Genomic DNA, 55950 nt, shown 5'->3' with positions numbered 1-55950 from the left:
CAGCATCTGGCCGGCATGAAGGACTCCAAGGTGATCGTGGCGATCAACAAGGACGAGGAAGCGCCGATCTTCTCGGTCGCCGACTACGGCCTCGTGGCCGACCTGTTCACGGCCGTGCCGGAACTGGTCAAGGCGCTCTGATCGCGCCATTGCATTGAGCCAGAGGGCATCGTTCGCGATGCCCTTTTCACATCCGCAGTATCGGGAGACATGAGATGAGCTACACCGCCCCCCTCAAGGACATGCTGTTCGACATCGAGCACCTGGCCAACATCGGCGAGATCGCCAGGCTGCCCGGCTTCGAGGACGCCGGCCTCGAGACCGCGCAGGCCGTGCTCGAGGAATGCGCGCGCTTCAACCAGGACGTGATCGCGCCGCTCAACGTCGCGGGCGACCGCAATCCCTCGTCGTTCAAGGACGGCGAGGTCACGACCACGGCCGGCTTCAAGGACGCCTTCGCGCAGTACGTGTCGGGCGGCTGGCAGGGCCTGCAGCATCCGGCCGACTTCGGCGGCCAGGGCCTGCCCAAGACCATCGGCGCCGCCTGCGGCGAGATGCTGAACTCGGCCAACATGAGCTTCGCGCTGTGCCCGCTGCTCAGCGACGGCGCCATCGAGGCGCTGCTGACCGCGGGCTCCGACGAACTCAAGGCCACCTACCTCGAGAAGCTCGTGAGCGGCCAGTGGACCGGCACGATGAACCTCACCGAGCCACAGGCCGGCAGCGACCTCGCGCTGGTGCGCAGCCGCGCCGAGCCGCAGCCCGACGGCAGCTACAAGGTCTTCGGCACCAAGATCTTCATCACCTACGGCGAGCACGACATGGCCGAGAACATCGTGCACCTCGTGCTGGCGCGCGTGAGCGGCGCGCCCGAGGGCGTGAAGGGCATCAGCCTGTTCGTGGTGCCGAAGTTCCTGCTGAACGCCGACGGTTCGCCGGGCGCGCGCAACGACGTGCACTGCGTGAGCATCGAGCACAAGATGGGCATCAAGGCCTCGCCGACCGCGGTGCTGCAGTACGGCGACCACGGCGGTGCCGTCGGCTATCTGGTGGGCCAGGAGAACCGCGGCCTCGAGTACATGTTCATCATGATGAACTCGGCCCGCTACGCGGTGGGCATGCAGGGCATCGCGATCGCCGAGCGCGCCTACCAGCATGCCGTGGCCTATGCCAGGGAGCGCGTGCAGAGCCGCCCGGTCGATGGCTCGATCAATGCCAGCGCGGCGATCATCCATCACCCCGACGTGAAGCGCATGCTGATGACCATGCGTGCCTACACCGAAGGCTGCCGCGCGATGGCCAGCGTGGCCGCCGCGGCCTACGACGCCGCGCACCACCATCCCGATGCCGACGCGCGCAAGCAAAACCAGGCCTTCTACGAATTCATGGTGCCGCTGGTCAAGGGCTACAGCACCGAGATGAGCCTGGAGGTGACCTCGCTGGGCGTGCAGGTGCACGGCGGCATGGGCTTCATCGAGGAGACCGGCGCGGCGCAGTACTACCGCGACGCGAAGATCCTCACGATCTACGAAGGCACGACCGCGATCCAGGCCAACGACCTCGTGGGCCGCAAGACCGCGCGCGACGGCGGCCAGACCGCCAAGGCCATCGCCGCGCAGATCGAGAAGACCGAGGCGGAGCTCGCGAAGAACGACAGCGCCGCCGCCAAGGCCGTGCTCAAGCGCCTGAAGGCCGCGCGCGAGGCCTTCGTCGAGGTGGTGGATTTCGTCGCGGGCCAGACCAAGGCCTCGCCCAACGCGGTGTTCGCGGGCAGCGTGCCCTACCTGATGCTCGCGGGCAACCTGGTGGCCGGCTGGCAGCTCGCGCGTTCGCTGATCGTGGCGCAGGACCAGGCCTCGCACAACGTCGACGTCGACTTCATGCAGGCCAAGATCACCACGGCGCGCTTCTATGCCGAGCACATCCTCGCGAAGGCGCCGGGCCTGCGCGACAGCATCGTCGACGGCGCCGAGAGCGTGAACGCATTGGCGCTCGAGGCCTTCTGACATCCGGACTTCCGTACGCGAAGGTCGCAAAGGTTACGCAAAGGACGCGAAAGAGAAATCAAAATTTGGTTTTTGCTTTTGCGCACTTCGCGGAATCTTCGCGTCCTCCGCGTCCGGCTGTCCGCTTCCGAATTCAACAACCCCTGAGACAACGACCATGTCGAAACTGCCCCCCGTGCTCGCGAACCTGCCGCTGCCGATCATCGGCTCGCCGCTGTTCATCATCAGCAACCCCAAGCTCGTGATCGCGCAATGCAAGGCCGGCGTGGTCGGCTCGATGCCGGCGCTCAACGCGCGGCCCGCGGCGCAGCTCGAGGAGTGGCTGATCGAGATCACCGAGGAGCTCGCGGCCTACAACAAGGCCAACCCCGACAAACCCGCCGCGCCCTTCGCCATCAACCAGATCGTGCACAAGAGCAACGACCGCCTCGAGCACGACATGGAGATGGTGGTGAAGTACAAGGTGCCGATCGTCATCACCTCGCTGGGCGCGCGCACCGACGTCAACGACGCGGTCCACAGCTACGGCGGCGTGACCTTGCACGACGTGATCAACAACAAGTTCGCGCAGAAGGCGATCGAGAAGGGCGCCGACGGCATCGTCGCGGTGGCGGCCGGTGCCGGCGGCCATGCGGGCATCAAGAGCCCGTTCGCGCTGATCCAGGAAATCCGCCAGTGGTTCGACGGCCCGATCGCGCTGTCGGGCGCTATCGCCACCGGCGGCGCGGTGCTCGCGGCGCAGGCCATGGGCGCCGACTTCGCCTACATCGGCACTGCCTTCATCGCCACCGAGGAAGCGCGCGCGAGCGATGCCTACAAGCAGGCCATCGTCGAGGGCACTTCGGACGACATCGTCTACTCGAGCCTGTTCACCGGCGTGCACGGCAACTACCTCGCGCCCAGCATCGTCAACGCCGGCATGGACCCGGCAAACCTGCCCGAGGGCGACGTGAAGACCATGAGCTTCTCGGGCGGCGATGGCAGCAAGGCCAAGGCCTGGAAGGACATCTGGGGCTCGGGCCAGGGCATCGGCGCGATCAGCGAGGTGTCGAGCGCCGGCGTCTTCATCGAGAAGCTCAAGCGCGAATACCAGGAGGCTCGCCAGCGGCTCGCGCTTTGAGAACGCGTTCCTAGCGTGAACGACCTGCCGGCCCCGGCGGCGAGTGCCGCGCCTGCTCCCGCCGCGCGGCGGGAGCGCATGCCGCTGCTCGACGCGGCCAAGGGGCTCGCCTGCGCGGTGATCGTCGGGCATCACCTGTCGCGCTACGGGCCGATGCCCGCGGGCGCGTTGCCGCTCGCGCCCGATTTCCTCGGCTGGCTGGCCAGCGACGGGCGGCTCGCGGTGCAGATCTTCCTGGTGATCGCCGGCTTCCTGGCCGCGGCCAGCCTCGCGCCCGACGGGCTGCTGCGCATCGACCGCCCGCTGGTGCGCATCGTCCAGCGCTACGGCCGGCTGGTGATGCCCTACCTCGCCGCGCTCACCGTCTGCGTGCTGGTGGCGGCCGCGGTGCGGCCCTGGCTCGACGCCGACCTCGTGCCGGCCTCGCCGAGCATCGGCCAACTGCTCGCGCACGGGCTGCTGCTGCAGGACCTGCTGGGCTACGAGGCGCTGTCCACCGGCGTCTGGTACGTGGCGATCGACTTCCAGCTGTTCGCGCTGGCGCTCACCTTGATCGGCCTGCCGGCGCTGCTCGCGCCCTCGGCCGACCAGGCGCGCCGGCCCGGCGAAGCCGCGCGCCGGCGCTGGCTCGCGGTGCTGCTGGTGCTCGGCGTGGCCGTCGCGTCGCTGGCGCTGTTCAACCGCGATGCCGAACTCGACGACACAGCCTTCTATTTCTTCGGCGCCTACGGCCTCGGCATGCTGGTGTTCTGGATCGGCCGCGCCACGCGCGCGAGCACCTGGCAGAGCGCGGTCGCCTTGCTGCTGCTGGTGGGCACGGGCGCGCTGGCGCTCGAATGGCGCAGCCGCATCGCGACCGCGCTGGTCACGGCGCTGCTGATCGCGGTGGCGCAGCGGCGGCAGTGGCTGTCGCCGCCGCGCTGGCCGCTGGCGGCGGTCGCGCTGCAGCGGCTGGGACGCATGTCCTATTCGCTGTTCCTGATCCACTTCCCCGTGCTGCTCGCGGTGAATGCCGCGGTGGTGCGGCTCGGGCCGCACGCGCCCTGGGTCGACGGGCTCGGCATGCTCGCGACCTTCGGCCTGTCGATCGCCGCGGCCGCGCTGCTGTACCGCTGGGTCGAGACCCGGCCGGCCTCGTGGCGCGCCGTCGCCGCGCTGTTCGCGGGGCTGCTGATCAGCGGCATCGTCGTCTCGCACTGAGATCCCGCCGGCCATTGCGGCCGCACGCGTTCCTTCGTTGACTTGCGCCCGCCCGGCGAAGCGGGCAGGCTTCGCCGTGCTCGCTGTCCGGTCAGGTTTTCGGTATCATTGTGGAAATTTCAGTAAATACTGAAAATTCACGAAATCAAAAACAGATGAACCCTTCCGCCCACCGTCGACCCCTGCGTGCCCTGGCCCGGCCGGAGATCGGCGGCGTGGTGCAGGGCGCGGCGGCCCTGTTGTGGCTGCCGCAGGCGGCGCTGCTGGCGGGGGCGGTGCAGGCGCTGGCCGATGGGACCGATGGCGGCGGGCTGGCCGCGGTGCTGTGGCCGGCGCTCGGCATCCTCTCGTTCGGCTGGCTGCGCGCCGCCTGCGAAGCCTGGGGCGCGCGGCGCACCTTCGGGCGGGCGCGTGCTCGGCTCTCGGACTTGCGCGCCCAGGCCGCGGAGGCACTGGCCGGCGCCTCGCCGCTCGACCGCGGTCGCGTGCCCTCGGGCCTGGCCGCGAGCGCGCTGGCCGAGCAGGCCGAGGCGCTGGTGCCCTACCTGGTGCGCTACCAGCCCGCGCGCTGGCGCGCCACGGTGGTGCCGCTCGCGATCCTCGCCGCGGTCGCGAGCCAGACCTGGGTGGCGACGCTGGTGCTGCTGTTCGCGGCGCCGCTGATCCCGCTGTTCATGGCCATCGTCGGCTGGCGCGCCAAGGCGGCCAGCGAGGCGCAGATGGTGCAGATGGGCGGCATGAACGCCTTCCTGCTCGACCGCCTGCGCGGCCTCGCGACCCTGCGCGCGCTCGGCGCGGTCGATGCCACGGCGGCGCGGCTCGCCGATTCGGCGCAGTCGCTGCGCGAACGCACCATGGCCGTGCTGCGCATCGCCTTCCTGTCCTCGGCCGTGCTCGAGCTGTTCTCGGCGCTGGGCGTGGCGATGGTGGCGGTCTACGTCGGCTTCCACCTGCTGGGCACGCTGGGCTTCGGCACCTGGAACGGGCCGCTGAGCCTGGGCCAGGGCCTGTTCGTGCTGCTGCTCGCGCCGGCCTTCTTCGAACCGCTGCGCGAACTCTCGGCCGTGTGGCACGACCGCGCGGCGGGCGAGGCCGCGCTCGAGGCGCTCGAGGGCCTGCGGCGCGAGGCGCTGCCGCTGCCGGGCGCCCACGCGCCGGACGTGCACGTGGTCTCGATGCAGCCCTCGAACGCCGTGCCCTCGGTGGTCGTGCACGACCTGCACTTCGCCTGGCCCGGCGAATCGCGCCACGTGTTCGAAGGCTGCGAGCTGCGCGTCGCCGCGGGCGAGCACATCGCGCTGGCAGGCGCCAGCGGTGCCGGCAAGACCGCGCTGCTGTCGCTGCTCGCGGGCCTGGTGCCGGCGCAGCACGGCGAGATCCTGATCGGCGGCGTGCCGATGAACGACCGCACGGCCGCCGCGCTGCGCGCGCGCATCGGCTGGATGGGCCAGAAGCCGCACGTGTTCGCGGGCCCTGTCGCCGCCAATGTCGCGCTGGGTCGGGCGCTCGACGCGGGCAGCGTCGAGGCCGCGATGCGCTTCGCGCAGCTCGAGCATGTCGCGCAGGCGCATCCGGGCGCGGCGCTGGGCGAGGGCGGCCTGGGCCTGTCGGGCGGCGAGGCCGTGCGCCTCGCGCTGGCGCGCATCGCGGTCCATCCGCAGGCCGACCTGCTGCTGGTCGACGAGCCCACCGCCCACCTCGACACCGAGACCGCGCGGCGCGTGGCCGATGCGCTGCTCGCGCTCGCGCGCGGCCGCACCATGATCGTCGCGACGCACGACCCCGCGCTGGCCGCGCGCCTGGACCGCGTCGTGCAGCTCGGCGCCGATGTCGCGGAGAAGGCCGCATGAAGCCGAACACGCACCGTCACACCGGCGAGCTGCGCCTGGTGCTGCGCCCCTTCTTCGCGGCCCAGTCGCGCGCCTTGCGCTGGGGCGCGCTGCTGGCCGCCGTGACCGTGCTCACCGGCATGGCGTTGCTCGGGCTCTCGGGCTGGTTCATCACCGCCACCGCGCTCGCGGGCCTGCATGCGGCCACGGCCTTCACCTTCGACGTGTTCGCGCCCTCGGCCGGCATCCGGCTGCTGGCGCTGGGCCGCACCGCCTCGCGCTACGGCGAGCGGCTGGTCACGCACGACGCCACCTTCGGCGCGCTGGCCGCGCTGCGCGTGCGGCTGTTCCGCGGCTGGGCGCGGGCCGAGGCGGCGCGCGCGCTGGCGCTGCGTCCGGCGCGCCTCTTGTTCCGGCTCACCAGCGACATCGATGCGCTCGAATCGCTCTACCTGCGCCTGCTGGTGCCCGCCGCCGCCGCGCTCGGCGCCGCGTTGCTGGCCGGCCTGGTGCTCGGCACGATGCATGCCGCGATGGGCGCGGCGCTCGCGGCCTGGCTCGTGGCCGTGGGCTGGGGCCTGGCCTTCGCGGTGTCGCGCCGCGCGCGCCGTCCGGCCTTGCGGCGCGCCCGCGCCATCGAAACCCTGCGCGAGCGCGCGGCCGACCTGGTGGCCGGCCAGACCGAGCTCGCGATGGCCGGCCGCCTCGACGCGCAGCGCGAGGCGCTGGCCGCGGCCGACCGCCGGCTGGCGCGCGCCGACCTCGCGCTCAACCGTCTCGAAAGCACGGCCGGCCTGGCCTATGGCGGCGCGGGCACGCTCACGCTGGTGGCCGTGCTGCTCGCGGTGGCGGCGCTGGTGGGCGAGGGCGTGATCGGCGCACCCGCTGCCGCGCTCGCGCTGCTGGTGGCGCTCACCGCGCTCGAACCCTTCGCCGCGCTGCGCCGCGGCGCGCTCGACGCGGGCCGCACCTGGCTCGCGGTGCGTCGCCTGGCACCCCGCATGGCGCAGGACGATGCGCCCACCGCGCCACCGCTTCCGGAAGACGCATCGCTCGCGCTGCGCCTCGAGGCCATCGAGGCCTTCCACCGCGCCAGCACCGTGCCCGCGCTCGAAGACCTGTCGCTGACCATCGCCGAAGGCGAGCGCGTCGCCATCGTCGGCCCGAGCGGCAGCGGCAAGTCCACGCTGCTCGCGGTGATCGCGGGCGAGCTCGCGCCGCGCCGAGGCGATGTGGCCGCGCTGCCGTGCTGCCTGCTGACGCAGCGCACCGAACTGTTCGAGGACACGCTGCGCGACAACCTGCGGCTGGCCGATCCCGCTGCCGACGACGAACAGCTGTGGGCCGTGCTGCAGGCCGCGGGCCTGGCCGACGACGTGCGCGACCTGTCGGCCGGCCTGTCCACGCGCCTCGGCGAGGGCGGCCTCGGCCTCTCGGGCGGCCAGTCGCGCCGCCTCGCGCTCGCGCGCCTCATCCTGCGCCCGGTGCCGCTGTGGCTGCTCGACGAGCCCACCGAGGCGCTCGATGCCGCGGTCGCGCACGACGTGCTGCAGCGCCTCGCGCGCCATGCCGAGGGCCGCACGCTCGTGATCGCCACCCACCTGCGGCGCGAGGCCGCGCTCGCCGACCGGCTGCTGCGCATCGAGGACGGCCGCATCGCCGCCGACCTGCGGCGCGGCAGCGAGGCCTTCGCGCACGCGCTGCGGCAACTGCGCGCCGATTGAACGACACCGAAGCAACGCCAACCACTCCACCACGAAGAACACAGGGAACACAAAGGAAGCCATCATGGATCTCGACATCGTCGCCTTGTCGCGACTTCAATTCGCCGTCACGGCGCTCTACCACTTCCTCTTCGTCCCGTTGACGCTGGGCCTCTCGGTCGTCATCGCGATCATGGAGACCGTCTACGTCATGACGGGCCGCGTGATCTGGCGCGACATGACGAAATTCTGGGGCGTGCTGTTCGGCATCAACTTCGCGATGGGCGTTGCCACCGGCGTGGTGATGGAGTTCCAGTTCGGCATGAACTGGAGCTACTACAGCCACTACGTGGGCGACATCTTCGGCGCGCCGCTGGCCATCGAGGGCCTGATGGCCTTCTTCATGGAAGCGACCTTCGTCGGCCTGTTCTTCTTCGGCTGGGACCGGCTCTCCAAGGTCGGCCACCTGGCCACCACCTGGGCCGTGGCCATCGGCTCCAACTTCTCGGCGCTGTGGATCCTGATCGCCAACGGCTGGATGCAGAACCCGGTGGGCGCGGCCTTCAATCCGCAGACCATGCGCATGGAGGTCACCGATTTCGCCGCCGTGCTGACCAACCCGGTGGCGCAGGCCAAGTTCGTGCACACGGTATCGGCCGGCTATGTCTGCGCGGCGGTGTTCGTGCTGGGCATCTCGGCCTGGTACCTGCTCAAGGGCCGCCACATCGAGCTCGCCAAGCGCTCGATGACGGTGGCCGCCTCCTTCGGCCTCGCGGCCTCGCTGTCGGTGGTGGTGCTGGGCGACGAGAGCGGCTACCTCTCGACCGAGCACCAGAAGATGAAGCTCGCGGCCATCGAGGCCATGTGGGAGACCCAGCCCGCGCCCGCGGCCTTCACCGCCTTCGGCTTTCCCGACCAGGCCGCGCGCGAGACCCACTACGCGATCCACATCCCGGGCGTGATGGGGCTGATCGGCACGCGCTCGCTGACCACCGTGATCCCGGGCATCGACGAGCTCGTGAAGCGCGCCGAGGCACGCATCCGCGAAGGCATCAAGGCCTACGACGCGCTGCAGAAGATCCGCGAGGCCGGCGGCAAGCCGGTCACGCAGGGCGTGCGCGACGCCTTCGAGAACAACGGCGTCGACATGGGCTATGCGCTGCTGCTCAAGCGCTACGTGGACGATCCGCGCCAGGCCACCGACGAGCAGATCGCCAAGGCGGCCTGGGACACGGTGCCGCAGGTGGCGCCGCTGTTCTGGCTGTTCCGCATCATGGTGGGCATCGGCATGCTGCTGATCCTTTTGACCGGCACCTTCTTCGTGCTGTCGGCGCGCCGCACGCTGGACCGCCACCGCTGGCTGCTCAAGGCCGCGGTGCTCGCGATACCGCTGCCGTGGATCGCGGCCGAGGCCGGCTGGCTGGTGGCCGAGTTCGGCCGCCAGCCCTGGGTGATCGAGGGCGTGCTGCCGACCGCGGTGGCGGTTTCGAACATCGGCATCAAGTCGGTGCTGTTCACGCTCGCGGGCTTCGTCGCCATCTACACCGTGCTGCTGGTCATCGAGCTCAAGCTGATGGTCAAGGCGATCCGCAAGGGGCCGGTCGCCGAGCACTCGCCCGACGAGGGCGATGCGCGTTCGCACGTTCCGCCCGCCCACGCCGTCTCGACCACCGGGAGCGCCGCATGATCCTCCACACACTCCTCGACTACGACACCCTGCGCTTCATCTGGTGGGCGCTGATCGGCGTGCTGCTGGTCGGCTTCGCCGTCACCGACGGCTTCGACCTCGGCAGCGGCATGCTGCTGCCGTTCGCGGCGCGCAACGACGTCGAGCGCCGGCTCGTCATCAACAGCGTGGGCCCGGTCTGGGAAGGCAACCAGGTCTGGCTGATCCTCGGCGGCGGCGCCGTGTTCGCGGCCTGGCCGCAGCTCTACGCCGTCTCGTTCTCGGGCTTCTACCTCGCGATGTTCGTCGTGCTCTCGGCGCTGATCCTGCGGCCGGTGGCCTTCAAGTTCCGCAGCAAGCGCGAGTCGCCGCAATGGCGCGCGCGCTGGGACGGCGTGCTGTTCTTCAGCGGCCTGGTGCCCGCGCTGATCTTCGGCGTGGCGGTGGGCAACGTGCTGCAGGGCGTGCCGTTCCGCTTCGCGACCGACATGCACATCCACTACGACGGCAGCTTCCTCGGACTGCTGAACCCCTTCGCGCTGCTGTGCGGGCTGGTGTCGGTGGCGATGATGGCGATGCACGGCGCGGCCTGGCTGCAGCTGAAGACCGCCGGCCCCGTGGCCGAGCGCTCGCGCCGCTACGGCATGGTCGCGGCCGCCGCCACCATCGTGCTCTATGCGACGGCGGGCTTCTGGATGGCCTCGGCCATCGGCGGCTACCGCATCACCAGTGTGGTCGATACCATGGGGCCATCGAATCCGCTGCTCAAGTCGGTCGAGCTGCAGGCCGGTGCCTGGTTCGCGAACTACGCGGCCCACCCCTGGACCCTGGCCGCGCCGGTGGCCGGCTTCGCGGGCGCGCTGCTGGCGCTGGCCGGGCTCGCGCTGCGGCGCGAACTGCTCGCGCTGCTGGCCGGCGCGCTCGGCATCGCCGGCATCATCCTGAGCGTGGGCGCCTCGATGTTCCCGTTCATCCTGCCGTCCTCGATCGATCCGCGCGCCAGCCTCACCGTGTGGGACTCGTCCTCGAGCCACCTCACGCTGTTCATCATGCTGGTGGTCACGGCCATCTTCATCCCGCTGATCGTGGCCTACACGACCTGGGTCTACCACGTGCTGTGGGGCAAGGTCGACGAGAAGGCGATCCGCGAGGAACGCGGTCACGCGTACTGATTGCAAGGAAGGAAAAGAACGATGTGGTACTTCGCCTGGATCCTCGGCCTGCCGCTGGCGGCCGCCTTCGCGGTGCTCAATGCGATGTGGTTCGAGCTGATGGCCGACGACGCCGTCCGCAAGGAGAAATTCGAGATGCCGGAAACGCCGGAGGGGCAGGAGCGTCTGTGAGGGGGTGAGGCCGTCCGCATGCGACGGCCCTCGCTCAGGCGTCCGGCTTCTTTCGCTTCGCCGCCCCGCCCGTGATGCGGTCCTTGAGCGTCAGCACCCGCGTCACCGTCGCGCCCATGCCCATGAGCTGCATCGCGGTCTCGGGCGACAGCCGCTGCACGTCGTCGAACCACTTCATCAGCCGGTCGATCAGGTCGTGCATCTCGCGCATGCGCTCCTGCGCATGGCGCTCGGCCTCGCTGTGGGGCGACTCGAGCAGGGCGTTGCGCAGCATCGAGAGCGTGGGCTCGATCTCGCGGCGGCGGCGCTCCTCGGCCAGCACGCGGAAGATCTCCCACACGTCCGACGGTGCCTCGAAGTATTCGCGCCGGTCGCCGGGCTGGTGGCGCAGGCGCACCAGGCGCCAGGCCTGCAGCTCCTTCAGGCCCATGCTCACGTTGGAGCGCGAGAACTCGAGCAGCTCGGCGATCTCGTCGGCATTGAGCGGGCGCTCCGAGAGGAAGATCAGCGCGTAGATCTGGCCGACGGTGCGGTTGATGCCCCACTTGCTGCCCATCTCGCCGAAATGGGCGACGAACTGGCGGTTGAGCGGGGGCAGGTCGGAGGTGGGAGGCATGGGGCGATTGTCGCCCGGGCCTTGCGGTGGTTCCGGAACCTTCTGAAAACTCAGGGCGCCGGCAGGGAATCGCCACCGCCCGTCGCGGCCACGCGGCGCCGGTACGAGCCCGGCGCTCCGCCGGTCCAGGTCTTGAAGGCGCGCTGGAAGGCCGCGCTGTCGGCAAAGCCCAGCTCCGCCGCCAGCGCCGCCAGCGGCACCGCGCTGGTGGCCAGCCGCACGATCGCCACGTCGCGCCGCAACTGGTCCTTGAGCGCCTGGAACGAGGTGCTCTCGGTCGCCAGGTGGCGCTGCAGGGTGCTGACCGACATGTGCAGGCTGGCGGCCACGGTCGCGAGGTCGGCCCAGGCCGGGCGCTTCTGCTGCAGGATCTCGCGCACCTTGGCGCTGATGGGCTGCTCGGCCAGCCGCGGCAGGATCACGTTGCCGGGCGAGGCCGCGAGGAAGTCGCGGATCGCATGCGCGTCGCGGTGCATCGGCGTGCGCAGCGCCTCGGCGTCGAACCACACGGCCGAGCAGGGCTGGCCGAAGCGCAAGGTGCCCGGGAACACCTTGGCATAGCCGGCCGCGTAGGGCGGCAGCGCGAAGCCGAAGTCGAAGCGCCGCGCCGCCAGCCGCCCGCCGTGCAGCCAGGCCAGCAGGCGCCAGTACACGCGCAGCATCAGCTCGTGCAGGAAGTTCTGGTGGCCGATCGCGGGGTTCTCGATCGCGATGCCGAAGCCCGCGAGCTCGCCCTCGCGCAGCAGCACCAGCCGCAGGTCGTCCTGCAGCAGGCTGAAGGTGTGGGCCACGCGGCGCAGCGCATGGCCGAAATCGGGGGCGCCGAGCGTGGAGCGTGCGATCAGCGCCAGGCTGCCGCGGCGCATCCGGCGCGTGAGGAAGCACAGCGACTCGTCGTCGAGCCGGTCCATCAGGAGCGCGAACAGCGCCACGTACTGCTCGGCCGTGACGCGCGCGCCCGGCTCGGCCAGCAGCGGCGGCGGCACGCCCGCGTCTTCCAGCGCCCGGTCGATGTCGATGGGGGCGGCGGCGCCGCGGGCACGGATGCCGGAGAGCATGCCTTCGACGAAGGCGATCGGGATGGTGACGGGCGGTTGCAGCATGGGAGAGGGCGATTCGACCGTACACGGGACGCGCCGGGCCGTCGATTGACGTTTTCTGCAATGCGAACAACGCGAAGCGCAATCGCCGGCCCGGGCCCGGATTTCTACCATGCGCTCACGCCAGAAACAGACCTACAAAGGCGTGACGACAAGACCAACGATTAGGAGACGAGCCACCATGTACCTGACCCAGGCGCTGCACCGCGCGATGCAGCAGAAACCGGACAAGACCGCGGTGCGCTTCGGCAGCCGCAGCAAGAGCTTCCGCGAATTCGGCGAACGCGTGGCCCGGCTGGCCGGCGCGCTGCGCAAACTCGGCATGAAGAACGGCGACCGGGTCGCGATGCTGTCGCTCAATTCCGACCGCTACCTCGAATACCAGATGGCCGTGCCCTGGGGCGGCGGCGTGCTCAATCCCTGCAACATCCGCTGGTCGCCGGCCGAGATCCTCTATTCGCTCGAGGACTCGGGCTCGCAGATCCTGCTGGTCGACGACGCCTTCCGCGCCGCCGCCGAGCAACTGCGCGGCCAGTCCACCACCTTGCGCGAGCTGGTCTACTGCGGCGACGGCGCGGTGCCCGCCGGCATGCTCGGCTACGAGGCGCTGCTCGACAGCGCGGCGCCGGTGCCCGACGCCTACCGCCATGGCGACGACCTCGCCGGCATCTTCTACACCGGCGGCACCACGGGTTTTCCCAAGGGCGTGATGCTGAGCCACGCCAACCTCTGCGCCTCGGCGCTGGCCGCGCAGGCCGAGGGCATGGCGCCGGCCGAGGGCTGCTACCTGCATGCGGCGCCGATGTTCCACCTGGCCGACATGGGCATCTCGGGGCCGCACTGGTTCCAGGGCAACACGCACGTGGTGATCCCGATGTTCAACCCCGAGGCCGTGCTCGACGCGATCGAGCGCGAGCGCGTGACGCAGACGCTGCTGGTGCCGACCATGATCCAGATGCTGGTCGACCATCCCGCCATGCGCGACAGGCCGCGCGAGCTCGGCAGCCTGCGCGGCATCGCCTACGGCGCCTCGCCGATCTCCGAGGCCGTGCTCAACCGCGCGATGGCGGCGCTGCCGGGCGTGGACTTCGTGCAGGCCTATGGCATGACCGAGCTGTCGCCGGTCGCCACCATCAACCCCGCCTGGTACCACACGGTCGAGGGCCGCAAGGCCGGCAAGCTGCGCTCGGCCGGCCGCGCGAGCTTCTGCATGGAAGTGCGCATCGTCGATGCCGAGGGCGCCGAGGTGCCGCGCGGCACGGTGGGCGAGGTGGCGGTGCGCGGGCCGAACGTGATGCTCGGCTACTGGAACAAGCCCGAGCAGACGGCCGCCGCGGTGCGCGAGGGCTGGATGCACACCGGCGACGGCGCCTACATGGACGACGACGGCTTCATCTTCGTGGTCGACCGCATGAAGGACATGATCATCAGCGGCGGCGAGAACATCTACTCGGCCGAGGTCGAGAATGCCATCGCCCAGCATCCGGCGGTCGCGGCCTGCGCGGTCATCGGCATCCCGAGCGAGGAGTGGGGCGAGGCCGTGCATGCGGTGCTGGTCGCCAAGCCGGGGCAGCCGGTCACGGCCGACGAGCTGATCGCGCACTGCAAGACCCTGATCGCGGGCTACAAGTGCCCGCGCAGCGTGGCGCTGGTCGAGGCGTTGCCGCTCTCGGGTGCCGGCAAGGTGCTCAAGACCAAGCTGCGCGAGCCGTTCTGGAAGGACCGCCAGCGCGCGATCGCCTGATCTTTTCGTTTCGCTTCCATTCATTACACAGAGAGGAATTCCCATGACCCAGGATGTGCATGTCGTCGGTGTCGGCATGATCCCCTTCACCAAGCCCGGCGCGAACCTGCCCTATCCGCAGATGGCGGCGCAGGCCCTCAACGCGGCGCTGGCCGATGCCGGCATCGGCTACGAGCAGGTGCAGCAGGCCTACGTGGGCTATGTCTACGGCGACTCCACGGCCGGCCAGCGCGCGCTCTACGAGGTCGGCATGACCGGCATCCCGGTGGTCAACGTCAACAACAACTGCTCGACCGGCTCGACCGCGCTGTTCCTCGCGCGCCAGGCCGTGGCCAGCGGCGCGGCCGACTGCGTGCTCGCGCTCGGCTTCGAGCACATGAGCCCGGGCGCGCTGGGCGCGGTGTTCAACGACCGGCCCAGCCCCTTCGACCGCTTCGAGGCCATCACCGACGAGCTGGTGGGCAACGAGCAGGTGCCGCTCGCGCTGCGCTACTTCGGCGGCGCGGGGCTGGCCCACATGCAGCAGTACGGCACGCAGCTGTCGACCTTCGCGAAGATCCGTGCCAAGGCCAGCCGTCATGCATCGAACAATCCGGTGGCGCTGTTCCGCAGCGTCGTGACCGAGGACGAGGTGCTGGCCACGCCCGTGATGTGGCCCGGCGTGATGACGCGGCTCATGGCCTGCCCGCCGACCTGCGGCGCGGCCGCCGCCATCGTCTGCTCGGCCGAGTTCGCGCAGCGCCACGGCCTGGACCGCAGCGTGCGCATCAAGGCCCAGGCCATGACCACCGACAAGCCGGTGAGCTTCGAGGCGCGCGACATGCGCGAGGTGGTCGGCTTCAGCATGGCGCGCGAGGCGGCGCAGAAGGTCTACGAGGCGTCGGGCGTGGGCCCGCAGGACATCGACGTGGTCGAGCTGCACGACTGCTTCGCGCACAACGAGCTGATCAGCTACGAGGCGCTGGGCCTGTGCCCGGTGGGCGGGGCCGAGAAGTTCGTGGTCGAGGGCGACAACACCTACGGCGGCAAGGTCGTGACCAATCCCTCGGGCGGCCTGCTGTCCAAGGGCCACCCGCTGGGCGCCACCGGGCTCGCGCAATGCACAGAGCTGGTCCAGCAGCTGCGCGGCACGGCCGACAAGCGCCAGGTCGAGGGTGCGCGGCTCGCGCTGCAGCACAACCTGGGCCTGGGCGGCGCCTGCGTGGTCACGCTCTACGAGCGCGTCTGAAGAAAGGCCCGGCGATGATCGACAGGAAATGGATCGGCCACGAGCTGCCCGCCTCGGTGCTGCCGCTGGAGCGCACGCGGCTGCAGTTCTTCGCCAAGGCGATCGGCGAGACCGATCCGGTCTACACCGACCTCGCCGCCGCGCGCGATGCCGGCTATGCCGACCTGCCCGCGCCGCCCACCTTCCTGTTCGCGGCCGAGCTCGACTCGGGCGCGTCCAGCCAGCTGCTGGCCGACCTGGGCATACCGCTGGCCAAGCTGCTGCACGGCGAGCAAGGCTTCAGCTACCACCGCGCGGCCTGCGCGGGCGACACCGTCACGGTGCGCTCGACCATCACCGACATCTACGACAAGAAGAACGGCGCGCTCGAGTTCGTGGTGAAGAGCTCGCGCGCCACCAACCAGCGCGACGAACTGGTGGCCGAGCTGCGCACCGTGATCGTCTGCCGGCATTGAGCCCGAGGAACCCCATGACCGCACCGAACCACGACACCGTGCAGGTCGGCGACGAACTGCCGCCGCTGCAACTGCCGCCGGTCGACCGCACCACGCTCGCGCTGTTCGCGGGCGCCTCGGGCGACCACAACCCGATCCACATCGACATCGACTTCGCGCGCCGCGCCGGCATGCCCGACGTGTTCGCGCAGGGGATGCTGGGCATGGCCTGGCTCGGCCGGCTGCTCACGCAGTGGGCACCGCAGTCGCAACTGCGCCGCTTCGACGTGCGCTTCCAGGGCCTGACCCACCTGGGCCATGCGGTGCGCTGCACGGGCCGCGTGGTCGAGAAGCTCGAGCGCGACGGCGAGCGCTGCGTGCGCGTCGAAGTCAGCAGCACCAACCAGCATGGCCAGGTGCGGATCGCGGGCGAGGCGCTGGTGGCGCTGGCCTAGGGATCGGCAACGAAGAAAGACATCCAGACATGACATCCAGACTCGAAGGCAAGGTCGCCCTCATCACCGGCTCGGGCCGCGGCATCGGCCGCTCGATCGCGCTCAAGCTCGCTTCGGAAGGCGCGCGCGTGGTGGTCAACGACCTCGACGCCGGCCCCGCGGACGAGACCGTGCAGGCGATCCGCGCCGCCGGCGGCCAGGCCGTGGCCTGCAACGGCAGCGTGGCCGCGCCCGATTTCGCCGAGCGCTTCGTCGGCACCGCGGTCAGCGAATTCCAGGGCCTCGACATCATCGTCAACAACGCCGGCTACACCTGGGACAGCGTGGTGCAGAAGATGACCGACGAGCAGTGGTACGCCATGCTCGACGTGCACCTCACGGCGCCGTTCCGCATCCTGCGCGCGGCGCAGCCCGTGATCCGCCAGCTCTCGAAGACCGAGACCGAGGCCGGCCGGCGCACCGTGCGCAAGGTGGTCAACATCTCCTCGGTGGCCGGGCTGTTCGGCAACGCGGGCCAGGCCAACTACGCGACCGCCAAGGCCGGCATCGTCGGCATGACGCAGACGCTGGCCAAGGAATGGGGGCGCATGAACGTCACCGTCAACTGCGTGGCCTTCGGCTTCATCCAGACCCGGCTGACCGCGAGCGCGGCCGATGCGACCACCGCCAACATCGACGGCCGCGAGATCAAGGTCGGCATCAACCCCGGCCTGCTGTCGATGATGGAGCAGACCATTCCGCTGGGCCGCGGCGGCACGCCCGAGGAAGCGGCCGGCGCGGTCTACCTGCTGTGCATTCCCGAGTCGGACTACGTCAGCGGCCAGACGCTGATGTGCACCGGCGGTCTCACGGGCATCTGAGATGCCGCTCGAGCACGGCATCGCCTGGTCGGTGGAGGAGGGCATCGGCCGCATCGTGCTGCGCCGTCCCGAACGCGCCAACGCGATCGGGGCCGCGAGCAGCCGCGCGCTGGTGCGCGCGATCGACGAGGTGCTGGCGGCTGCGCCGCGCGTGGTGCTGCTGACCGGCGAAGGCCGGGTGTTCTGCGCCGGTGGCGACATCGAGGAGTTCGTCGCGGCCGGGGAAGACCTCCCCGCGCTGGTCGATGAAATCCTCGATCCCTTGCATCCGGCGCTGCTGCGGCTGGTGAACGGTCCGGCACCGCTCGTGACGGTGCTCAACGGCGCGGTCGGCGGGGCGGGCGTGGGGCTCGCGCTGGCCGGCGACTTCGTGCTCGCGGCCGAGTCGATGAAGCTGCGCACCGGTTATGCGGCCATCGGCCTGTCGCCCGACGCGGGCAGCTCGTGGTTCCTCGCGCGGCGCATCGGTGTGCTGCGCGCGCAGCAGTGGCTGATGCTCAGCGACCCCATCGACAGCCGACGCTGCCTGGCGGCCGGCGCGGTCGATGCGCTGCATCCCGACGCCGAACTGGCAGCGGCCGGCGAGGCACTGGCGCGGCGGCTGGCCGCGGGCGCACCCGGGTCCTTCGCCGCGATCAAGGTGCTGTGCGCCGATGCGCCGGGCCGCACGCTCGAGGCGCACCTGGCGCTCGAGCACCGCCTGCTGCGCGAGCGCGCCGGCAGCGCCGATGCGCGCGAGGGCGTGGCGGCCTTCCTGCAGAAGCGCGCGCCGCGGTTCGGCGCCGGCTGAATTCAGGCCGCGGGCGGATTCGTCGGCGGCAATCCGCCGGCCGGCGCGTCGCTCGCCACCGGCGCCTTCTCCTTGCGCCGGAACAGCTTGCCCGCGCCCCACAGCGCGCCGCCTACCGCCACCGCGATGATCTTGGCGAACTTGGCCAGGAAGGCCGCGATCACCGCGAACAGGCCGAGCTTCTTGACCGCCGCGCCCGCCACCAGCGCCGCGAGGCCATAGGCCGCGACCTTGTCGGTGGAGGCATCGAAGTCGGCATAGCGCTTGCCGTCGTCGTACTGCAGCGCCGCCAGCAGCTGGGTCGCGTCGGGCTTGTACTTCTCGAGGTCGTTGGCGTTGGTCACGAGGTTCAGGCTGATGTAGCCCTCGCGTCCCAGCGCATAGGTGTTGTAGTTGACGCCCTGGCTGCCCGAGGCCTCGTCCTTGTGCCTGGAGAGCGCCGACCACACGAGGCGGTGCACCGAGGCGTCGTACTGCGGCTTCTGCGCCCAGCCCGTGACCTCGATCGCCGGGATGCCGCGCTTGGCGCGCTCCTCGTTCGCGGCCTCGGTGCCTTCCTTGAGGCTCTTGAGCAGGTCGTCGGCGTTCCAGTCCTTGGCGTCGTCGTCCTTGATATAGCCCTCCTTCACGAACTTCACCACGGCGAACCAGTCGGCGTCGTTGTTCGGGAAGACGGCGCCGAGGAAGCTGTCGTCGACCCGGTTGCCCATGCTGCGCATGAGCTGTGCCGCGGCCGGCGTGGGCACCCAGACATAGCCGGGCGGCAGCTTCAGGTGGGCCTGGTCGCGCAGGGCGATGTCGGCCGGGCCGGTCTTCTGCACCGCGCGCGCGGCCTTGAACGCGGCCTCCTGCTCGGCTTCGAGCGAGTGGGCCGGCACGGCGGCCGAACTCGGGGGATTGGACGGCGGCGCGGCGGCGGCGGGGCCGGCGGCCAGGACGGCGAACGCGAACAGGGCGGCCGCCGACAGGCGGGCCATGGGGATCCTCATGCTCTCTCTCCTCGGTTGTTATCGGTTTTGCGAGACGCCGGGAGTCTATCGGGCGAACCGCACGGCGAAAGGGGTGCCTCGACCGCGAAGAAAGGCACGCCGGAGCCCGCGCGAAGCCCTGTGCGCCCTCGGTGGCGCCCTCTCGTCATGGCTCTGCGGCACACTAGCCGGCTGTTTCGAAGTGCAACGCTTTTTTCAGATGACCGACACATCACTCCAGGCCGCCGCAGAACACGTCCGCCATGCGATCCGATCGGCCACCGACGGCCTCGTCGGGCGCGACCAGCTGGCCGAGCTGATCGTGCTCGCGGCCGTGGCCCAGGAACACCTGCTGGTGATCGGCCCGCCCGGCACGGCCAAGAGCGCGGTGGTGCGGCGCGTGGCGCAGGCGCTGGGCGGCCGCTACTTCGAATACCTGCTCGGGCGCTTCACCGAGCCCTCGGAGCTGTTCGGCCCGGTCGACCTCAACAAGCTGCGCGCCGGCACCGTCGAAACCGACGTGAGCGGCATGCTGCCGGAGGCCGACGTCGCCTTTCTCGACGAGGTCTTCCTGGGCTCCACCGCCATCCTCAACACGCTGCTGGGCGTGCTCAACGAGCGCCGCTTCCGGCGCGGCCACACGCAGCTGCATTGCCCGCTGCGCGTGTGCGTGGGCGCGGCCAATGCGCTGCCCGACGACGAGAGCCTCGCGGCCTTCGGCGACCGCTTCCTGCTGCATGCCTTCATCGAGCCGCTGCCCGACCACCAGCTCGAGGCCATGCTCAGCGGCGGCTGGCGCTCCGACCATGCGCCGGCCGCGGGCGGCGGCGCGCTCGCGGACCTCGACGTCCTCTGCCGCCATCTGCAGCAGGTCGACCTCGGCGGCGTGCAGCCCGCGCTGGCCAATGCCATCCGCCAACTGCGGCAGGCGGGCGTGACGCTGTCGGACCGGCGCATCGTGAAGTCGCAGCGGCTGCTGGCCGCCGCCGCGGTGCTGGCCGGCCGCCTGCAGACCAGCGAGGCCGACCTCTGGCCGCTGCTGTACGTGCTGCCGACCCACGAGGCGCAGCAGAGCGCGCGCGACGTGCTGCGCGACGTCTTCGCCAACGCCGCCCATCCGCACCTGCTGAGCGCGGTGGAGGAGGCGACCTTGCAGCCGCTGTCGCGCGCCGCGCGGCTGGCGGAAGCGGCGCGCGGCTGCCTGGCCGAGGAGGCCGCGCCCGAGCGCCTGCGCATCGAGAGCGTGCTGCGCGAGATCGATGCGAACTTCGGCGGCGAGCACCTGCCCGAGGCGCTGGTCGAATGGCGCGGCCGGCTGGTCGAGCGCCTCGCCGTCGCCCCATGAGCCTGGCCGGTTCGATCGACTGGCGCTGGCGGCTGCGCGGCGAGCCGTTGCCTGCGGGCGCCGCGGTGGCCTGGGGCGCGACGGCGCGCGCGCTGCACGGGCGGCTGCTGAAGCTCGAGCCCGCGCAGTGCGAGGGGCTGTCGGCGACCGCGGGGCGCGACCTGCTGGTCGTGGTCGGCCGGGCCGACGCGCTGCCCTGGGTCGACGGCATCGCCTATGCGGGGCCGAGCGAAGCGGCACCGGGCCTGTGGCTGCCGGTGCTCGAGGCGCCCGACCGGCCGATCGACCTGGTGGCGCGCGCGCTGCAGCGCCGCCATCCGCAGCGCCAGCCGCTGCTGCTGTGGCCGCGGCCCGAGGCCGTGCTGCCGCTCGACCGGCTGCTGCCGCTGTCGGCCGCTTTGCTCACGCGCATCGAGGGACATTGGGAGGGCGTGTCCGCATGACCGCCGCGCCGGCCGCCACCGAACTGCCCGAGGCGCTGCGGCCATGGCATCCATGGCTGGCCTGGTTCGCGCCCGAGCTGACGGGCGAGCTCGGTGCGCTGCTGCAGCGCATGCAGCCGCTGCTCGGCCGTTTCCGCGGCCAGGTGAAGGCCACGGCGCCTGAATTCGACGGCCTCGACGACCTGCGCCGGCGCGGCCGCTACGAGCGCCTGCTGGCGACCGAATGGCTGCTGGCGGACGAGCTGCCCGACGAGTTCCTGCGCCGCGCCGCCTCGAGCGAGCACCTGTTCCTGGCCCCGCGTCCGCGTGCGCGCGAGGCCGAGAAGGGCATCGTCGCGCTCTTCGACGCCGGGCCGTTGCAATGGGGCGCGCCGCGGCTGGGCCAGCTCGCGCTCTGGATCCTGCTGGCGCGGCGCGCGGCGCAGACCGGCAGCCTGCTGCAGTGGGGCACGCTGCAGCAGCCCGGCGTGCTGCGCGACGCCCAGGACGCGAAGCAGCTGCGGGCATTGCTGCTGGGCCGCAGCTTCGTGCCCGCCGATGCGGCGCAGGCGGCGGCCTGGCGGCTCGCGCTCGAGAAGCTCGAGCGGGCGCCCGGCGAGTGCTGGCTGATCGGCGAGGCCGCGGTCGATCCGCCCGCCGCCGAGCGCTGGACCAGCCACCGCGTGCGGCTGCGCCGCGCGGTGCAGGGCGACGTGCTCGAGGTCTCGCTGTCCGACGTGGCGGGCGTGCGGCATGCGCAGCTGCCGCTGCCCGCGACCAAGGCCGCGGTGCGGCTGCTGAAGGGTGAGTTCGCGCCGTCCCCGCCGAAGGACCTGCACCAGCGCCACCGCGCCCGCGTGTCGCTGCAGCGGCCGCCGGTGATCGGCTGGCAGGGCCGGCACGTGGCGGTGCCGCTGCTCGACCAGCCCGGTGCCGCCGTGTACTTCGTGCCGCAGCAGGGCCAGAAGAAGGCCGGCAAGATCGGCCATCAGCAGTGGCGCGACCAGGCCGCGCCGCTGGCGCTGGCCTTCGGCGGCAAGCGGCTGGGCGGGGTGCTCAACAGCGAGGCGGCGATGTACTTCTGGCAGGTGCCCGGCCTCGCCGCGATCGTCGAGGCGCAGGAGGAAGACCGGCTCTCGGCGCCGCCCGGCCTCGGCGTGTGGCTGCCGATGGCCTGGCTGCGCCACCGTGGCGTGCAGAAGGTCTGCCTGCTCGACCGCGCCGGCCGGCTGGTGAGCTGGACGGCGCGTGCAGCGAGCCGCCCGAAGCCCGAGGAAGCCAGTCCCGCGCTGGTGGAGCGCAGCGTGCTGTGCATCAGCCAGTGGGCCGACGATGCGCTGGTCTACGTGGCGCGCCGCTCGGGCCAGCTGATGCTGTGCCGCCTCAGCGTCGATACCGGCCCGGCGACCGTGCTGCCGATCGGCACCGCGCCCGAGGACACGCGCGTCTTTCTGGCCGGTGGCAGGCACTGGCGGCTCGGCCTGGGCGCCTGCGCGGTGCGGCTCTCGGCCGACGACGGCGGCGAGGGCCGGGAGCGCTGGCGCATCCATGCGCCCAATCCCGACTACCGGGGACCGTACCGCGAGCACCCGCATGCCTGGCAGTCGTTCGAGGTCGGCGCGCACAAGGGCACTGCGCTGGTCTTCGATGCGCAGAACAGCCGCTTCGCGATGCTGGGCCTCTCGCCCGACCGCAGCGCGCTGGTGCTGCATTCGAGCGCCGGCGCCGAAACCGTCTACCACGCGCCCGAGCGCATCGAGAAGATCGCCGTCTGCCCCAACACCGGCCTGGCCGCCATGCTGACCTTGCACCGCCAGCTGATCCTGTTCGACCTGTCGCTGCGCGTGCTGCTGGGTTTCTTCCATGCCGGGGGAGGCGCGAATGGCTGACGCCGGATCGTCGCCGCGCATGCCCGCGGCACAGGTGCATCGCCCGCTGCTCAAGGGGCGGCAGCCGGTCGCGGGGCTGTGGTTTCCCGCCGACTGGCTGCACGAGGCGGCGCGCGCGCAGCGCATCCTCGATGCCTGGCGGCCCGGCGCGCAACTGAGCCGCTTCGAGGCCGGCGACCTGCTGCGCTTCGCGCAGCCGGTGCTGCTCGATGGCGATGCGGCGGCCGGCTGGCCGCTGCGCCGCGAGGGCGCGACGCTGTGCTCCGCGGAGCTCGCGAAGGAAGAGCGCGCCCTGCTGCCGGCGGCCGACGTCTGGCTGGTGCAGGGCGGCGAGGTGCGATCACTGCAGTTCGCGCAGGCCGTGGCGGTGGATCCCTCCGAGTGGCTGGCTGGCGGCCCGGCGCTGCTCGACACCTTCGACTGCCGCGAGCTCCTGCCCGAGCCCGTGGTGCTCGACACCGAGGGCCGCACGGTGCGCGAACTGCTCGGCGATGCGATCCCGCCCGCGAGCCAGGCGCAGGTCGAGTTCCTGCAGAAGCTGGCGCAGGACGCCAAGGCGCGCCGCGCGCCATCCGCGACAGAGGGGGACGCGGAGGGCAAGCCGCCACGGTACTGGCTCGCCTGGGTCGCCTTCGCGCTGGTGCTGCTGGGCTTTCTCATGTTCAACGCGCAGCAGCCAGGCGGTTCCTCGTCCGCGACCGCGAGCACCTCGCCGTTCGCCGATGGCTCGGCCGCGGCCTTTCTTGGCGTGATGCTGCTCGTGGCGCTCGCGGTATGGGGGCTGCGCGCCTTCCATCGCCGCGCATCGAGGCAGCCGCGCCCGCGGGTGCCGCTGGTGCCCACGCCGCCACCGCCCGTGCAACGCGCCGAACGCACGGTGCCGATGGCGGGGCCCGCCGGCCGGCCCTCGCGCCAGGGCTGGGTGTGGGTGCTGGTGGCGTTCGCGCTGCTGGGGCTCTACCTCGCGGGCGAGGACAGCCGCTCGCCCACGCGCGCCACCACACCGCCGGCTGCTGCTGCGTCGCAGGGCGCGGTGGCGCCCGACGGCACGCTGGCCCTGGCGCTGCTGGCCGCGCTGGTCCTGATCGTGCTCGCGTCCTGGGCTCTCTGGCGCAGGCAGGAGCGGGCCCGCGCGCGCCGGGAGATCGACGTCGCCACCCGCGCGGGCGCGCCGGTGCCGGCGCCCGCCACGCTGCCGCCGCGTGGCGAGGGGCAGCCACAGCGCTCGCGCTGGCGCGACTGGCTGGCGCGCATGGCGGTCGCGTCGCGGCTGTCGAAGCTGATCGGCCGCCAGCAGGCCGCCTACATGCAGCGCATGCTCAAGATGTTCGACGACGGCGACCTGATGGAGGCGCTGCGCCATGCCATTCCGCTCGGCGGCGAAGGCCACGATGCCTTCGACGGCGGCCAGGCCTTCGGCACGCCGGGCCGGCGCGACAGCCTGTCGCTCAGCGGCGCGCTCGGGCCGCGCTCGAGCATCTACCTGGGCCACGACTTCGAGGCGCACCTGCGCCAGCTCTACCGCCGCAGCTTCGAGAAGCTCGACCGCGAGGGCCGCATCGACGAGGCCGTGTTCGTGCTGGCCGAACTGCTGCAGTCGCGCCAGGAGGCGCTCGACTACCTCGAGAAGCACGGGCGCGCGCTGCAGGCCGCCGAACTCGCGCTGACCTGGGACCGCCCGTCCGTGGTGATCGTGCGGCTGCTGTGCCTGGCCGGCGACTGGCGCCGCGCGGTCGCGGTGGCGCGGCGCGACAACGCCTTCGCGCAGGCCGTGCTGCAGCTGCAGGACAAGTGGCCCGATGCCGCGAACCGGCTGCGCCTGGAGTGGGGCGAGGCGCTGGCGCAGCGCGGCGAATGGCTGCGCGCGGTCGACGCGGTCTGGCCGCTGCCGGCGGCGCGCGAGCAGGCCATCGCCTGGCTGCTGGCCGCGGAAGCGGCCGACGGGCAGCTGGCGGCACGCGCGCTGGTGCAGCGCGCCGTGCTGCTGCCCGACACGCTCGCGGCCTGCGCGCCGCGGCTGCGGGCGCTGCGCGACGACCCGAGGCTGCACCGCGAGCGCGCCGCGCTCGCGACCGAACTGCTCGCGGTCACGCAGCACAACGACGGCTCGCGTGGCCTCGCGGCCGCGGTGATTCCCGCGCTGGTGGCCGACCACGCGCATGGCGAGGGGCGCCTCGGGGCGAAGGAGATGCAGGGCTTGCTGCGGCTGCATGCCGACCCGTTGCTGCAGGCGGATATGCCCGGCGGAGAGATGCCGGGGTTGCGGGTCGTGCCGCTGCTGAGCCGGCCCTCGGTGCTGGCGCTCGAGGCACCCGCGGCCGGCGCGCATCCGGTGCACGACGCGACGCTGCTGGAGCCGGGCCGCTACCTGCTCGCGCTCGGCGAGGCGGGCGTGCTGGTCTGCGATGCCGCGGGCCGGACCCTGGCGCGCTTCCCGGTGCCGGCCGACCGGCTCGTCGCGGCGTACAGCGGGCAGGTCGCGCTGGCGCTGGCCCGGCGCGACGGGCTGTGGCGCGTGAGCCGTATCGATCTCGTGCAGCGCCGGGTCGTCGATCTCGGGATGATCGCCGTCGACGGCTTCGGCACGGAGTTCGACGGCATCGGCTGGACCGTGACCCGGGCCAACCGCATCCAGGTGCTCGATACCGCGCGTTCGCTGCAGGAGGTGCTGTGGCAGGTCGCCGACCTGCCGGGGTCGGTGCTCGATCTGCGCGTGACGCAGGCGCGCGAGCAGTTCGTGGTTGCCGATCCGTCGGGCATGCCGACGCTCTGGCGCTATGGCGCGGGGCAGCGGCGCCTGCAGGGCCGCGAGGCGATCGCGAAGCCCGAGGGCGTGACGTCGATGCGCCTGCTGCATCCGGGTTTCGGTGCCTTCCATCTCATTGCCGAGGACGATGCCGAAGACGACGTGGCCGGCGAGGCGAAGCTGCGCCTGCACTGGCACATCACGGCGAACCACGCGGGCGAGCTGCGGGTCTCGGGCCGGGAGGCGCGCACGCTGCGCGCGCAGGTCGACATGGCGTGGCTGGTGACGGCGGTGCAGGCGTCCGGGTCGACGTGCCGGGTGCAGTGGCTGCGGGTGCACGACGGCGGGCTCGGCGCCACGCTGCACTGGCCCGGCGAGTTCGGGCCGCGCATGCGGCCGGTCGCCGATGGCTGGCTGCTGTTCGACGGCGAGGGCCGGGTGCTGCACCTCGACACCGAGTGCAGCACGAGCGTGGGCTTCGGCCTGCGCTGAGTGCCCGCGATTCCTACTTCCAGGGCGTAGGCGCCGGAATCTCGCACACCGGCTCCACATCCACGCTCTTGAAGTCGGCCGGCGAGACGATCTCCAGGTACTCCATGTCGGGCGAGTAGTCGAACAGGAAGTGCCGGATGCCGGGGCGCTGGTGCACCACGTCGCCGGCCTCGACCAGGGTCTCCTTGTCCTCGTACATGAAGCGGGCCCAGCCCTTGACCATGATCACGATCTGGAAGTCGGCCTCGTGGCGATGCCAGCCGGTGCCCGCTTCCGGTGCCATGTTGGCCTTGACGAGGTGCGCGATCACCTTGCCGTTGGTGGCGGCGGCCACGCCGAGGTCGCGGTAGAGGAAGAAGTCGCGCAGTCCGCCCGAGACGAATTCGGTGTCGCCCGGTTTGACGTGGGAGAACTGGGTGGCGGTACGGTCCAGCATGGAAGCTCCTTTGCGGCGAGTGGGGATGCTGCGCCGCAGCACGCATAAAGCGTTCCCGGCGCCGACCGCGATATCCCCATGCCTTGACGCTGGCGCGCCGGCTCCAGATACTCAACCGCATGGTTCACTCAGATGCCGCCGCGCCGCCCGCGCCCGCCGCCCTCGATGCCGTGTTCGCCGCGCTCGCCGACTCGACGCGCCGCGCGGTGCTCGAGACCCTGGGCGAGCGCAGCCTCAGCGTGACCGAGCTGGCCGCGCCGCATGCGATGTCGCTCACGGGCTTCATGAAGCACCTGCGCGTGCTCGAGGACGCGGGGCTGATCTCGCGCACGAAGGAAGGCCGGGTCGTGCGCTGCGAGCTCTCGCCGCGGCCGATGCAGGAGGCCGCCGTGTGGCTGTCGCGCTACGAGAAGTTCTGGACCGGGCGCCTCGATGCCTTGGCGCGCTTTCTCTACCACCAGGAGCAAACCGAATGGCGCAACCTGCCAGCCCAGACACCGGGCGTCCCTCCCTCACCCTCCGCCGCCACTACGCCGTCGCGCCCGACAAGGTCTGGCGCGCGTGGACCGACCCGCAAGCGCTGAGGCACTGGTTCGGTCCCGAGGAGATCGTCGCGGTGCCGCATGCCGAGGTCGACCTGCGCGTGGGCGGGCGCTTCCGCGTGGCGATGCTCGCGGCCGACGGCGAAACGCACGACGTCAGCGGCACCTACCTCGAGATCGTGCCGCGGCGCCGGCTGGTCTTCAGCTGGGCCTGGCGCAGCACGCCCGAGCGCGAATCGCGCGTGACGGTGCGCATCGAGCCCGATGCGGCCGGCACCGGCTGCGAGCTCGAATTGCTGCACGAGCAGTTCTTCGACCAGGCCGCGCGCGAGGGCCACGAACACGGCTGGACCGGCTCGATGCTGCGGCTCGAACGCTGGCTGGGCAGGCCGGAACCCGCCGCATGACGGACCCGGTGCGCGCCACGCTCGAGGCGGTCTACCGCGGCGAATCGCGCCGCATCTTCGCCACGCTGGTGCGCCTGCTCGGCGATTTCGACCGCGCCGAGGAGGCGTTGCACGAGGCCTTCCGCGCCGCGCTCGAGCAGTGGCCGGCGCAGGGCGTGCCCGCGAACCCGCGCGCGTGGCTGGTGTCGGCGGGGCGCTTCAAGGCGATCGACGCCATCCGGCGCCAGGCGCGCTTCTCCCCCTGGGACGAATCGGCCGAGCGCGCCGAGGCGCTGGCCGACCCCGCGCCGGGCTGGGACGCCGACACCGACGAACTCGAAGACGACCGCCTGCGCCTGGTCTTCACCTGCTGCCATCCGGCCCTTGCGCCCGATGCCCAGGTGGCGCTCACGCTGCGCGAGGTCTGCGGACTCGCGACCGAGGAGATCGCGCGTGCCTTCATGGTGCCCGCGCCGACCATCGCGCAGCGCATCGTGCGCGCCAAGGCCCGCATCCGCGACGCGCGCATTCCCTACCAGGTGCCCACGCGCACCGAGTTGCCCGAACGGCTCGATGCGGTGCTGCGCGTGGTCTACCTGGTCTTCAACGAGGGCTATGCAGCCTCCTCGGGCGAGAGCCTGACGCGCGCCGACCTCTCGGCCGAGGCGATCCGGCTCGGCCGGCTGCTGGTCGAGCTGCTGCCCGGCGCCGAGGCCGCGCCCGAGGCGCTGGGCCTGCTGGCGCTGATGCTGCTGCACGATGCGCGCCGTGCCGCGCGCACCTCGGCGCAGGGCGAGATCGTGCTGCTCGACCAGCAGGACCGCGGCCTCTGGCACCGCGCGCAGATCGAGGAGGGCGCCGCGCTGGTGGAGCGCGCGCTGCGCTCGCGCCGCTTCGGCCCCTATGCGCTGCAGGCCGCGATCGCCGCGGTCCATGCCGAGGCCGAGCGTGCCGAGGCCACCGACTGGCCGCAGATCGTCGGCCTCTACGACGTGCTGCTGCGGCTCGATCCCTCGCCCGTGGCCGAACTCAACCGCGCGGCCGCGATCGCGATGCGCGACGGCCCGGCCGCGGGCCTGGCGCTGGTGGATGCGCTGTTCGCACGCGGCGAGCTGGCCGACTACCACCTCGCGCATGGCGCGCGGGCCGAGCTGTGCCGCCGCCTCGGCCGGCTCGGCGAGGCGCGCGGCGCCTACGAGCGCGCGCTCGCGCTGGCCCGGCAGCAGCCCGAGCGCCAGTTCCTCGCGCGGCAACTGGCGTCCTTGCCCGGCTAGAAAAATAGTTGCACTTCGTCGCGCCCGCATGTCGATCCGGCGCCTCGCCAATCGACCAGTGGTGTCCTCATTCCATCCGAAAGGAGATTCCGCATGAAATACCTCTGCCTCGTCCACTGCGACCCGGCCCTGTTCGCCACCCTGTCGCCCGACGAGCGGCGCGCGCTCGACGAAGACTCGATGGCCTACGACCGCGAGCTCGAGAAGAACGGCCACTTCATCGCCGCCGACGTGCTGGCGAACGCCAGGTCCGCCAAGGTCGTGCGCGTGCGCGACGGCAAGGCCTCACATGTCGACGGGCCGTTCGCGGAGGTGCGCGAGCAGCTCTGCGGCTTCATCCTGATCGAGGCGCGCGACCTCAACGTCGCGATCCAGCTCGCGGGCCACATCCCGATGGCGCGCCACGGCAGCATCGAAGTCCGTCCGATCCAGAGCATGGACGCCGCCGAGGGGAATGCCGCATGAAGTACCTTTGCCTGATCTACGAAACCGAGGCTCCGCCGCACGACATGGCGCACTACATCCAGGAACACATCGACTACGACGCGCAATTGCGCGCGCGCGGCCAGCTGGTCGAGGCCGAGGCCCTGCAGCCGGCCGAGACCGCCACCACCGTGCGCATGCGCCGCGGCCGGCTGTCGGTGACCGACGGCCCCTTCGCCGAGACCAGCGAACAGCTCGGCGGCTTCTACCTGGTCGAGGCCGGCAGCGAGGACGAAGCCCTGCGGATCGCGGCCGGCATCCCGTCCGCGCGCAACGGCTGCATCGAGCTGCGGCCGATCCTCTCGTTCGGCCCCGGCCCCGAAGGCCCTCGATGAGCGGCGCCGCGCCGCCGCGCGCCACGGTGCGCGAATGGACCGGCCTGGCCGTCATCGCGCTGCCGTGCATGCTCTATTCGATGGACCTCACGGTGCTGAACCTCGCGATCCCCGCGATCAGCGAGGCGCTCAAGCCCACGGCGGCGCAGCTGCTGTGGATCGTCGACATCTACGGCTTCCTGGTCGCGGGCCTGCTGGTCACCATGGGCACGCTGGGCGACCGCATCGGGCGGCGCCGGCTGCTGCTGATCGGTGCCGTGGCCTTCGGCCTGGCCTCGGTGCTGGCGGCCTTCTCGAACAGCGCCAACATGCTGATCGCCACCCGCGCGCTGCTCGGCGTGGCCGGCGCGACCTTGGCGCCGTCCACGCTCTCGCTGATCCGCAACATGTTCCTCGACCCGCGTCAGCGCACGCTGGCCATCGGGGTCTGGATCTCGAGCTTCTCGGCGGGCGCGGTCATCGGCCCGGTGGTCGGCGGCGTGCTGCTCGAGTACTTCTGGTGGGGCTCGGTGTTCCTGGTCGGCGTGCCCGTGATGGTGCTGCTGCTGGTGCTCGGCCCCGTACTGCTGCCCGAGTACCGCGACCCCGAGGCCGCGCGGCTCGACCTCGCGAGCGTGGCGCTGTCGCTGGGCGCGGTGCTGCCGGCCATCTACGGCGTGAAGCAGACGGCCGAGCACGGCGCGAGCGCGCTGTCGCTCGCCGCCATCGCGGTGGGGCTGGCCATCGGCTGGCTGTTCGTGCGGCGCCAGCGCCGGCTGGCCGATCCGATGATCGACCTGCGGCTGTTCCGCGCGCCGGCCTTCAGCGTGGCGCTGGGCGCCTACATGTTGTCGTGCTTCGTGATGTTCGGGCTGTTCCTCTACGAAGCCCAGTACCTGCAGATGGTGCTCGGGCTGTCGCCACTGCAGGCCGGCCTGTGGAGCGTGCCCAGCGCGGGCGCCTTCATCGTCGGCTCGATGGCGGCGCCCGCGCTCACGCGGCGCGTGCGGCCGGTGCATGCGATGACGGGCGGACTCGTGGTCGCGGCACTGGGCTTCGCGCTGCTGGTCGCGCTGCCGGTGCAGGGCGGCCTGGCGCTGCTGGTGGGCAGCATGGTCGTGTCCTCGCTCGGACTGGCGGTCGTGTTCACGCTGTCGACCGACCTGGTGGTGGGCAGCGCGCCGCCAGAGCGCGCGGGCGTGGCCTCGGCGATCTCGGAGACCAGTTCCGAATTCGGCGGCGCGCTGGGCATCGCCATCCTCGGCAGCGTGGGCGCGGCGGTCTACCGCGCCATGATGGCCGACGCCGTGCCCGCCTCGCTCGGCGATGCCGCCGCGGTCGAGGCCGCGCGCAGCACGCTCGGCGGTGCCGTGGCGCTGGCGGGGCAGCTCGGCGGTGCGGCCGGTGCCGAACTGCTGGCCGATGCGCGCACGGCGCTGCTGCGCGGCTTGCACCTGATGGCCGGCATCGGCGTGGTGGTGCTGCTGGCCATCGCGGCGCTGCTGGCCGTGGTCATGCGCCGCTCGGGACAAACCCGGCCCGCCGCGGCCGATGCGTTGCCCTGAGGCCGGGCCGGGCCCATACTGGCCGCGTCACCGAACGAACCCCACGGAGAGTCCATGAGCAACGAACTGCGCAAGAAGCTGCACGACCTCGCGGAGCTGGTCGACAACACGCCCGATCCGCAGGCCCGCGCGATCGTCGAGGCGATCCGGCTGCAGACCGCGGTGCTCAACGAGCGGCTGTTCGCGATCGAGCTGCAGCTCGGCACGCTGGCGCGGCGGCTCGAAGGCGCGACCGAATAGGCCGCGCGGGCATTGCCCTCGGGCATTCGGGCGCCGCGCCGCCCGGCCCCGCATTGCGGGGGATAATCCCCGCCCATGAGCGGCAACACCTTCGGACATCTCTTCGCGGTCACCAATTTCGGGGAATCCCACGGCCCGGCCATCGGTTGCGTGATCGACGGCTGCCCCCCGGGCATGGCGCTCAGCGAAGCCGACATCCAGGCCGACCTCGACCGCCGCCGTCCCGGCACCAGCCGCCACGTCACCCAGCGCAACGAGCCCGACGCGGTGCAGATCCTCTCGGGCGTGTACGAGGGCAGGACCACCGGCACCCCGATCGCGCTGCTGATCCAGAACACCGACCAGCGCAGCAAGGACTACGGCCAGATCGCCCAGCAGTTCCGCCCGGGCCACGCCGACTTCACGTACCACAAGAAGTACGGCATCCGCGACCCGCGCGGCGGCGGACGCTCCTCGGCCCGGCTCACCGCGCCCACGGTCGCGGCCGGCGCGGTCGCCAAGAAGTGGCTGGCCGAGAAGTACGGCATGGTGTTCCGCGGCTGCATGACGCAGATCGGCGAGATCGCGATCCCCTTCGAGAGCTGGGACCACGTGCCGAACAATCCCTTCTTCGCGCCGATCGCCGACGTGAGCGCGCTCGAGGACTACATGGACCGGCTGCGCAAGGCCGGCGACTCCTGCGGCGCGCGCGTGCGCGTGACCGCCACCCGCGTGCCCGTCGGCCTCGGCGAGCCGCTCTACGACAAGCTCGATGCCGACATCGCCTACGCGATGATGGGCCTCAATGCCGTGAAGGCGGTCGAGATCGGCGCCGGCTGGGACAGCGTGACGCAGCGCGGCACCACCCATGGCGACTCGATCACGCCGACCGGCTTCCTGAGCAACAACGCGGGCGGCATCCTCGGCGGCATCAGCTCGGGGCAGGACCTCGAGGTCAGCATCGCGATCAAGCCCACCAGCTCGATCATCAGCCCGCGCCAGTCGATCGACGTGAACAACAACCCGGTCGAGGTGGTCACCAAGGGCCGCCACGACCCCTGCGTGGGCATCCGCGCGACGCCGATCGCCGAGGCGCTGCTCGCGCTGGTCGTGATGGACCATGCGCTGCGCCACCGCGCGCAGTGCGGTGACGTGCAGGGCGACAACGAGAAGACCCAGGCCACGTCGCCGCAGGCGTCCTTCCTCTAGTGTCCACGGCGCCACCCGTGGCCGGGCGCGGCCACCTGTTGGCGTTCGCTGGCCTGTCGGCCAGCTATTTCGCGCACATCGGCTTCTTCAATCCCTACCTGCCGCTGTGGCTCAAGGACCTGGGGTTGCCGATCTTCACCATCAGCCTGCTGGCCTCGGTGCAGTCGGTCACGCGCGTGTTCGCGCCCTATGCCTGGGGTGCGCTCAGCGACCACACGGGCCAGCGCGTGCTGCTGCTGCGCATCAGCGCGGCGATCGCGCTGCTGAGTTCCTTCGGCCTGTGGTGGAACGGCGGCGCGTGGTGGCTCGCGCTGGTGCTGCTGCTGATGTTCACCCACACCAGCTCGATGATGTCGCTGACCGAGGCCGCCATGGCGCACCTCGTGGCCGGCGACTGGGGCCGCTACGGGCGCATCCGGCTGTGCGGCTCGGCCGGTTTCCTGGTCACGGTGTTCGTCGCGGGCGAGTGGTTCGACCGCTTCGGCATGAAGCACTTCCCGGCCTGGGCCGCCGGCACCTTGGCCGTGGTGCTGCTCGCCACCCTGCGCCTGCCCGACAGCCGCGAGCCCGTGGCCGCGCACGACGCGCCCGGCGAACCCATCGGCCCGGTGCTGCGCAACCGCGTCGTGCAGTGGTTCTTCGCCGCGCTGTTCTTCCAGGTGATGTCGCACTTCTCGGTCTATGCCTTCTTCTCGCTCTACCTCGATTCGCTCGGCTACGGCAAGAGCACCATCGGCCTGCTGTGGGCGCTGTCGGTGGTCGCGGAGATCGTCTGGTTCTTCCTGCAGGGCCGGCTGATCGGACTGCTGCCGATGCCGCGCTGGATGCTGGTGTGCGGCATCGCGGCCGTCGCGCGGCTGGGCCTGACCGCCGGCCTCGGCGGCTGGATCGCCGCGCTGGTCGTGGCCCAGTGGCTGCACGCGCTGAGCTTCGCGGCCCACCACACCACCTGCATCGCCGTGGTGTCGCGCCGCTTCCCGGGCCGACTGCGCGGACGTGGCCAGGCGCTGTTCACCGTCATCGGCTACGGCTTCGGCGGCGTGCTCGGCGTGCTGCTGGGCGGCGCGGTGGCGCAGGCCTTCGGCTACCGCACGATGTTCGCGCTGGCGGCGCTGCTCGCGGTGGCGGGGACCTTGTGCGCGTGGAAGGTGATGCGGCTGGAGGCCGCGGCGCGGCGCGAGGCGCCGCCAGCCGGCCTCAGATGAAGCGCACGCCCAGCGCCACCACCGTGGCCGCCAGCAGGTGGCCCGGGCCGGTGGGCAGACTGGGCTCGGCCAGCGGACGCCGCAACAGCCGCACGGCCAGCGCCAGCACCAGGGTCGTCAGCAGGAACACGCCGTAGACCGTCGGCAGCGCCGACCAGCCGAACCACGCGCCCGCTACAGCGAAGGCCTTGAAGTCGCCGTGGCCCATCGCGTCCTGCCCGGTCTGCCGCCGTATCAGCAGGGTCGCGAGCCAGGGCACGAGGTAGCCCGCCGCAGCGCCGATGACCTGCGCGGAGGCGTTGCCGGTGTACGCGTGGTACAGCAGGCCGATCCAGAGCAGCCGGTAGACGATCCAGTCGGGCAGCACGCGGTGCCGCAGGTTGATCGCCGTGAGCAGCACCCAGCCCAGCAGCAGGATGCACAGGAAGGTGGTCTGCAGCGATACGCCGCGCGCCAGTGCCAGCCCCAGGCAGAGCAGGGCGCCCGATGCGATCAGCGCGATGCGGCTCTTGCGCGGCAGCTTGAGGTCATCGGGCGAAGCGAGCAGCGGCCGGTAGTTCTGGTGGTCGAGGGCCCAGACGCGGTGCAGCTCGAGCGGGATGCGGCGTATCCATGGCAGCAGCAGGCCGGCCGTGGCGGCGCCGCCGGCGATGGCATAGGCAACGAGGAATCCGATGTCGTCTGTGGGCATGGCGAGGCGGTGTTCGAGAAAAAGGGGAGTGAGTCGTCAGGCCATGACGTCGATGCCCGCGGCATGCAGGCCATACACGGCCAGCGCGAGCAGCCAGGAGAACGCCATGCCGAAGAACAGCAGCAAGCCGAGCTGCGTTGCCAGGGGTGGCCAGCGCTTCATCAGCGGCGTGCGCTCCAGCAAGGCCTGCAGCAGGAAGCTGCCGTTGCTGCCCGGAAACGGCAGCAGGTTGACGGCGGCGAACTTGGCGGCGACGAGCGCGAGCAGCGTCGGAAACGGCGAGGCGGTCGCGACATCGCTGGCCGACCGCAGCAGACGCTGCGCCTCGCCGAAGGGCTCGAAGCCCCCCGCGATGCATTGCGCGAACCCGCTGGCGAAGGTCGCCAGGCCCTCGGACTGCAGCACCGCCACGGCCAGCACCAGCAGCGCGAACGGGCCGGCCGCGCCGATCGCCAGTCGGGTCGCGAGCGGCTGCAGATCGAGGGCGTCATGCGCCTTGCCCGACTCGACCGGCTCGGTGCGCGTGTCCTTGAGGATCAGTTGGCCGCCGACCGGCAGCGTCCTGATCCGCAGCCGGCCCGCGTGCAGCAGCGTGGGGCCGAGGCCGTAGCTGAACTCGCGGATCGGGATGCCGAAGCGTGTGGCTGCGAGGGCGATGGCGCCGAGATGGATGGCGACACAGAGCGCGACGGCGAGGAGGAGCCAGTGCATGCCGTATCGATCCGGCCGCTCACCAGGGGCGCAGTGCCAGCACGATCTCCGACGGCACGGTGCCATCGTCGGTCAGCGGCAGGCGGCCCGTTTTCTGGATGGCGCGCAGCGCGATGGCATCCCATTCCTTCACACCGCTGGCCTTGGACAACCTGGCGCCGCTGATGAGGCCGTCGGGCGTGAGGCTCACCGTGTACTCGGCAACGGGATTGCCTGGAACACTCTTGGTGAGCACGATGTTGGGCCGGATCAAGGCGTTGACCCGCGCGCCGTAGCTCGAGGACGACGCGGCCGGCGGAACCACTGGCTTGCCCGCGGCCGTTGCGGTCGCGCGGGTGGGATCGGTGGGGTCAAGCCTGAAATCGATCGTGGCCTGGTACCACTCGTTCGGGCTGCTCTCCGGGTAGTTCCTGGTCAGCACCCTTGCCATGCGCACCGCGTCGAGCGCCGCGTTGTCCAGGCGCTGGAAGCCGGACCCGCGCAGCACGATCATTTCGACGACCTCGCCTGCCGGACCTGTCCGGATCTTGAGCGTGACCGTGCCTTTCTCGCCCAGCCGCTTCGATGTGGCGGGGTAGATGGGGTACGGCGGGTGCGTGTATCGCGCCTCCTGCGGCTCATGCGTCGCCGTGATGAGCTCGGGTGCCGGGATCGCATTGGCTCCGATGCCCGAGCCGATGGACGGCGCCGGCACGCTCGACCGAGCGGTGCGCGGGGCCTGCGTTCTGGCGATGTCGGCGGGCGGTTCTTCCTTCCAGTTGAATGCCGCCTTCAGCAGCGCGAACACCAGCACGCCCACGAAGAAGATCGCGAACCACACCGTCAGCCGCGATGCGCTGATCGAGCCGCTGTGCGCGCTCGCGGCCGAGGGATGGCTCTGGAGCGTGCCGCGCGAGAGTTTCGCTTCGCGCTCGCGCCAGGCCTCGATGTTCGAGATGTCCATCGTCAGCCGCAGCCAGGTCGGATAGGTGGCGGCCGCATGCACCACCCGCCCCAGGCCCAGCGCCAGGGCCTGCGGTCCGGGATCGGCGGTGCGGCGCAGCAGCTCGAGGTAGTGCCGCTGCGCATCGCGATCGTCGGGCGCCTGCTGCCCCTGCGCATCCTGCTCGACGATCGCGCGGTCCACCACCTGCCCGGCCTGTCCCAGCCGCAGCAACCGCGCCGAGTCGGCGCGCCAATCGAAGAAAACGAGCGCGGCCTCGAACAGGTGCTCGTGGCCGGGCCGCCAGCCGCAGGCCAGCAGGTGGGCGATGTTGGCCTCGAACAGGAAGCGCGCGTCCATGTCGAGCAGGCGCGGGTCCTCGAGCGTGTGTTCGAGCAGCGCGGTGGCTTCGGGGACGCTGCGCAGCGGCGCCTGCTGCAGCCGGGTGTCGAGCGCGACGAGGATGTCGCGCACGGGGTCGGCGCGCGGTTCGGCGGGGGCCGGGGGCGGCGCCGGTTCGGGGGCGGTCTCGACCACGGCTTCGGGCGGGGAGGGCGGCGGGGGCGGCGCTTGCGCCGCCTCGGCCTCCTGCACGTCCCGCGCCTGCCGCGCCCAGTGCAACGCGGCCTCGTAAGCCTCTCGCAACTGCTGGAACTGCAGCGGTTGCGCCGCCTGGTCGATCTGCTTGAGCTGCACCGCATAGGCGCGCCGCACGGCGCGCTCGTCGGCATCGGCGCGCAGGCCGAGCTCGAGCAGGAAGCCGGGGACCTCGGTCATGGTCGTCGCCCCGCTTCAATCGGCCAGCGGGCCGTCGCGTTCGATCTGCTCCAACTGCTCCTGGAACTGGCGCTGCATCGCCGCGATCTGCCGCTTGTCCTGCAGCGCCAGCACGCGTTCGAATTCGGCGATGCGGATGCCCAGCCACTCGCGCACGTCGCCGCGCAGCTGCTGGTAGATGCGCTCGGCGCGCGCCAGCAGGGTGCGGTTCTCGATGCGGTCGCGCGGATGAATCTTGAGCGCGCTCAGCGCCGCCAGCCGCTCCTTGATCTCGGCCTCGCTCAGCAGGCCCGGGTTGCCCTCGATCAGCAGGCTGAAGGTCTCCTGCGTCTTCTGCACCGTGGCCTCGACCTGCAGCAGGCCGTTGACGTCGTAGGTGAAGCGCACCTCGACCGCGGCATCGCCCGGGGACGCTCCCGCGCCCAGGCTCGGCAGCGGCACGTGCAGGGTGCCCAGGTGCACGTTGTCGCGCACCATGCGCGACTCGCCCTGGAACACGTGCAGGTCGACCGAGGTCTGGTTGCCCGAATTCGGCACGTAGCTCTTCGAGCGGCTCACGGGCACCGTGCTGTTGCGCTCGATGATCGGGTCGAAGTGGCCGTGCGTCACCGTGGTGTCGCTGAGCCAGCGGCTGACCGCCACGCCCAACGAGTAAGGCGCCACGTCGGTCATCACCACTTCCTTGAGCGCCGCGTCGCGCGCCTTCAGACCGGCCTGTACCGCCGCGCCGAGCGCCACCACCTCGTCGGGATTGAAGTCGATCGAGGGGAAGCGGCCGAACATGGTGGTGGCCAGGCGCCGCACCACCGGCATGCGGGTGGCGCCGCCGGCCAGCACTACCGCGTCGAGCTCGCCGGCGCGCAGGTTGGCATCGCGCAGCGCGCGCTCGACGGGCGCGCGCAGCCGCTTGAGCAACGTGGCGCAGGCCTGCTCGAGCGTGCCTTCGTCGAGCGCCAGCCGGTGTTGCGCCGCCTCGTGCGCGACCACGATCTCGGCGGTCGGCTGCGTGCTCAGCGCGCGCTTGGCGGCCTCGGTCTGCGCGGCCAGGCGCTGCATGAAGTGGGCATCGGTGCGCAGGCTGGCCGGCAGCTTGTTGCGTTCGAAGAAGAGCGCGATCAGCGCCTCGACGAAGTCCTCGCCGCCCAGGAAGTTGTCGCCCGCCGAGGCGCGCACCTCCATCACGCCCTCGAACATCTCGAGGATCGACACGTCGAAGGTGCCGCCGCCGAGGTCGAACACCAGGAAGCGGGTTTCGGCGCGCATGTCGTGCATGCCGTAGGCCAGCGCGGCGGCCGTCGGCTCGTTGAGCAGCCGCTCGACCTTCAGGCCCGCGAGCTCGCCCGCGGCGCGCGTGGCCTTGCGCTGGGCATCGGAGAAATAGGCCGGCACGGTGATCACCGCCTCGGTGACCGGCTCGCCGAGCATCGCCTCGGCATCGGCCTTGAGCGAGCGCAGCACCAGCGCCGACAGTTCCTCGGGCCGGAACTCGCGCTTGCCCAGCCGCATCGTCTTGTTGCTGCCCATGTAGCGCTTGAACACCGCGGCCGTGCGCTCGGGGTGCGTCTGCAGCCGCTCGCGCGCCGCCTTGCCGACCAGCACCGAATCGTCCTCGTCGATGCTGACGCACGACGGCGTCAGGTACTCGCCGAGCCCGTTGGGCACCAGCACGGAAGCGCCATCCCGCCACACCGCCGCCAGGCTGTTGGTGGTGCCCAGGTCAATTCCAACGATCATTCTTCTCGCCCCTTCGCGGGTCCCTCTTCTGTTGCCCTCCATCGTATGCGAAGGGCGTGTGGACCGGGTGTCCGCGAAGGGGCGCGGGCCGCGCGGGCGGCCCGCCGGGGGGCTACTTCTTCTTGCCGCCCTTGGCCGCCTTCTGCGGCTTGACCACCACCGCCGACACCGCCGGATCGCTGCTGCGCCTGGCCTTGCCCGATTGCTTCTCGAAGCGCGCGAAGTACTCCGAGGCCAGCTTGCGCAGCGAGCGCCCGATGTTGGCGTAGTCGTACTCGTTGAGGTTGGCCAGCGAGACCCGACCCGAGGCATGCTTGCCGCCGAAGCCGCGGCCCGGCAGCAGCACGATGCCGGTCTCCTCGGCGATGCGGAACAGCGCCTCGTTGGGCTGCAGCTGGGTCACGATCCAGTCGCCGAAGCGCTCGCCGTGCATCTGGGTGGCGATCTCCTGCAGGTCGAGCAGGTGGTAGTAGCTCACCGAGTTCGGGTCGGCCGACAGCGGCAGCCCGAGCTCGCGGTAGAGCGCCTCCTTGCGCCGCTTCACGATGCGCTTCATCGCGTGCTTGTAGGCCTCGGGTTCGTCCATCAGGCAGAACAGCGAGAACATCACCATCTGCGCCTGCACCGGCGTCGACAGGCCGGCCGTGTGGTTGAGCGCCACGGTGCGGCTGTCGGCCACCAGCCGGTCGATGAACTTGAGCCGACGCGGCTCGGTGGTGATCGAGCTGTAGCGCGCGTCGAGTTCCTTCAGCGCCGCCTCGGGCAGGGCCGCGATCTGGTGGTCGAGCACGTTGTCCTCGTGCGTGGCCACCACGCCCATGCGCCAGCCGGTGGCACCGAAGTACTTCGAGAACGAATACACGAGGATGGTGTTGCGCGGGCAGATCGCGAACAGCGAGCGGAAGTCGTCGGCGAAGGTGCCGTAGACGTCGTCGGTGAGGATGATCAGGTCGGGCCGCTGCTTGACGATGTCGGCGATGTAGCCCAGCACCTCGTCGCTGATCTTCACCGAGGGCGGGTTGCTCGGGTTGCACAGGAAGAAGGCCTTGACCTTCGGGTCGAGCAGCTTCTGCAGCTCCTTCTTCGTGTACTGCCAGCCGTTCTCGGACGGCGCGTCGATCAGCGCCTCGATCAGCTGGTAGTCGTTGAGGTGCGGGATCTCGATGTAGGGCGTGAAGATCGGCATGCCCAGCGCGATGGTGTCGCCGGGTTTGAGCAGGTTGTTCTCGCGCAGGCTGTTGAACAGGTAGGTCATGGCGGCGGTGCCGCCTTCCACCGCGTACATGTCGAACCTGCCGACGAAGGGATGGGTGCCGATCATCTCCTTGTGGATGTACTGGCCCACGATGATTTCGCTGAGCCGCAGCATGCGGTCGGGCACCGGGTAGTTGCAGCCCAGGATCGCCTCGCACATCTCGTAGATGAAGTCGCCGGCCGACAGGCCGAGCTGGTCGCGCACGTACGACACGGCGGCCTCGATGAAGCGCACGCCGGGCCGGCCCGCGTTGGCCTTGGTGAAGATCTCGAAGCGCGCCTCGATGCCCTCGCGCTGCGGGAAGCCGCCCACGCCCTCCATGTAGACGAAGGAGCGCTCGCTCTCGGTCATGGCGAATTCGCCGAACGCGAAGAAGCCGTGGCGCGGCGTCGTCGCGAGGAAGTTCGGATTGCCGCGCCCCGCGTTGAGCATCAGGCGGTCGCCCTGGCTGGCCACCTGGATCAGCGCGTCCTTGAGTTCGAAGGGGCTCAGGCCGCTGAGTTTTTTCACGTCGCCGAAATCCATGGAAAGGCTCCTTGGTTGTGAGTAAGGCAGGAAAGGAAGAAGAGGGAGGGCGTGCTCAGACCAGCGCGACGATCAGCGGCCCGAGCAGCGTGAGGAACACGTTGGCCAGCGCGTAGGTGATCGCGAAGGGCACGGTGGGGATCGAGTTCTCGGCCTTGTCGAGCACCTCGCCGAAGGCCGGGTTGGCGCTGCGCGAGCCGCTGAGCGCGCCCGCGAAGATCGCGGTGTTGGCATAGCGCAGCACGTAGCGGCCGAACAGCATCGTGAGGATCATCGGCACGATGGTCACGACCACGCCCACGCCGAAGATCGTGAGCCCGTGCTGCTTGACGGTCTGCACCGCCTGCAAGCCCGACGACAGCCCCACCACCACCACGAAGCCGGCCAGGCCCAGGTCCTTGAGCAGTTGCACCGCGCTGGGCGGCAGCGCGCCGAAGGTCTGGCGCCGCGCGCGGTACCAGCCGAACAGCAGGCCCGAGAGCAGGGCGCCGCCGCCGGCACCGAGCGTGAGCGGAATGCTGCCGATCTTCGCGCTCAATAGGCCCACCAGCAGGCCGACCACCAGGCCCGCGCCGAGGTAGACGAAGTCGGTCTTGGCGCTCGGCACGATCACGTCGCCGACGATCGCGGCCACGCGCTTGACGTCCTGCTCGGCGCCGAAGATCGTGACCACGTCGCCGGCCTGCACCACGGTGTCGGGCTGCATCGGCAGCACCTGGCCCATGCGGCTGAGCTGCACCACGAAGATGCCGTGGCGCACGCCACCCGCGGTGGCCTCGCGGATCTGTGCCACGGTCTTGCGCTCGAAGTCCTTGTTGGTCAGCACGATGTCGCGCTTGTGCATGGTGAGTTCCATGCCCTCGACCGCGTAGACCTCCTTGCCCAGCAGCGGCGCGCTCGCCACCACGGCGTCGCGCCGGCCCACGGCCAGCACGATGTCGCCGCGGCGCAGCGCGAGCGTGGGGCTGACCTCGACGAAGCGGCCGTCGCGTTTCACGCGCTCGATGGTGATGGTGGTGGCCGGGTCGGCGTTCTCGATGTCGGCCACGGTGCGCTGCGGGTCGGCCGTGAGCTCGTAGATGCGGCCCACCAGCGAGGGCGCGGCTTCCTCCTGGTCGGCGCCCAGCACCTTCACGCCGGCCTGCATCGCGGTCTCGGCCGCGATCGCGTCGTCGCGGATGGTGCGGCCCATGAACTTGGGCAGCAGGTTGACGCAGACGATGATCGCGCCGAAGGAGCCGAAGACGTAGGTCACGGCATAGCCGATCGCCACGTTGGCCTGCAGCCGCGCGGTCTCGGCCGCGTCGAGGCCGAGCTTGGCGATCGCGTCGCCGGCCGTGCCGATGATGGCCGACTGCGTGAGGCCGCCGGCCGCCACGCCGGCCGCCAGGCCCTTGTCGAGTCCGAACCACTTGGCCATGACCACCACGGTGGCCAGGCCGGTGGCGGCCATCACCGCGGCCAGGATGATCTCCTTGATCGACTGCCGGCCCAGCGAGCTGAAGAACTGCGGCCCGCTCTCGAAGCCCACCGCGTAGATGAAGAGCGCGAACAGCACGGCCTTCACGCCGGCGTCGACCTGCACGCCGACCTGGCTCACGATCACCGCCACCAGCAGCGAGCCCGCCACGCCGCCGAGCTGGAACTTGCCGAACTTGATCTTGCCGATCCAGTAGCCGACCGCCAGCGAGAGAAAGAGCGCCATCTCGGGCGACTTCTTGAATGTTTCGTGCAGCCATTCCATGGATCAGCTCCTTCGAGGTTGAGTCTTCATTTCGCCGCGTGCTGCACCAGCCCGGCCAGCGCGACGATCAGCGGTCCCATCAGCGGCAGCACCACGTTCGAGATCGCATAGGTGATGGTGTAGCCCAGCAGCGGCGTGGCATTGCCGGCCGCGTTCTGCACCGCGCTGAGGGCCGGCGTGCTGCACTGCTGGCCCGCGATCGCGCCCAGCAGCACCGGCGCCTCGAGCTTGAGCAGCCGGTGGCCGATGAACAGCGACAGGCTCGCCGGCACCACCGCCACGGCCACACCGACCAGCGGCAGCGCCACGCCGAATTTCTTGATCAGCGCCAGCGCCTGCGGTCCCGAGGCCAGGCCGACGCAGGCGATGAAGGTGGCCAGGCCCAGGTCCTTCATCAGCGCCAGCGCATCGGGCGGCACGCTGAGCCGGTGCGGGTTCTTCGCCTGGTACCAGCCGAAGGCCAGGCCGGTGAGCAGCGCGCCGCCACCGGTGCCGAGCGAGAACGGAATGCCGCCGAGCTTGACGCTGAAGCCGCCGATGAAGACGCCGAGCAGGATGCCCGCGGCTGCGAAGCTGATGTTGCTGCGCGTCGAGGCCAGCACGCGGTCGCCGGCCAGCGGCAGCGCGCGCGCCACCTCGTCGACCGGGCCGTAGAGCTGGAGCACGTCGCCGCGCGCGAGCCGCAGGTCGCCCAGCAGCGGCATCGCATGGCGGTCGCGCGCCACGCCCGTGACCTGCACCGAGGGTGGCAGCGCCGCGGCCAGTTCGCGCAGCTCGCGGCCGAACCACTCGCGCCGGTTCAGCACCGCCTCGGTGGTCTCGACCACCGCGTCGAAGGCCGTGGTGTCGGCGAACTCGCGGCCCAGCAGCTCGGCCACGTTGACCAGGGCCGCGCGGCGGCCGATGGCCAGCACCCGGTCGTGGGCGCGCAGCCGCAGCGCGGGTTCCACCGCCAGGCTCTGGCCGGCGCGCAGCACGCGCTCGATGTGGGCCTGGCCGCCGAGGATCGCCGCCAGCTCGCCGATCGAGCGGCCGCGTCCCGTCGTCACCTCGAACACGCGGCCGACCATCTCGGGCACCGCGCTCGCGGCGCCGGGATCGTCGCCGCCGCCACCCATGGTCTTCCACAGGCGATCGGCCTCGGCGCGCAGGTCCACGCGCAGCAGCAGCGGGAATATCTGGCTCGTGAAGACCACGATCGCGATCAGCCCGAACACGTAGGTGATCGAGTAGGCCGTGACCACGTTGGCCTGCAGCTGCTGCATGTCCGCCGCGGGCAGGCCGAGCTTGGAGATCGCGTCGGTGGCCGTGCCCACCACCGCCGATTCGGTGGCCGCGCCGGCCATCAGCCCGGCGGCCGTGCCCTGGTCGAGCGACAGCAGCACGGTGGCGCCCAGCACCAGCGCGAGCACCGCCACCACCTCGACCAGGCACAGCAGGCCCAGGCGCAGGCCCTTGGCGTCGAGGTTGGCGAAGAACTGCGGGCCGCCCGCATAGCCGAGCGCGAAGATGAAGAGCATGAAGAACACGTTCTTCACGCTGTCGTCGATCCGGATGCCGAGCTGGCCGACCACCAGCGCGGCGATCAGGGTGCCGCAGATGCCGCCGAGCTGGATCGGTCCGAAGCGGATGGCGCCGACGGCATGGCCGATGGCGAGCACGAGGAACAGCGCGATTTCGGGCTGGGTTCTCAGCAGTTCGACGACCTCGCCACTCACGCGTGCTTGACCTCCAGATGCTGAGTCATTCTGTCGGTAATGCGAGTAAATGCAAGTAACTGTTTCGTTTGACAGGCGTCCAAATCCTGGGCTGCGCGCCGAATCCTTGACGTTTCCTGTGCGGGTTTTCGATAACTAAATCATCTTGATTTAGTCCTTTCCTTCGCCGATAGTCCGCTGGCGCCCGGCCCGGCGACGCCCTCCGCGTGGCGACCCGGCCGGATTCCGAGAACCAACAGGGCGGTCCGATCCAGCCGCCCGCCCAAGGAGAGACAACCCATGCCCCGCATCCGCTGCATCCTGGCCCTGGCGGCCGCGTCCGTCGCCGCATCCGCCGCCTTCGCCGCCGGCGAACCCGTGATCGGCCTGGTCACCAAGACCGAGACCAACCCCTTCTTCGTGAAGATGAAGGAGGGCGCGCAGGAAGAGGCGAAGAAGCTCGGCGCCAAGCTGCTGTCGGGCGCGGGCAAGGCCGACGGCGACAACGCGGGCCAGATCACGGCGATGGAGAACATGATCGCGGCCGGCGCCAAGACCATCCTGATCACGCCGAGCGACGCCAAGGCCATCGTGCCGGCGATCAAGAAGGCGCGCGACAAGGGGATCATGGTGATCGCGCTCGACAGCCCGGCCGATCCGCCCGAGGCCACCGACGCGCTGTTCGCCACCAACAACTACACGGCCGGCGTGCTGATCGGCGAATACGCCAAGGCCGCGATGGCCGGCAAGACGCCGAAGATCGTCGCGCTCGACCTGCTGCCGGGCCACCCGGTGGGCGCGCAGCGCCACAACGGCTTCATGAAGGGCTTCGGGCTGGCCGCGAACGACGCCAAGTCGAACGAGCTCTCGAAGGCGCCCGAGATCGTCTGCATGGCCGACAGCTTCGGCGACCAGGCCAAGGCCCAGACCGTGATGGAGAACTGCCTGCAGAAGGCGCCCGACGTGAACCTGGTCTACACCATCAACGAGCCCGCCGCGGCCGGTGCCTACAACGCGCTCAAGCGCGCGGGCAAGGAGAAGGGCGTGCTGATCGTCTCGGTCGACGGCGGCTGCCAGGGCATCAAGGACACCAACGCCGGCATCATTGCCGCGACCTCGCAGCAGTACCCGCTGAAGATGGCCGCGATGGGCGTGGCGGCAGGCGTCGAATTCGCCAAGACCGGCAAGAAGGCCTCGGGCTACGTCGACACCGGCGTGACCCTGATCGCGGGCAAGAGCGTGGCCGGCGTCGAGAGCAAGGACACCAAGACCGGCGCCGAGCTGTGCTGGGGCAAGAAGTAAGCAGACAGCCCCAGGGAGGCACATCGATGGCGAAATCCGCAACGCACCACATCCCGTGGGGCGCCCTCGGGCCGTGGCTGGCCCTGCTGGGTGCCTGCATCTTCTTCGCGACCCAGTCCGACCGCTTTCTCACCGGCGGCAACCTCTCGCTGATCCTGCAGCAGGTGATGGTGGTCGGCGTGATCGCGATCGGCCAGACGCTGATCATCCTCACGGCCGGCATCGACCTGTCCTGCGGCATGGTGATGGCGCTGGGCGGCATCATCATGACCAAGTTCGCCACCGAGCTCGGCCTGCCGGTGCCGGTGGCCATCCTCTGCGGCATCGGCGTGACCACGCTGTTCGGCCTGCTCAACGGCCTGCTGGTCACGCGCATCAAGCTGCCGCCCTTCATCGTGACGCTGGGCACGCTGAACATCGCGTTCGCGATCACGCAGCTGTATTCGTCATCGCAGACCATCACCGACCTGCCGGCCGGCCTCACGGGCCTGGGCACCACCTTCACCATCGGCAGCGCCGAGGTGGCGTGGGGCTCGGTGCTGATGGTGGCGCTCTACGGCCTCGCCTGGTTCGTGTTGCGCGAGACCGGCGCCGGCCGCCACATCTACGCGGTGGGCAACAACGCCGAGGCCACGCGGCTGGTCGGCATCCCGACGCAGCGCGTGCTGCTGGGCGTGTACGTGGCCGCGGGCGTGCTCTACGGCATCGCCTCGCTGCTGTCGGTGGCGCGCACCGGCGTGGGCGATCCGAACGCGGGCCAGACCGAGAACCTCGACGCCATCACGGCCGTGGTGCTGGGCGGCACCAGCCTGTTCGGCGGGCGCGGCATCGTGCTCGGCTCGCTGATCGGCGTGCTGATCGTGGGCGTGTTCCGCAACGGGCTCACGCTGATGGGCGTGTCGTCGATCTACCAGGTGCTGGTGACGGGCGTGCTCGTGATCCTCGCGGTGGCGGCCGACCAGCTCTCGCGCAAGGGGGCCCGCTGATGAACGCCGTGACGAACCCGAAGGTGGTGATGCAGGCCCGGGGGCTGGTGAAGCGCTACGGCCAGGTCACCGCGCTCGACGGCGTCGACTTCGAGCTGCGCGAGGGCGAGATCCTCGCGGTGATCGGCGACAACGGCGCGGGCAAGTCCTCGCTGATCAAGGCGCTGTCGGGCGCGATCGTGCCCGACGAGGGCCAGATCCTGCTCGATGGCCAGCCGGTGCAGTTCCGCAATCCGCTCGATGCGCGGCGGGCCGGCATCGAGACCGTCTACCAGGACCTGGCCGTCGCGCCCGCGATGACCATCTACGAGAACCTGTTCCTCGGCCGCGAGCTGCGCCGCCCCGGCTTCCTCGGCAACGTGCTGCGCATGCTCGACAAGAAGAAGATGCTGCTGGAGAGCGCGGCCCGCATGGCGGACCTCAAGGTCGGCATCCAGTCGATGACGCAGGCGGTCGAGACCCTCTCGGGCGGCCAGCGCCAGTGCGTGGCGGTGGCGCGCAGCGCGGCCTTCGCGCGCCACGTGGTCATCATGGACGAGCCCACCGCCGCGCTCGGCGTGAAGGAGGGCAACATGGTGCTCGAGCTGATCCGCCGCGTGCGCGACCGCGGCCTGCCCGTGGTGCTGATCAGCCACAACATGCCGCACGTGTTCGAGGTCGCCGACCGCATCCACGTCGCGCGCCTGGGCAAGCGCGCGGCCGTGCTCGATCCGAAGAAGATCAGCATGAGCGACACCGTGGCCGTGATGACCGGCGCCATGCTGCCGAGCGCCTTGCCCGCGGAGGCGCATGCCTGATGCCGCGCCAGTCGCGCGCATGCCCGACCTGCTGCGTCCGCGCGGCTCGAACCAGGTCGGCATGCGCCAGTTCAACGAGCGCACCGTGCTGCAGGCGCTGCGCGTGCACGGCAGCCTGCCCAAGGCCGACCTCGCGCGCCTCACCGGCCTGAGCGCGCAGACCATCGGGCTGATCACCGCGCGGCTCGAGGAGGACGGCCTGATCGTCAAGCAGAGCCGCGTGCGCGGCCGCATCGGCCAGCCCTCGGTGCCGCTCGCGCTCAACCCCGACGGCGCCTTCGCGATCGGCGTCAAGGTCGGCCGGCGCGGCGCCGAATGGCTGCTGATCGACTTCACGGCCCAGGTGCGCGAGCGCCATGCGATGGCCTACGACTTTCCCGACGCGGAAGCGCTGCTGCCCGCGATCGCGCAGCACACCCACCGGCTGCGCGACGGCCTCGGGCCGCTGGCCGCGCGCACCGTCGGCGTGGGGCTCGCCGCGCCTTTCCTGCTCGGCGGCTGGCACCGCACGCTCGGGCTGTCGAAGGCGCAGTCCGACCTGTGGAACGGCATGGACCTGGGCGCCGAGGTGCGCCAGCGCACCGACCTGCCGGTGATCTTCGCGCGCGACACGGTCGCGGCCTGCGTGGCCGAGCTGGTGAGCGGGCGCGGCCACGACCTGAAAAGCTTTCTCTACGTGTTCGTCGACACCTTCGTCGGCGGCGGCCTGGTGCTCAACTCGCACCTGCACGGCGGCGCGCACGGCAATGCCGGCGCGCTCGCATCGCTGCCGATGCAGCGCGTGCGCGGCGCCCAGCGTGATGGCGATGCCGACGCGGCGCCGCCGCAGCTGATCGCCGAGGCCTCGCTGTGGGAGCTCGAGCAGCGGCTGCAGCGCGAGGGCGTCGACCCCGACGCGGCCTACGACGAGCGCGCGCTGCAGCCGCCGTTCGCCGACGCCACCGCGGCCTGGCTTGCCTCGGCCGCCGAGGCGCTGGCCCATGCGATCGCGAGCGGCACCGCGATGCTCGACCTGGCCGACGTGGTGATGGACGGCTCGATGTCGCGCCCGCTGCAGCAGGCGCTGCTCGAGGCCACGCGCGCCGCGCTCGACGGCTGCAACTGGGAGGGCCTGTGGCGCCCGCAACTGCATGGCGGCCGCGTCGGCGCGCAGGCCTGCGCGCTGGGCGGCGCGATGCTGCCGCTGCACGCCAACTTCGCCCCCGACCATGACGTGTTCCTCAAGGCCGGTTGAAGGCCGGCCGGCAGGCGGGCATGCCCGAGAATCGGCGCATGCCCCACGCCGTCTCCCTGCTGCGCGCCGAACGCCTCGCGCGCAGCGTCAAACCCTTCCTGGCCCGTGGCGGCTTCAAGCGCGAACGCTGCGCCGGCTGCCGGCTCGCGCCCAGCCATTGCCTGTGCGCGCTGCGGCCCTCGATGGCGACGCGCGCGGGCGTCTGCCTGATCATGGGCGACATCGAGGCGCTCAAGCCCAGCAACACCGGCTGGCTGATCGCCGACGTGGTCGAGGACACCTTCGCCTTCGGCTGGTCGCGCACCGAGGCCGATCCCGCGCTGCTGGCCCTGCTGGCCGATCCGCAATGGCAGCCGTACGTGGTGTTTCCGGGGCAGTACGCCGCGCCCGGGCGGGTGGTGGAGACCGTCGCGCCGCCCGAGGCCTCGCAAGGCCACCCCGCGAAGCGCCCGCTGTTCGTGCTGCTCGACGGCACCTGGGCCGAGGGGCGCAAGATGTTCCGGCGCAGCACCTACCTCGCGCAGTTGCCGGTGCTGAGCCCGGTGCTCGCGCGCAGCACGCAGTACCGGCTGCGCCAGTCGGGCCGCGACGATCACCTCTGCACCAGCGAGGTCGCGAGCCTGTGCATGGAACTGGCCGGCGACGCGCTGGCCGCGCAGATCCTCGACGCCTACCTCGCGGTCTTCACCCACCACTACCTGCAGGCGAAGAACCAGTCGCCGATCGATGCGCAGGGCGAGGCGCATCGGCGCCTGCGGGCGCTGTCGGCCTTGCGGGCCTGAGGCCGGCCTGCAGCGCCATCCCGATCCCGAGCACCGCGACCAGCGTCACCGCCAGCAGCATGAAGGCCAGCGCCGCGCCGAAGGGCCAGTTGTTGAGCCCCACGAACTGCTGGTAGATCTCGGGCGTCATCATGCGAAAGCGCGGCCCGCCGATCAGTACCGGCGTGGCATAGGCATTCATGCAGAGGATGAACACCAGCGACATGCCCGCGATCACCCCCGGCATGGCCTGCGGCAGCACCACGCGGCGAAAGGCGGTGAAGGGCCGCGCGCCGAGGTTGGCCGCGGCCTCCTCGACGTTGCGCGGAATGCCCTCGATCACGCTGGCCAGCGTCATCACCATCAGCGGCAGCACGATCGTGACCATCACGCCCACCACCGCGGGCTGGTGGAACATCAGCTGCAGCGGCTCGCGCGCCAGCCCGCTCCATTGCGCCAGCGCATTGAACAGCCCGCTGTTGCCCAGCAGCGCCATCCAGCCGGCCGAGCGCACCACGTTGCCCACCATCAGCGGCAGGATGGTGGCCAGCGTGAGCCACATCTTCCAGCGCCGCGGCATGCGCGCCAGCGTGTAGCCCGCGGGCAGGCCGAGCAGCAGGGCGATGCCCGTGGTCAGCGCGGCCACCTTCAGCGTCACCCCCAGCACCTCGCGAAAGTACGGGTCGGCGAACAGCTGCACGTAGTTGCGCGCCGTGAAGGCCTCGACCATCAGCTCGGTCGGCGTGTAGAGGTTGAGCGAGTAGCGCAGCAGCATCGCCATCGGCGCCACCATCAGCGCCAGCACGATCGCGATGGCGGGCAGGGTCAAAAGGCGCATCGCTCAGGCTGCCTTGAAGTCGCGCGACCAGTACTGCTGCAGCGTCGGCATCGCCTGCGCGAAGTAGCCGAAATCGGGCACCTTGAAGCGCGACTGCTCCTCGGGCGTGAAGGCGATCTGCGCGGCCAGCTCGGGCGGCAGCCTGGCATTGGTGACGGTGGGCACGTAGCCCATGCGCTCGGCGAAGGCCGATTGCGCGCCGGCATCGAGCATGGCGTTCAGGTAGGCGAAGGCGTTGTCCTTCTGCTGGCTGTTCCTCGGCACCGAGGCGGTGAAGGTGGTCGGCACGATGCCCTCGGCCGGCACGGCCGCCGCCACGCTCACGCCGGCGCGCCGCCACTGGTGGACGCGGGCGCGCCAGGCCAGGGTGATCCAGATGTCCTCGGCCTTGAGCGCCTGCGCCACCGCCTCGTTGGTGGCGAAGATCTTGGGCGCCAGTGTCTTCATCTCGCCGAGCTTGGCCATGCCGGGCGCGAGGTCGCCCAGCGTGCCGCCGGCCGCGAGCGAGGCCGCGGCGATGTTGTAGGGGAACAGGATGTCGGCGAAGCCGACGCGGCCCTTGTACTTCGGGTCCCAGAGGTCGGCGAGCGACTTCGGCGCCGCCTTGATCTTCGCGGGGTTGTAGGCGATCACCAGGCCCGAGTAGATGTGCGGCAGCGCCTGCGGCTGGCGCAGCGCGGCGATGGCGTTCCTCGCGTTCGGCACGTTGGCCTCGGTCAGCGTCTCGAACAGGCCCAGCTGCGCGAGGCCACTGGCCTCGAAGTCGACCATCGACACCACGTCGAGGCTGCCGCGGCGGCCGTTGCGCTCGGCCAGCAGCTTGGCCTTGCGCGGCGGACCGTCGTCCACGCTCTGCACCGCCTCGATGCCCAGCGGCTTGAGCAGCGGCTGCTCGACATGCTTGCCGAGCAGGTCGCCGTAGTCGCCGCCCCAGGTGGCGACGACGACGCGGCCGCCGATGGCGGCCAGGGCGGGGCGGGCCGTGGCCAGCGGCAACGAGGCTGCGGCCAGCAGCAGGGAACGGCGTGTGGAATGCATGGACATGATCGGAGTGGAGAGAAAGGGAAAGGGAAGCTCAGGAAGCCGTGGCATCCGCGGGCAGGGGCAGCGCGTGCTCCGCCGACCACTGCAGGCTCACGCGCTCGCCGATCGCGGGAGCGCCCCGTGCCGGCACGCTGGGCTGCGCGACCGAGACCGGGCCGACCTCGGTCTCGAAGTGCCATTCGGTCGTGCCGCCCAGGTAGGTGCCGAGCTTCACGCGCGCCGGCAGGCCGGGCGCGCCGGCTTCGGCGATGCGGATGCGGTCGGGTCGCACCATCAGCGCGAGTTCGCCGGTCGCGCGCGGCGGCGTCGCCGCGGTGGCGCAGGGCAGCAGCTGCGCGCCCGCGCGGAAAGCACCGGGCGCCTCGAGCCGTCCCGGCACCAGGTTGCAGCGCCCGATGAAGTTGGCGACGAACTGGTCGACCGGCTGCTCGTACACCTGCTGCGGCGTGCCGACCTGCCGTACCCGGCCATGGTCCATCACGGCGAGCCGGTCGGCGGTGGTCAGCGCCTCTTCCTGGTCGTGCGTCACCAGCAGCGTGGTGAGGCCCAGGCGCTGCTGCAGCGCGCGGATCTCGAGCCGCACCTCGGTGCGCAGCCGCGCGTCGAGGTTCGACATCGGCTCGTCGAGCAGGAACACCGCGGGCCGCACCACCAGCGCGCGCGCCAGCGCCACGCGTTGCTGCTGGCCGCCCGAGAGCGCGGCGGGCCGGCGCTCGGCCAGGTGCTCGAGCTGCACCAGCCGCAGCGCTTCCTTCACGCGCGCGGCCTGCTCGGCGCGCGGCACCTTGCGCATCTGCAGCCCGAAGGCCACGTTCTCGGCCACGCTCATGTGCATGAACAGCGCATAGCCCTGGAACACCATGCCGGTGTCGCGCGCATGCGGCGGCGCATGCGTCACGTCGCGTTCGCCGAACAGGATGCGGCCCGCGCTCGGCGGCACGAAGCCGGCCACCATGCGCAGCGTGGTGCTCTTGCCGCAGCCCGAGGGGCCGAGCAGCGCGAGCAGTTCGCCCTGGGCCACGCGCAGGTCGAGATGGCGCACCGCGACCGTGCGGTCGTAGGTGCACTGGAGGTTGTCGAGATGGAGATGGCTCAAGAGGTCACCCGGGACAGACTGACGAAACGATCGGCGACCAGCAGCAGCACGGCGATCAGCACGGTCTGCACCGTGCCGACCGCGGCCAGCGTCGGGTCCATGTTGAAGTTGAGGTAGCTCAGCATTTCCACCGGCAGGGTGGCGTACCCGGGGCCCGTGAGCATCATCGTCATCTCGAGGTTCTCGAAGCTGGCGATGAAGCTGAACACCGCCGCGGCCACGATGCCGGCGCGCATCGAGGGCAGCGTGACGCGCAGGAACACCGTGAGCGGGCGCGCGCCCAGGTTGGCCGCGGCCTCCTCGGGCGCGCGGCCCAGGCCCTGCAGGCTGGCCGAGACCAGGCGCACGGTCCACGGAATGGCCAGCAGCGCATGCGCGGCGATCAGGCCCGGCAGCGTGGCGACGATCTGCAGGTCGATGGCGTTGTCCACGCGCACGAAGAACACGTAGATGCCGGTGCCCAGCACCACGCCCGGAAAGGCCAGCGGCGACAGCAGCAGCGCCGACAGTGCGCGCCGGCCGCGGAACCGGCCGCGCTCGATCGCATAGGCCGCCGCCGTGCCGGTGCCCACGCCGAGCAGCGCCGAGATCGCCGCCAGCTGCAACGACAGCACGAAGCTGCTCGCGAACTGCGGCTTGCTCCAGGCATTGGCGTACCAGTGCAGCGAATAGCCCTCGGGCGGGAAGCTCATGATCGGCTGCGCGAACACGCTGAGCCAGGCCACGGTGACCAGCGGCAGCAGCATCGCGGCATAGGTGGCGCCCACCAGCAGCCGGCGCGCGACGGTGGTGGGCCTCATGCGCAGCTTTCCTCGAGCACGGCCGACAGCGGCCGGCCGATCGCATTCGGCCGCGTCGCCGCGTGCACGGCGATTGGCAGCGGCGGCTGCAGTTCGCGCAGCTCGTCGAGCCGCATGCCGCGCACGATCACGACCAGGAAGGATCCGTTCGCCGTGGCGGCAAACGGCAGCAGCGGGGCGAACAGCGTGCCCACGCATTGCACCAGCAGCGGCAGCCGCTCGCCGTGCACCGCGACCACGCCCTTGACGCGCAGCAGCCGCTCGCCGCACAGGCCCGCGAGGTTGTCGAGCCATTCGGCGAGGGCGTCGCGTGCCACCGGCGCGGCGAAGCGGCACAGCGCGGTGCGGATGTCGCTGTGCGCGGGCGTGTCGTCCGACTCGGCCGGTTCGGGCATCGGCGAGCGCGCGGCCGGCGGCGCGAGCGCGGCCAATGCGCGCGCTGCCGCCGTCGGCTCGGCCACCAGTTCGGCCAGCGGATTGACCCGCGCGAGCAGCGCGCGCGCCGCCTCGGTGGCGCCCGCGGGCGCGAGGTCCTGCCGCGTCAGCACGATGCGCTGCGCGCCCGCGATCTGCGCGGCCGCCTCGGGCAGTGCCAGCAGCGACTCGCCGCGCACGCAGTCGAAGGTGGCGACCACCTGCGCGCGCAGGTGCGCGGCCAGCGGCCCGAGGCTGCGCAGCACGGGGCCGGGCCGCGCGAGGCCGGTGGTCTCGAGCACGATGCGCGCGAGCGGCGGCAGGCCCTGCGTCTCGCGTTCCTCGATCAGCGCCGCGATGGTGCCCGGCAGGTCGCCGCCCATCGCGCAGCACACGCAGCCGTTGCTCAGCAAGGCCATCGGCACCTTGGCGGCGGTGGCGGCGAGCACCGCGCCGTCGAGGTCGACCTCGCCGATCTCGTTGACGATCACGGCCGTGTCGGCCGCCTGCGGCAGCCGCAGGTAGCTCGACAGCAGCGTGGTCTTGCCGCTGCCGAGGAAGCCGGTGAGCACGGTCAGTTCGATCGGCACCGGATGGAAGTCGCTCGCCGGATTCATGCCGTGGCCGTCTCGGTGCGGTTGGCCGCGACCATCGCGCGCACGTCGGCCAGCAGCTCGGCCGTGTCGTAGCAGATGCCGCCCGCGATGGTGCGGCTCAGGCCGCGCTGCCATTCCACGCGCCGGCTGTCGTCGTTCAGGCGCATCGCGCCGGTGCCGTAGAGCAGCTTGAAGTCCTCGAGCGGGTTCTGGTCGTGCACCAGCAGGTCGGCGCGCTTGCCGACCTCGAGGCTGCCGCAGTCGGCCTCGATGCCCAGCAGGTGCGCGCCCTCGAGCGAGGCGGCGCGGATCACCTCGAGCGGATGGAAGCCGGCCTCCTGCAGCATCTCGAGCTCGCGCACGAAGCCGAAGCCGAACAGCTGGAAGATGAAGCCCGAGTCGCTGCCCGCGCAGACGCGGCCGCCGCGGTTCTTGTACTCGTTGATGAAGCGCATCCAGAGCCGGTAGTTCTCCTTCCACTCGATCTCGTTCTTCGTCGACCAGCGGTACCAGTACGAGCCGTGGCCGCCGCGGTGGGGCTGGAAGTTGTCCCAGTAGGCCTGCCAGGTGTAGTCGTCGTGCCAGTCGGCGCGGCGCGTGCGCATCAGGTCGCGGTTGGCGTCGTAGATGCCGAAGGTGGGCACGAAGGCGAAGCCGAGTTCGAGGAAGCGGTCCATCGCGTTGCGCCAGGTGGCGCTGCCGGGCTGCGCGGCCTGGCCGAAGGTCTGGCCCGCGACCGAGAAGCGGAAGTACTCGTCGCCGTAGTCGTAGTCGGCCGGGTAGTTCTGCACCACGCGCTCCTCGAACAGCGCCTCGGGCAGGCCGTAGTAGTGCTCGGCGCTGGTCAGGCCCCACTGCGCGGTGGTCAGCGCGTTCATGCGCGTCACGGCCATCTGCGCATGGTGGCAGCCGCTGCGCAGGCCCAGGCTCGCGCACTCGGCCAGCGCGGCCTGCATGAGGGCCGGCGGCGCGCCGAAGAATTTCACGCCGTCGGCGCCGCGCGCCTTGAGCCGGCCCAGCCAGTCGCGCGCCTGCGCCGGCGTGTGCAGGGTCTTGAGGATGTCGTTGACGGCCGGGAAGTAGGCGTGCGCGAGGATGCGCGGCGCCGCGATGGTGCCGGCGGCTGCGCGCTCGCGCTGGTCCAGGGTCCAGCCCAGGCCGTTGAAGCAGCCCATCTCGCGCACCGTGGTCACGCCATGCGCCAGCCACAGCTTGTAGACGTAGTCGGCCGGCGGCGCATCGCGGCTCACGAAGGGCGAGCCGATGTGGGCATGGGCATCGACGAAGCCCGGCGTGACGAACTTGCCGTGGCAGTCGATCTCGTGTTGGCCCGCGGCCGGGCGCCCGGCCGGATCGATGGCGAGGCGCGGCGCGCCCACGCTGCGCATCTCGACGATGCGGTCGCGCTCGATCACGATGTCCACCGGCCCCCAGGGCGGCGCGCCGGTGCCGTCGATCACGGTGGCGCCACGCAGCACCAGGCGCTCGAACGGTCCTTCGCCACGGTCGCGCCGCGTGGCGCGCGCCTTCTCGGTGCCGCCGCGCAGCCGGAGTCCGGCCGCGATCTCGTCGCCGGCCTCGACGCCCGGCATGCTGTCCTGCATCGCAGTTGCTGCTGTCACTCGAATCTCCTCGAACATCACCCGGAGAAGCCGGATGGCGAGGGCGATTCTTTCGAGCGAGGGGGCAGGCCGTCTCGGTCAATCCTGCGCGGCGGACAGCATGTTCTTGCTGCCGGGCCGGCGGGAGGGCGCAGTGGCGCGGCCCGCTACTGGCGCCGGGCCTGCCGGTAGACCTGCGGCGTCATGCCCTCGGTGCGGCGGAACAGCCGCGCGAGATGGCTGGAGTCGGAGAAGCCGCAGTCCATGGCGATCTGCAGGATGTTCTTGTCCGAGAAGGCCAGGTCGGCCTTGGCCAGCCGCAGCCGCGCCGCCACCAGGTGCGCGTGCGGCGTGAGCCCGTAGCGCTGCTTGAAGCGGCGCGCGAAATGGAATTCGCTCATCTCGGCCAGGCGCGCGAGCCGCGCCACGCTGAGCGGCTCGTGCGGATGGCGCTCCACGTGGTCGAAGGCCGCCTGCAGGCCTTCATGCGCCGGCGGCGCCTCGGCATGGACCACGCGCCCGTAGCTGCGCAGCAGGTGCGCCACCAGCGACTGCGCGATGCCGTCGGCATACATGCGCCCGGCCGCGCCGTCGGCATCGAGCGCCGCCACGAGTTGCGCGCCGAGCAGGCGGCCCACGCGGTCGTCGCGGTACAGCGGGCCGTCGCGCGGCTCGAAGTCCTCGAAGTCGATGCCGAAGCGGCGCGCGGTCGCGCGCAGCTCGCCGAGCGAGAAATGGATGTGCAGCAGGTCGAAGGGGCTGGGCGATTCGAAGCCCGTGCGCTCGATGGTGCGCGAGTCGATCAGCCGCACGCTGCCGCCTTCGATCGGGCCGTC

The 55950-nt window shown here is 71.2% G+C and carries 51 protein-coding genes (2 of these 51 only partly in view); 33 read left to right on the top strand and 18 right to left on the bottom strand.

Annotation, left to right across the window (positions count from 1 at the left end; genetic code table 11):
• The 9 genes from AC07RM_RS20885 to cydX all read left to right on the top strand — a co-directional run.
• Window positions 1-141, top strand: partial view of an electron transfer flavoprotein subunit alpha/FixB family protein gene (locus AC07RM_RS20885; protein ID WP_422096564.1) — the 3' portion only. The gene continues 792 nt to the left of window position 1, outside the view; 141 of the gene's 933 nt are visible here — the last part of the coding sequence; its start codon lies beyond the left edge, outside the window; its stop codon occupies window positions 139-141.
• A 74-nt stretch (window positions 142-215) separates the two neighbouring features.
• A complete protein-coding gene (locus AC07RM_RS20880) occupies window positions 216-2006 on the top strand; it encodes an acyl-CoA dehydrogenase (RefSeq protein ID WP_495335730.1) in 1791 nt (596 codons plus the stop codon).
• Between the two features lie 157 nt (window positions 2007-2163).
• Window positions 2164-3126 (top strand): NAD(P)H-dependent flavin oxidoreductase, encoded by a 963-nt coding sequence (locus AC07RM_RS20875; protein ID WP_093355778.1) that lies wholly within the window; start codon window positions 2164-2166, stop codon window positions 3124-3126.
• Between the two features lie 78 nt (window positions 3127-3204).
• Window positions 3205-4326, top strand: coding sequence for an acyltransferase family protein (locus tag AC07RM_RS20870; RefSeq protein ID WP_495335739.1), 1122 nt, complete (start codon window positions 3205-3207; stop codon window positions 4324-4326).
• Window positions 4327-4481: 155 nt separating this feature from the next.
• Entirely contained in the window at window positions 4482-6176 is a 1695-nt protein-coding gene (gene cydD / locus AC07RM_RS20865) for a thiol reductant ABC exporter subunit CydD (RefSeq protein ID WP_495335729.1), read from the top strand.
• Window positions 6173-7879 carry an amino acid ABC transporter ATP-binding/permease protein gene (locus AC07RM_RS20860; protein ID WP_495335728.1) on the top strand — a complete coding sequence of 569 codons (1707 nt, stop codon included), beginning with the start codon at window positions 6173-6175 and terminating at the stop codon, window positions 7877-7879. Before cydD ends, AC07RM_RS20860 begins: the two co-directional genes overlap by 4 nt.
• Before the next feature lie 64 nt (window positions 7880-7943).
• Window positions 7944-9545: a cytochrome ubiquinol oxidase subunit I gene (locus AC07RM_RS20855; RefSeq protein WP_490880077.1), complete on the top strand. Its 1602-nt coding sequence runs from the start codon at window positions 7944-7946 to the stop codon at window positions 9543-9545.
• Window positions 9542-10696 (top strand): cytochrome d ubiquinol oxidase subunit II, encoded by a 1155-nt coding sequence (gene cydB, locus AC07RM_RS20850; RefSeq protein WP_495335727.1) that lies wholly within the window; start codon window positions 9542-9544, stop codon window positions 10694-10696. The genes AC07RM_RS20855 and cydB overlap by 4 nt, the downstream gene beginning before the upstream one ends.
• A 21-nt stretch (window positions 10697-10717) precedes the next feature.
• A complete protein-coding gene (cydX, locus tag AC07RM_RS20845) occupies window positions 10718-10867 on the top strand; it encodes a cytochrome bd-I oxidase subunit CydX (protein ID WP_093355792.1) in 150 nt (49 codons plus the stop codon).
• 34 nt (window positions 10868-10901) lie between these two features.
• Here the strand turns inward: cydX and AC07RM_RS20840 are convergent, their stop codons facing one another.
• Entirely contained in the window at window positions 10902-11483 is a 582-nt protein-coding gene (locus AC07RM_RS20840) for a GbsR/MarR family transcriptional regulator (RefSeq protein WP_093355795.1), read from the bottom strand.
• A gap of 50 nt (window positions 11484-11533) precedes the next feature.
• Window positions 11534-12586 (bottom strand): AraC family transcriptional regulator, encoded by a 1053-nt coding sequence (locus AC07RM_RS20835; protein ID WP_398500631.1) that lies wholly within the window; start codon window positions 12584-12586, stop codon window positions 11534-11536.
• A 178-nt stretch (window positions 12587-12764) separates the two neighbouring features.
• Between AC07RM_RS20835 and AC07RM_RS20830 the strand changes: the two genes are divergently transcribed.
• The 6 genes from AC07RM_RS20830 to AC07RM_RS20805 are packed head-to-tail and all read left to right on the top strand — an operon-like array spanning window position 12765 to window position 18094.
• On the top strand, window positions 12765-14327 hold the full coding sequence (locus AC07RM_RS20830; protein WP_495335726.1) for a long-chain-fatty-acid--CoA ligase: 1563 nt from the start codon (window positions 12765-12767) through the stop codon (window positions 14325-14327).
• A 43-nt stretch (window positions 14328-14370) separates the two neighbouring features.
• The gene (locus tag AC07RM_RS20825; RefSeq protein WP_495335725.1) at window positions 14371-15555 is read left to right on the top strand and encodes a lipid-transfer protein; all 1185 of its coding nucleotides are present in this window, start codon (window positions 14371-14373) and stop codon (window positions 15553-15555) included.
• A 14-nt stretch (window positions 15556-15569) separates the two neighbouring features.
• Window positions 15570-16010 carry a MaoC family dehydratase N-terminal domain-containing protein gene (locus AC07RM_RS20820; protein ID WP_495335724.1) on the top strand — a complete coding sequence of 147 codons (441 nt, stop codon included), beginning with the start codon at window positions 15570-15572 and terminating at the stop codon, window positions 16008-16010.
• A gap of 14 nt (window positions 16011-16024) precedes the next feature.
• A complete protein-coding gene (locus AC07RM_RS20815; RefSeq protein ID WP_203201704.1) occupies window positions 16025-16444 on the top strand; it encodes a MaoC family dehydratase in 420 nt (139 codons plus the stop codon).
• 29 nt (window positions 16445-16473) lie between these two features.
• Complete coding sequence (locus AC07RM_RS20810; RefSeq protein WP_093355812.1) at window positions 16474-17304, top strand: SDR family NAD(P)-dependent oxidoreductase; 831 nt, start codon at window positions 16474-16476, stop codon at window positions 17302-17304.
• 1 nt (window position 17305) lies between these two features.
• On the top strand, window positions 17306-18094 hold the full coding sequence (locus AC07RM_RS20805) for an enoyl-CoA hydratase-related protein (RefSeq protein WP_495335723.1): 789 nt from the start codon (window positions 17306-17308) through the stop codon (window positions 18092-18094).
• 2 nt (window positions 18095-18096) lie between these two features.
• Here the strand turns inward: AC07RM_RS20805 and AC07RM_RS20800 are convergent, their stop codons facing one another.
• Entirely contained in the window at window positions 18097-19083 is a 987-nt protein-coding gene (locus AC07RM_RS20800) for a DUF2167 domain-containing protein (protein WP_495335722.1), read from the bottom strand.
• Between the two features lie 199 nt (window positions 19084-19282).
• Here AC07RM_RS20800 and AC07RM_RS20795 point away from each other — a divergent pair, with 199 nt between their 5' ends.
• Genes AC07RM_RS20795 through AC07RM_RS20780 form a run of 4 tightly spaced genes read left to right on the top strand, consistent with a single transcriptional unit; the run spans window position 19283 to window position 25956 of the window.
• The gene (locus AC07RM_RS20795; RefSeq protein ID WP_495335721.1) at window positions 19283-20407 is read left to right on the top strand and encodes an AAA family ATPase; all 1125 of its coding nucleotides are present in this window, start codon (window positions 19283-19285) and stop codon (window positions 20405-20407) included.
• Entirely contained in the window at window positions 20404-20850 is a 447-nt protein-coding gene (locus AC07RM_RS20790; protein WP_495335720.1) for a bpX5 domain-containing protein, read from the top strand. The genes AC07RM_RS20795 and AC07RM_RS20790 overlap by 4 nt, the downstream gene beginning before the upstream one ends.
• Window positions 20847-22718: a hypothetical protein gene (locus AC07RM_RS20785; protein ID WP_495335719.1), complete on the top strand. Its 1872-nt coding sequence runs from the start codon at window positions 20847-20849 to the stop codon at window positions 22716-22718. The genes AC07RM_RS20790 and AC07RM_RS20785 overlap by 4 nt, the downstream gene beginning before the upstream one ends.
• The gene (locus AC07RM_RS20780; protein ID WP_495335718.1) at window positions 22711-25956 is read left to right on the top strand and encodes a bpX6 domain-containing protein; all 3246 of its coding nucleotides are present in this window, start codon (window positions 22711-22713) and stop codon (window positions 25954-25956) included. The genes AC07RM_RS20785 and AC07RM_RS20780 overlap by 8 nt, the downstream gene beginning before the upstream one ends.
• A 13-nt stretch (window positions 25957-25969) precedes the next feature.
• On the opposite strand, the gene AC07RM_RS20775 is transcribed toward AC07RM_RS20780, so the two are convergent.
• Window positions 25970-26392, bottom strand: a complete 423-nt coding sequence (locus tag AC07RM_RS20775) for a cupin domain-containing protein (protein ID WP_093355827.1) — start codon at window positions 26390-26392, stop codon at window positions 25970-25972.
• 119 nt (window positions 26393-26511) lie between these two features.
• On the opposite strand from AC07RM_RS20775, the gene AC07RM_RS20770 reads away from it, so the two are divergent.
• From AC07RM_RS20770 to AC07RM_RS20730, 9 genes are all read left to right on the top strand, one after another.
• Window positions 26512-26976: an ArsR/SmtB family transcription factor gene (locus tag AC07RM_RS20770; protein WP_495323540.1), complete on the top strand. Its 465-nt coding sequence runs from the start codon at window positions 26512-26514 to the stop codon at window positions 26974-26976.
• On the top strand, window positions 26865-27341 hold the full coding sequence (locus tag AC07RM_RS20765) for an SRPBCC family protein (RefSeq protein ID WP_495335717.1): 477 nt from the start codon (window positions 26865-26867) through the stop codon (window positions 27339-27341). The genes AC07RM_RS20770 and AC07RM_RS20765 overlap by 112 nt, the downstream gene beginning before the upstream one ends.
• Window positions 27338-28594, top strand: a complete 1257-nt coding sequence (locus AC07RM_RS20760) for an RNA polymerase sigma factor (RefSeq protein ID WP_495335716.1) — start codon at window positions 27338-27340, stop codon at window positions 28592-28594. Before AC07RM_RS20765 ends, AC07RM_RS20760 begins: the two co-directional genes overlap by 4 nt.
• Before the next feature lie 93 nt (window positions 28595-28687).
• Complete coding sequence (locus tag AC07RM_RS20755) at window positions 28688-29059, top strand: YciI family protein (protein ID WP_431509436.1); 372 nt, start codon at window positions 28688-28690, stop codon at window positions 29057-29059.
• Complete coding sequence (locus AC07RM_RS20750) at window positions 29056-29412, top strand: YciI family protein (protein WP_495335715.1); 357 nt, start codon at window positions 29056-29058, stop codon at window positions 29410-29412. Before AC07RM_RS20755 ends, AC07RM_RS20750 begins: the two co-directional genes overlap by 4 nt.
• A complete protein-coding gene (locus AC07RM_RS20745) occupies window positions 29409-30956 on the top strand; it encodes an MFS transporter (RefSeq protein ID WP_495335714.1) in 1548 nt (515 codons plus the stop codon). The genes AC07RM_RS20750 and AC07RM_RS20745 overlap by 4 nt, the downstream gene beginning before the upstream one ends.
• 54 nt (window positions 30957-31010) lie before the next feature.
• Window positions 31011-31196 (top strand): hypothetical protein, encoded by a 186-nt coding sequence (locus AC07RM_RS20740; protein WP_208508569.1) that lies wholly within the window; start codon window positions 31011-31013, stop codon window positions 31194-31196.
• 75 nt (window positions 31197-31271) lie between these two features.
• The gene (gene aroC, locus AC07RM_RS20735; RefSeq protein ID WP_495335713.1) at window positions 31272-32384 is read left to right on the top strand and encodes a chorismate synthase; all 1113 of its coding nucleotides are present in this window, start codon (window positions 31272-31274) and stop codon (window positions 32382-32384) included.
• Window positions 32384-33589 carry an MFS transporter gene (locus AC07RM_RS20730; RefSeq protein ID WP_495335712.1) on the top strand — a complete coding sequence of 402 codons (1206 nt, stop codon included), beginning with the start codon at window positions 32384-32386 and terminating at the stop codon, window positions 33587-33589. Before aroC ends, AC07RM_RS20730 begins: the two co-directional genes overlap by 1 nt.
• On the opposite strand, the gene AC07RM_RS20725 is transcribed toward AC07RM_RS20730, so the two are convergent.
• The 7 genes from AC07RM_RS20725 to aspT (AC07RM_RS20695) form a co-directional block, all read right to left on the bottom strand.
• Window positions 33582-34280, bottom strand: a complete 699-nt coding sequence (locus AC07RM_RS20725) for a prepilin peptidase (protein ID WP_495335711.1) — start codon at window positions 34278-34280, stop codon at window positions 33582-33584. The two genes, AC07RM_RS20730 and AC07RM_RS20725, sit on opposite strands and share 8 nt — an antisense overlap.
• A 36-nt stretch (window positions 34281-34316) precedes the next feature.
• The gene (locus AC07RM_RS20720; RefSeq protein ID WP_495335710.1) at window positions 34317-34991 is read right to left on the bottom strand and encodes a site-2 protease family protein; all 675 of its coding nucleotides are present in this window, start codon (window positions 34989-34991) and stop codon (window positions 34317-34319) included.
• 19 nt (window positions 34992-35010) lie between these two features.
• Window positions 35011-36690, bottom strand: a complete 1680-nt coding sequence (locus AC07RM_RS20715; protein ID WP_495335709.1) for a TonB family protein — start codon at window positions 36688-36690, stop codon at window positions 35011-35013.
• A 15-nt stretch (window positions 36691-36705) separates the two neighbouring features.
• A complete protein-coding gene (locus AC07RM_RS20710; RefSeq protein WP_495335708.1) occupies window positions 36706-38424 on the bottom strand; it encodes an Hsp70 family protein in 1719 nt (572 codons plus the stop codon).
• A gap of 112 nt (window positions 38425-38536) precedes the next feature.
• On the bottom strand, window positions 38537-40204 hold the full coding sequence (locus tag AC07RM_RS20705) for a bifunctional aspartate transaminase/aspartate 4-decarboxylase (RefSeq protein ID WP_296789345.1): 1668 nt from the start codon (window positions 40202-40204) through the stop codon (window positions 38537-38539).
• A gap of 55 nt (window positions 40205-40259) precedes the next feature.
• Window positions 40260-41948: an aspartate-alanine antiporter gene (aspT, locus tag AC07RM_RS20700; RefSeq protein WP_093355865.1), complete on the bottom strand. Its 1689-nt coding sequence runs from the start codon at window positions 41946-41948 to the stop codon at window positions 40260-40262.
• A gap of 26 nt (window positions 41949-41974) precedes the next feature.
• Window positions 41975-43666, bottom strand: coding sequence for an aspartate-alanine antiporter (gene aspT, locus AC07RM_RS20695; RefSeq protein ID WP_495335707.1), 1692 nt, complete (start codon window positions 43664-43666; stop codon window positions 41975-41977).
• 279 nt (window positions 43667-43945) lie between these two features.
• Between aspT (AC07RM_RS20695) and AC07RM_RS20690 the strand changes: the two genes are divergently transcribed.
• From AC07RM_RS20690 to AC07RM_RS20670, 5 genes are read left to right on the top strand one after another with little or no spacing between them, the layout of a single operon-like run.
• Complete coding sequence (locus tag AC07RM_RS20690) at window positions 43946-44947, top strand: sugar ABC transporter substrate-binding protein (protein ID WP_495335706.1); 1002 nt, start codon at window positions 43946-43948, stop codon at window positions 44945-44947.
• Between the two features lie 26 nt (window positions 44948-44973).
• Entirely contained in the window at window positions 44974-45933 is a 960-nt protein-coding gene (locus AC07RM_RS20685) for an ABC transporter permease (protein WP_208508560.1), read from the top strand.
• On the top strand, window positions 45933-46730 hold the full coding sequence (locus AC07RM_RS20680; protein WP_398496835.1) for an ATP-binding cassette domain-containing protein: 798 nt from the start codon (window positions 45933-45935) through the stop codon (window positions 46728-46730). Before AC07RM_RS20685 ends, AC07RM_RS20680 begins: the two co-directional genes overlap by 1 nt.
• Window positions 46723-47964 (top strand): ROK family transcriptional regulator, encoded by a 1242-nt coding sequence (locus AC07RM_RS20675; protein WP_495335705.1) that lies wholly within the window; start codon window positions 46723-46725, stop codon window positions 47962-47964. The genes AC07RM_RS20680 and AC07RM_RS20675 overlap by 8 nt, the downstream gene beginning before the upstream one ends.
• Window positions 47965-48002: 38 nt before the next feature.
• Window positions 48003-48746 carry a tRNA-uridine aminocarboxypropyltransferase gene (locus tag AC07RM_RS20670; protein ID WP_495335704.1) on the top strand — a complete coding sequence of 248 codons (744 nt, stop codon included), beginning with the start codon at window positions 48003-48005 and terminating at the stop codon, window positions 48744-48746.
• Here the strand turns inward: AC07RM_RS20670 and AC07RM_RS20665 are convergent.
• From AC07RM_RS20665 to AC07RM_RS20635, 7 genes are all read right to left on the bottom strand, one after another.
• Window positions 48649-49563 (bottom strand): ABC transporter permease, encoded by a 915-nt coding sequence (locus AC07RM_RS20665; protein ID WP_413763034.1) that lies wholly within the window; start codon window positions 49561-49563, stop codon window positions 48649-48651. The two genes, AC07RM_RS20670 and AC07RM_RS20665, sit on opposite strands and share 98 nt — an antisense overlap.
• Before the next feature lie 3 nt (window positions 49564-49566).
• On the bottom strand, window positions 49567-50601 hold the full coding sequence (locus AC07RM_RS20660; protein WP_495335703.1) for an extracellular solute-binding protein: 1035 nt from the start codon (window positions 50599-50601) through the stop codon (window positions 49567-49569).
• A gap of 37 nt (window positions 50602-50638) precedes the next feature.
• Complete coding sequence (locus AC07RM_RS20655) at window positions 50639-51703, bottom strand: ABC transporter ATP-binding protein (protein WP_495335702.1); 1065 nt, start codon at window positions 51701-51703, stop codon at window positions 50639-50641.
• A complete protein-coding gene (locus AC07RM_RS20650) occupies window positions 51700-52503 on the bottom strand; it encodes an ABC transporter permease (RefSeq protein ID WP_057593600.1) in 804 nt (267 codons plus the stop codon). The genes AC07RM_RS20655 and AC07RM_RS20650 overlap by 4 nt, the downstream gene beginning before the upstream one ends.
• Window positions 52500-53534, bottom strand: a complete 1035-nt coding sequence (locus AC07RM_RS20645; protein WP_495335701.1) for a CobW family GTP-binding protein — start codon at window positions 53532-53534, stop codon at window positions 52500-52502. Before AC07RM_RS20645 ends, AC07RM_RS20650 begins: the two co-directional genes overlap by 4 nt.
• On the bottom strand, window positions 53531-55135 hold the full coding sequence (locus AC07RM_RS20640) for an amidohydrolase family protein (protein ID WP_495335700.1): 1605 nt from the start codon (window positions 55133-55135) through the stop codon (window positions 53531-53533). Before AC07RM_RS20640 ends, AC07RM_RS20645 begins: the two co-directional genes overlap by 4 nt.
• A gap of 146 nt (window positions 55136-55281) precedes the next feature.
• Window positions 55282-55950 carry the 3' portion of a helix-turn-helix domain-containing protein gene (locus AC07RM_RS20635; protein ID WP_177239591.1) on the bottom strand. It continues 225 nt past the right edge of the window, so 669 of the gene's 894 nt are visible here — the last part of the coding sequence; its start codon lies beyond the right edge, outside the window; it ends in the stop codon at window positions 55282-55284.

The sequence above is a fragment of the Variovorax sp. GW821-FHT09B05 genome, assembly GCF_059418265.1.
The sequence above is the reverse complement of the archived record's forward strand: the minus strand, read 5'-3'. Positions and strand labels throughout refer to the sequence as shown.

Bases quoted from the DNA above. Each gene is read 5' to 3' on its own strand.
- cydB (WP_495335727.1), top strand. From the start codon at position 9,542: ATGATCCTCCACACACTCCTCGACTACGACACCCTGCGCTTCATCTGG.
- AC07RM_RS20815 (WP_203201704.1), top strand. From the start codon at position 16,025: ATGACCGCACCGAACCACGACACCGTGCAGGTCGGCGACGAACTGCCG.
- AC07RM_RS20765 (WP_495335717.1), top strand. From the start codon at position 26,865: ATGGCGCAACCTGCCAGCCCAGACACCGGGCGTCCCTCCCTCACCCTC.
- AC07RM_RS20740 (WP_208508569.1), top strand. From the start codon at position 31,011: ATGAGCAACGAACTGCGCAAGAAGCTGCACGACCTCGCGGAGCTGGTC.
- AC07RM_RS20810 (WP_093355812.1), top strand. From the start codon at position 16,474: ATGACATCCAGACTCGAAGGCAAGGTCGCCCTCATCACCGGCTCGGGC.
- AC07RM_RS20800 (WP_495335722.1), bottom strand. From the start codon at position 19,083: ATGAGGATCCCCATGGCCCGCCTGTCGGCGGCCGCCCTGTTCGCGTTC.
- cydD (WP_495335729.1), top strand. From the start codon at position 4,482: ATGAACCCTTCCGCCCACCGTCGACCCCTGCGTGCCCTGGCCCGGCCG.
- AC07RM_RS20685 (WP_208508560.1), top strand. From the start codon at position 44,974: ATGGCGAAATCCGCAACGCACCACATCCCGTGGGGCGCCCTCGGGCCG.
- aroC (WP_495335713.1), top strand. From the start codon at position 31,272: ATGAGCGGCAACACCTTCGGACATCTCTTCGCGGTCACCAATTTCGGG.
- AC07RM_RS20670 (WP_495335704.1), top strand. From the start codon at position 48,003: ATGCCCCACGCCGTCTCCCTGCTGCGCGCCGAACGCCTCGCGCGCAGC.
- AC07RM_RS20825 (WP_495335725.1), top strand. From the start codon at position 14,371: ATGACCCAGGATGTGCATGTCGTCGGTGTCGGCATGATCCCCTTCACC.
- AC07RM_RS20855 (WP_490880077.1), top strand. From the start codon at position 7,944: ATGGATCTCGACATCGTCGCCTTGTCGCGACTTCAATTCGCCGTCACG.
- AC07RM_RS20795 (WP_495335721.1), top strand. From the start codon at position 19,283: ATGACCGACACATCACTCCAGGCCGCCGCAGAACACGTCCGCCATGCG.
- AC07RM_RS20770 (WP_495323540.1), top strand. From the start codon at position 26,512: ATGGTTCACTCAGATGCCGCCGCGCCGCCCGCGCCCGCCGCCCTCGAT.
- AC07RM_RS20840 (WP_093355795.1), bottom strand. From the start codon at position 11,483: ATGCCTCCCACCTCCGACCTGCCCCCGCTCAACCGCCAGTTCGTCGCC.
- AC07RM_RS20705 (WP_296789345.1), bottom strand. From the start codon at position 40,204: ATGGATTTCGGCGACGTGAAAAAACTCAGCGGCCTGAGCCCCTTCGAA.
- AC07RM_RS20720 (WP_495335710.1), bottom strand. From the start codon at position 34,991: ATGCACTGGCTCCTCCTCGCCGTCGCGCTCTGTGTCGCCATCCATCTC.
- aspT (WP_093355865.1), bottom strand. From the start codon at position 41,948: ATGGAATGGCTGCACGAAACATTCAAGAAGTCGCCCGAGATGGCGCTC.
- AC07RM_RS20750 (WP_495335715.1), top strand. From the start codon at position 29,056: ATGAAGTACCTTTGCCTGATCTACGAAACCGAGGCTCCGCCGCACGAC.
- cydX (WP_093355792.1), top strand. From the start codon at position 10,718: ATGTGGTACTTCGCCTGGATCCTCGGCCTGCCGCTGGCGGCCGCCTTC.
- AC07RM_RS20725 (WP_495335711.1), bottom strand. From the start codon at position 34,280: ATGCCCACAGACGACATCGGATTCCTCGTTGCCTATGCCATCGCCGGC.
- AC07RM_RS20775 (WP_093355827.1), bottom strand. From the start codon at position 26,392: ATGCTGGACCGTACCGCCACCCAGTTCTCCCACGTCAAACCGGGCGAC.
- AC07RM_RS20650 (WP_057593600.1), bottom strand. From the start codon at position 52,503: ATGAGGCCCACCACCGTCGCGCGCCGGCTGCTGGTGGGCGCCACCTAT.
- AC07RM_RS20660 (WP_495335703.1), bottom strand. From the start codon at position 50,601: ATGCATTCCACACGCCGTTCCCTGCTGCTGGCCGCAGCCTCGTTGCCG.
- AC07RM_RS20745 (WP_495335714.1), top strand. From the start codon at position 29,409: ATGAGCGGCGCCGCGCCGCCGCGCGCCACGGTGCGCGAATGGACCGGC.
- AC07RM_RS20715 (WP_495335709.1), bottom strand. From the start codon at position 36,690: ATGACCGAGGTCCCCGGCTTCCTGCTCGAGCTCGGCCTGCGCGCCGAT.
- AC07RM_RS20820 (WP_495335724.1), top strand. From the start codon at position 15,570: ATGATCGACAGGAAATGGATCGGCCACGAGCTGCCCGCCTCGGTGCTG.
- AC07RM_RS20805 (WP_495335723.1), top strand. From the start codon at position 17,306: ATGCCGCTCGAGCACGGCATCGCCTGGTCGGTGGAGGAGGGCATCGGC.
- AC07RM_RS20675 (WP_495335705.1), top strand. From the start codon at position 46,723: ATGCCTGATGCCGCGCCAGTCGCGCGCATGCCCGACCTGCTGCGTCCG.
- AC07RM_RS20870 (WP_495335739.1), top strand. From the start codon at position 3,205: ATGCCGCTGCTCGACGCGGCCAAGGGGCTCGCCTGCGCGGTGATCGTC.
- AC07RM_RS20710 (WP_495335708.1), bottom strand. From the start codon at position 38,424: ATGATCGTTGGAATTGACCTGGGCACCACCAACAGCCTGGCGGCGGTG.
- AC07RM_RS20760 (WP_495335716.1), top strand. From the start codon at position 27,338: ATGACGGACCCGGTGCGCGCCACGCTCGAGGCGGTCTACCGCGGCGAA.
- AC07RM_RS20645 (WP_495335701.1), bottom strand. From the start codon at position 53,534: ATGAATCCGGCGAGCGACTTCCATCCGGTGCCGATCGAACTGACCGTG.
- AC07RM_RS20680 (WP_398496835.1), top strand. From the start codon at position 45,933: ATGAACGCCGTGACGAACCCGAAGGTGGTGATGCAGGCCCGGGGGCTG.
- AC07RM_RS20690 (WP_495335706.1), top strand. From the start codon at position 43,946: ATGCCCCGCATCCGCTGCATCCTGGCCCTGGCGGCCGCGTCCGTCGCC.
- AC07RM_RS20875 (WP_093355778.1), top strand. From the start codon at position 2,164: ATGTCGAAACTGCCCCCCGTGCTCGCGAACCTGCCGCTGCCGATCATC.
- AC07RM_RS20755 (WP_431509436.1), top strand. From the start codon at position 28,688: ATGAAATACCTCTGCCTCGTCCACTGCGACCCGGCCCTGTTCGCCACC.
- AC07RM_RS20835 (WP_398500631.1), bottom strand. From the start codon at position 12,586: ATGCTGCAACCGCCCGTCACCATCCCGATCGCCTTCGTCGAAGGCATG.
- AC07RM_RS20880 (WP_495335730.1), top strand. From the start codon at position 216: ATGAGCTACACCGCCCCCCTCAAGGACATGCTGTTCGACATCGAGCAC.
- AC07RM_RS20830 (WP_495335726.1), top strand. From the start codon at position 12,765: ATGTACCTGACCCAGGCGCTGCACCGCGCGATGCAGCAGAAACCGGAC.
- AC07RM_RS20790 (WP_495335720.1), top strand. From the start codon at position 20,404: ATGAGCCTGGCCGGTTCGATCGACTGGCGCTGGCGGCTGCGCGGCGAG.
- AC07RM_RS20780 (WP_495335718.1), top strand. From the start codon at position 22,711: ATGGCTGACGCCGGATCGTCGCCGCGCATGCCCGCGGCACAGGTGCAT.
- AC07RM_RS20860 (WP_495335728.1), top strand. From the start codon at position 6,173: ATGAAGCCGAACACGCACCGTCACACCGGCGAGCTGCGCCTGGTGCTG.
- AC07RM_RS20785 (WP_495335719.1), top strand. From the start codon at position 20,847: ATGACCGCCGCGCCGGCCGCCACCGAACTGCCCGAGGCGCTGCGGCCA.
- AC07RM_RS20665 (WP_413763034.1), bottom strand. From the start codon at position 49,563: ATGCGCCTTTTGACCCTGCCCGCCATCGCGATCGTGCTGGCGCTGATG.